Here is a 40,430-nt window from a genome sequence, read left to right as displayed (position 1 = left end):
CGGCGCGTTGAGCTGGGATTAATCCACGGCATAGATCTAAAAATGTGGGCGCGGGCTTGCTCGCGAATACAGTGTGTCAGTCGATGCATCCAGTGACTGACCCACCGGATTCGCGAGCAAGCCCGCTCCCACATTGGGTCCGTGGTGTTCTATAGACTTTGCACATTACTTTTTATGCCCAATCAAACCATCAAGACCCCCTGCGTCGGCCTGTGTTCCACCGTTTACGGTGATCTGGTCTGTCGGGGCTGCAAGCGTTATCACCATGAAGTCATTCAGTGGAATGGCTACAACGCCGACGAAAAACAGGCCGTGTGGTTGCGTCTGGAGCAGTTACTGGTGCAGGTGATGGCGAGCAAGCTGGAAGTGCTCGACCCGCAGCGCCTGCGCCAGCAGCTGGAAGACCGCAAGATTCGCTTTATGCCGCACCAGTCGCCGTATTGCTGGGCGTATCAGTTGATTGCGCGGGGCGCGCGGGTGATTTCCAGGCTGGATGCGTATGGCTTGGCGTTGCTGCCGGCGTTTCGTGAGCGCAACCTGACCGATTTGCGCGATGCGATTGATCGGGAGTTTTTTCTGCTTTCTGAGGCGCATTACGAGCGGTACATCGCACCTGGGTTTCTGAAAGAGGCATTTGGGCCAGCCCTGATCGCCACTTTCTAACAACCCCCCCAAAACACTGTGGGCGCTGGCTTGCCAGCGCCCACATCTGACTTGTGTTGTTCAGCACATCCAGGAACCCGCCCGCTCCGTCTGCAAGCCATAGCGCTCAATCGCCTGCTGACATACCTCCCGCGCCAAACGCCCCTGCTCCACCAACGCCGTGAGCGCCGCCAGCACGATGTGGTGCCGGCCCACCTCGAAGAAGTCACGCAATGCCGCCCGCGTGTCACTGCGGCCGAAACCGTCGGTGCCGAGCACGGTGTAGCTGGAATCCAGGTACGAGGCGATCATCTGCGGCACCGCCCGTACATAGTCGGATACGGCAATCACCGGTGCGCCTTTAGGCAGGCATTCATTCACATGGCTGCAACGCTTGTCGCCTTGCGGGTGCAGGCGATTCCATCGCTCCACTTCCCGCGCCTCCCGGGCCAGTTCGCTGAAACTGGTGACGCTGAACACCTCGCTCGCCACTTGCCAATCATCGGCCAGCAACTGCGCGGCCGCCTGGGCTTCGCGCACCAGCGTGCCTGAACCGAGCAAGCGCACCTGGGCGGCGGCGGCGCCTTGCAGGCGGTACATGCCCTTGATGATTGCCGCTTCCACGCCTTGGGGCAGGCTCGGCTGTGGGTAGTTTTCGTTCATCAGGGTCACGTAGTAAAACTCGTCCACATCGTGTTCGAGCATCTGGCGCATGCCGTGGTCGAGGATCACCGCAAACTCGCCAGCAAACGCCGGGTCGTAGGCGCGGCAATTGGGCACGGTGGCGGCGGTGAGGTGGCTGCTGCCGTCCTGATGTTGCAACCCTTCGCCGCCCAAGGTGGTGCGCCCGGCCGTGGCGCCAAGTAGGAAGCCGCGAGCACGCTGATCGGCGGCGGCCCAGATCAGGTCGCCGACGCGCTGGAAGCCGAACATCGAGTAGTAGATGTAAAACGGCAACATGCGCAGGCCATGCACCGAATAGCTGGTGGCCGCCGCCACCCATGAACTGATGGCGCTGGCTTCGCTGATGCCTTCTTCGAGGATCTGCCCGTCGGTGGCTTCGCGGTAGCTGAGGATCGAGCCGATGTCTTCCGGCTCGTAACGCTGGCCGACGCTGGAATAGATGCCGATCTGCTTGAACAGGTTGGCCATGCCGAAGGTGCGCGCCTCATCGGCGACGATCGGCACGATGCGCGGGCCTAGAGCCTTGTCCTTGAGCAGATGGGTGAGCATGCGCACGAAGGCCATGGTGGTGGACATTTCCTTGCCTTCGGCCGCCGTGGCGAAACCGGCGTAGCCCATCACCGGCGGGACGCTGACAGGCGCGGCGAGCGGGCTGCGGCTCGGCACATAACCGCCCAGCGCGTGACGGCGCTGATGCAGGTAGCGCAATTCCAGGCTGTCAGCGGCCGGTTTGAAGAAACTCAGCGACTCAGTCTGCGCGTCCGACAGCGGCAATTGGAAGCGATTGCGAAAGGTGATCAGCGCGTCGCGATCGAGCTTCTTCTGCTGGTGCGTGGTCATCTTGCCCTGCCCGGCTTCGCCCATGCCGAAGCCCTTTTTGGTCTGGGCCAGGATCACCGTCGGCTGGCCTTTGACCCGGCGCGCGGCGTGGTAGGCGGCGTGGATCTTGACCATGTCATGGCCGCCACGCTTGAGGCGGTCAATTTGCTCATCACTCATGCCCTCGACCAGCTTGGCCAGTGACTCGCTTTGGCCGAAGAAGTGCTCACGGTTGTAGGCGCCGTCCTTGGCGGCGAACGTCTGGAATTGCCCGTCGACGGTCTGCGACAGCGTGTTCACCAGCGAGCCGTCGCTGTCCTTGGCAAGCAAGGCGTCCCAATCCGAGCCCCAGACCAGCTTGATCACGTTCCAACCGGCACCGGCAAACAACGCCTCCAGTTCGTCGATGATCCGCCCATTGCCGCGCACCGGACCGTCGAGGCGTTGCAGGTTACAGTTGACCACCCAGGTCAGGTTGTCCAAGCCTTCGCGCGCGGCCAAGGTCAGCGCCGACATGCTTTCCGGCTCGTCCATTTCGCCGTCGCCGAATACGCCCCACACGTGGCGGTCGGTGGTGTCGAGCAAATCGCGATGCTGCAGGTAGCGCATGAAGCGCGCCTGGAAAATCGAGCTGATCGGGCCGATGCCCATAGAGCCGGTGGGGAACTGCCAGAAGTCCGGCATCAACCACGGATGCGGGTAGCTGGAGAGGCCGCGTGCGCCGTTTTTTGGCCCGCCGATCTCCTGGCGGTAATGCGCCAGGTCGTTTTCAGTCAGGCGGCCTTCCAGGTAGGCGCGCGCATAAATGCCCGGCGCGGAATGCGGCTGGTAGAACACCAGGTCGCCGCCAAAACCTTCGTTACGGGCGCGAAAGAAGTGATTGAAGCCCACTTCGAACAAATCCGCCGCGCTCGCATAGCTGGCGATATGGCCACCGAGTTCGCCGTACGCCTGATTGGCGCGCACCACCATGGCCAGGGCGTTCCAACGCACCAGCGACGCCAGGCGCTCTTCGGTGGCGAGGTCGCCGGGAAAGGCCGGCTGTTGCTCAACACCGATGCTGTTGATGTAGGGCGTGCCGTGGCGGGGTTTCCAGTCGATGTGCGGGGCGCTGCCTTCGCGGGCCAGCAGGTCGAGGATCTGCCGCGCCCGTTCGGGACCGGCGCTGGCCACCAGCGAGGCCAGCGCATCACGCCATTCGTCCTGCTCTACCTGATCCAACGCCGTGTGATTGACTGCACTCGCGAAACCGTTCATGGGCACCTCCGGGCTTTTTTTCCAGTTTATGTCGGTGCCTGAGGATTTTTTGCCTGTTATCAGGCGCAGGTTTGAGTTTTTTGAGCATGAATCACTGCCAATCCATTTTTTACCAGCACGTTGTGCTCAAGCCACACGAGACGTTGCAACTGTGTTTAAAATGCCGCCCGCTCAATGACCGACGCTAACCGATGACCCCAGACGCACTCGCCACCCTGCACGCCCACCTGCTCACCGCCCTGGCCAGCACGCCCGCTGAAACCCGGCGCCTGTTCCACGGCCGGGGCCGCTGCTGGCCGGGCCTGGAACAGCTGACAGTGGACTGGTTGCAAGGCGTGGTGCTGGTCGCGCTGTTCAAGGAGCCTGAGGCTACGCAGCTGGACGCGTTGAAACAGCTGCTGGTTGAGTTCGACTGGGCCCAACATGGCGCGCATACCGTCGCCCTGCAACATCGCTACCTGCCGCAAAGCACCACCGAGTGGCTGGTGGGCGAAGCGGTTGATGAGCTGACCATCACCGAGGGCGGCCTGCGTTACCTGATCGACCTGGGTAAAAAACAGAACAGCGGGCTGTTCCTCGATATGCGCTATGGGCGCAACTGGGTGCGCCAGCAGGCCAAGGGCCAACGCGTGCTGAACCTGTTTGCCTATACCTGCGGCTTCTCGGTCGCGGCCATCGAAGGCGGCGCCGACCATGTGGTGAACCTGGACATGGCCCGCGGCGCCCTCAGCCGTGGTCGCGATAACCATCGCTTGAATGGTCATGACCTGGGCAATGTCACCTTCCTGGGCCACGACCTTTTCAAATCCTGGGCCAAGGTGACCCACAGCGGCCCCTATGACTTGGTGATCATCGACCCGCCGTCCTTCCAGAAAGGCAGTTTCCTGCTGACCAAGGACTACCAGCGCGTGCTGCGCCGCTTGCCGGATTTGCTCACCCCACACGGCACCGTCCTGGCGTGCATGAACGACCCGGCGTTCGGCGAAGACTTCCTGATCGACGGCGTCACCCGCGAAGCACCGGGCCTGCGCTTTGTGGAACGGCTGCAAAATCCGCCTGAATTTCCGGATATCGACCCACAAAGTGGCTTGAAGGCGCTGGTGTTCCGTCAGGGTTGATGCTGAAACGTCCTACGCTTGCTACGCTAAGTGATACACCGGGTGGTGAACCTTATCCCCCCCTTCCCGGTCGATACCTGCATCCCCTGGCCAGACTCGACGGCGTTACGTTGTCGGCTGCCCTGTTTCACCTTTTGGAGAACCGCCCGTGATATCGACCCTGCATGTAGCCAGACTCAAAGCCTGGGGCGCCCACGGCTTTACCGCCACCGGCGTGGTGCTGGCCTTCCTGGCCACCTTGGCGCTGCTGGAAAACTCACCCAAGGCGTGCCTGCTCTGGCTGGGCCTGGCGTTGGTGGTTGATGGCGTTGACGGCTCCCTGGCGCGACGGGTGAATGTCAGCACGGTGTTGCCAAGCTTCGACGGCTCGGTGCTGGACCTGGTGATTGATTACCTGACGTATGTGTTTATTCCGGCGTTGTTTATCTACCGCTATATCGATTTGCCGGACTTTACCCACCTGTTCACGGTGTCGGTGATCCTGGTGTCTTCGTTGTTCTGCTTCTGCAATGTGAACATGAAGAGCAAGGACAACTACTTTGTCGGCTTTCCCGCGGCCTGGAACGTGGTCGCCTTGTGCGTGTATATCATCCAGCCGGAAGCCTGGGTTACGTTGCTGACCGTGATTGGCTTGGCGCTGCTGACTGTGACGCCGATGAAGTTTTTGCATCCGTTTCGGGTTAAGCGGTTTATGCCGCTGAATATCGCCGTTACCACCATTTGGTTGCTGTGCAGCTTTTTGATGGTGGTGGATTATCCGAATACGAATCCTTGGACGTTTGGGTTGTGGTCGGTGATGTCGGCTTATTTCCTGGGGATTTGTGTGTGGCGTACGGGGTTGGAGTGGTGGGATAGACGCCACGGTTGAGCTAGGTCGGTTGAGTACATATCCGTTGCTGCGGTAACGGCTGCTTAGGGTTCCGCTCTTACAGCGGGTCACTTTTGTAAAGACACAAAAGTAACCAAAAAGTCTTCGCCCCACCACTCGGCACCTCGCTTAGGCTCGGTGTGCCCTCACTCCGGCTTTGGAGCGGGGGCCGCCGCCATGGGCCATCCTTGGCCCATCGCGGCTAAACCGGCGTCCTGCCGGTTTACCCCCGCTCCAAAGCCTGCGTTCGGCCAGCGTGGTTAACGGGGCGCCTAAGATCAAGATCAAAAGCAAGAGCACGGCGGCCTAGTAGCCGACCTGAGTGGTTAAATCAAAAGCAAAACCGAGGCGGCCTGACAGCCGACCTGATCTTGGAAACTGAAACTCAATCAAATGTGGGAGCTGGCTTGCCTGCGATGGCATCAACTGGTTATGCCTGATACACCGAGGTGCCTGCATCGCAGGCAAGCCAGCTCCCACAGAAAAGCAGAGCACTGCGGTCTGGCAGTCGAACTCGCTCCCACATTGGGATCTCATTACATCAGCTAGATAGGGTGGTGCTCTGCTTCTGCCTTGCTTTTGCTTCTACCACTCAGGTCGGCTACTAGGCCGCCGTGCTCTTGCTTTTGATCTTGCTTTTGATCTTGATCTTAGGCGCCCCGTTAACCACGATGGCCGAACGCAGGCTTGAATCCGTGGGTAACCCGGCAGGACGCCGGGTTAGCCGCGATGGGCCAAGGATGGCCCATGGCGGCGGCCCACGGATTCAAGCCGGAGTGAGGGCATGCCGAGCCTAGGCGAGGCACCGAGTGGTGGGGCAAGAGCCCTTTTGGTTACTTTTGGGGCTCTTTTCCAAAAGTGACCCGCCGTAAGGGCGGAACCCTACGAAGCCGTTACCGCAGCAACGGATATGTACTCACATCTACCTAAAAAACCCGTCAAAAGCTTAGCGCAACACAAAAAGTTGCGTAGATACCTATGGCCATCGCGGGTAAGCCCGACTCCCACATTAATCATTCGACATTTTGAAGATTTAGACCCTGAACTGATCCATCAACCCCTGCTGCTGATTAGCCAGGCTGTTCAACGCCTGGCTCACCCGCGCCGATTCATTTGCCTGCTCTGACAGCGACTCGGTCACATCCCGGATCGTCGCCACGTTGCTGTTGATCTCTTCGGCCACCGCGCTTTGCTCTTCGGCGGCGCTGGCGATTTGCAAGTTCATGTCGCTGATCACCGTGACCGCCTCGCCAATCTGGCGCAGGGCGGTGACCGCTTGGCCGACTTGCTCGACACTGCCCTGGGCCTGGCGATAGCTGTTGCCCATGGAGCCGACCACTTCGGTGGTGCCGTTTTGCAGTTGCTCGATCACCACGCGGGTTTCCTCAACCGATTCCTGGGTGCGCCGCGCCAGGTTGCGCACTTCGTCGGCGACCACGGCAAACCCACGGCCGGCCTCACCGGCACGCGCGGCTTCGATGGCGGCGTTGAGTGCCAGCAGGTTGGTTTGCTCGGCAATGCCCCGAATCACTTCCAGTACCGAACCGATTTTCTCGCTATTGGCCGCCAAGCCTTCGACCTGAACCATGGCGGTGCTCATGTCCGCCGCCAGGTGCCCGATGTTGGTGGTGGTGCGGTCGATCACGGTCAAGCCTTCGCGGGTGGCCTGGTCGGCATCGCGCGCAGCGTGTGCCGCTTGGGCGGCGCTGCGGGCCACGTCCTGTGCGGTGGCGCTCATTTCGTGGGAGGCGGTGGCCACTTGGTCAACTTGGCGGTATTGCTGCTCCATGCCGGCGCTGGTTTGTGTGGCAATCGCGGCGGACTGGTCGGCGGTGCCACGGGCGTCCTGAACCGAGCGTTTGACCTCGGCAATAATCGGTTGCAGCTTGTCGAGGAAGCGGTTGAACCAACCGGCCAGTTGCCCCAGCTCATCGTGTTTGTCGTAGGCCAGGCGGCGGGTCAGGTCGCCTTCGCCACTGGCAATGTCTTCCAGCATGCGCGCCACGCCGAGGATCGGCCGGGTCACGCTGCGCGCCATCAGCCACACCAGGACCAAGCCGACCACCGCCGCCAACAAGCCCAGGCTCAGTTCCAGCAAGGTGCCGCGGGTGTTATCGGCATCCAGTTGCGCCTTCAGTACTTCGGCGGGGCCGACCAGGACTGTTTCCGGCACATCCAGCAACACGCCCCACGGCTTGCCGCCGGGAATGGGTGCGAAGGGCGCCAATACCTTGAGTTGATGGTCGGTGCGCAAGCTATGGATCTGCGTGCTGGTCGCCAGTGCGCTGATCAATTGCGCGCCGCTGGCCGTGTCGACTTTATCCAGGCGCTGGCTGAGTTTGCTGGCGTCCGGGCTGTAGCCGGCGAGCAAACCGCTGGGGCTGAGGATGCTGACTTGGGTCTGGCCGTCATACAGCTTCTGGCTCGCCTGTTGGCTCACGGCCTGCAGGCTGTTGAGGTTGATGTCCACCGACAGCGAGGCGATGACTTTGCCGTTGACCATCAACGGGAACACGATGCTGGTCATCAGCACGTTTTGCCCGTCGATTACATAAAAGTACGGTTCGATCACGCAGGGTTTCAGGGAGGTGCGCGGGCACGTGAACCAGGCGTTGGCTTTTTCTCCGCTCGGCCCGACGCTGGTGTCGGCCATGTCACTTTCCGGCAGCGACATGGAAGTCAGCTTGCCCGGCGTCGGCTGCGACCAGTACAGGGCAAAGCGGCCTTTGTCATTGCTGCCCAGCTCCGCCTGGTTGGCGAACAACTCATCTTTGCCATCCAGCGCGTTGGCTTCGAACACGAGCGACAAACCGAGCAGGTCTGGGTTGGCCTGTAGCGCGGCCTTGACCTGGCGGGTCAGGTCTTCGCGGGTGTCGAAGGCGTCGAGGAAGCGCTTTTCGGCCTGTTCGCGCAAAAACAGCACTTGGCGGGAAAAACCATGACCGTACTGGTAGGCGTCCATGAATTGCTGGCGAATCCCCAACGCCTGCACTTCACCTTGGGCCTCGATGCGCGCCTGGGCAGACTCGTCGAGCATTTGCATACTCGAGGCTTTAACCTGCTGCGAGCTGTGCTCCATGCGATACAGCGACAGACCCACCAGCAGGGTCACGATCCCCAGCAGGCACAGGCCGGCGAGCAGGGTGATTTTCCATTGAATGGAGAGCTGTCTGAGGGGCATCGAGGAGCATCCTTAACCTGAAAACGCAGAGAGCCTCTGTATCGGCCGTTATTGTTGCTTCTTTATTATTTAAACGTTCAATTTAATGCTGAAAGCGACGCCGCTTTTTGACATGCGCGCCCGCCTGCTGCAAAGTGCGCGCCCTCTAATAAGACCTCCTAAAGCCTGCACGCCGGCAGCCAACCCCATGGCCGCTCGGACGCGGGCATGCCTGTTTTTATGTTTCTGTCTTGAGGTAACCATGATTAACGCAGTCATCGCCGCGGTCGGCACCATGCTGGTGCTCAGTTTGTCCCGCGTGCATGTGGTCATCGCCATCATTGTTGGCGCCCTGGTGGGTGGCTTGACCGGTGGCCTGGGCATTGAGGCCACGCTCAAGGCCTTCAACGGCGGTTTGGGTGGCGGCGCGACCGTGGCGTTGTCCTACGCCTTGCTCGGCGCTTTCGCGGTGGCGATTGCCAAGTCCGGCCTGGCCCATGCCCTGGCGGACAAGGCGTTGACGCTGGTGGACCGCCAGGAAGCCACCGGCGGCAGCCACGTCAAATGGCTGCTGATCGGCCTGTTGTGGGTGGTGGCGATTGCCTCGCAGAACATCCTGCCGATCCACATCGCATTTATCCCGCTGCTGGTGCCGCCGCTGTTATACGTGCTGACCAAGCTGCAACTGGACCGCCGGCTGATCGCCTGTGTAATGACCTTCGGCCTGATCACCCCGTATATGTTCCTGCCGGTGGGCTTCGGCAACATCTTTCTCAACCAGATCCTGCTGGCCAACGTGGCCAAGAGCGGCGTGGACATCAGCCAGGTCAACGTCACCCACGCCATGGGCCTACCGGCGCTGGGCATGGTGGTTGGCTTGCTGGTGGCGGTGTTTGTCAGTTACCGCAAAAAACGCGTGTACGACCTGGAGAAAATCGAGCGGGTCGAGCAGGTGGCAGTGCAGTACAACCCGCTGACCCTGCTGGTGGCCGGGCTGGCGATTGCTTCGGCGTTCATCATTCAGCTGTGGCTGGACTCGATGATCATCGGCGCCCTGGCTGGGTTCCTGATCTTTTCGGTGTCGGGCATTGTGCGCTGGCGCGAAACCGACGATTTGTTCACCGAAGGCATGAAGATGATGGCGATGATCGGCTTCATCATGATCGCCTCCTCGGGCTTTGCCGAAGTGCTCAAGGCCACCGGTGACGTGCGCTCGCTGGTGGAAGCCTCGGCGGCGTTTATCGGCCACAGCCGTGGCGTGGGCGCGTTGCTGATGTTGCTGGTGGGGCTGCTGGTGACGATGGGCATTGGTTCGTCGTTTTCCACGGTGCCGATTCTTGCGGCGATTTTTGTGCCGTTGTGTGTGCAGTTGGGGTTCAGCCCGCTGGCCATTGTGTGCATCGTCGGCACCGCAGGTGCGCTTGGCGATGCTGGCTCGCCTGCGTCGGATTCCACCCTCGGGCCGACCTCTGGGCTCAATATTGATGGTCAGCACCATCACATCTGGGACACGGTGGTGCCGACCTTCTTGCACTACAACATTCCGTTGTTGGCGTTTGGGTGGCTGGCAGCGATGACCCTTTAGTGCTTGCAGGCGTGTAGCGACACCCTCGGTGATTGAGGCTAAACAGAGAATTTGCCTGAAGGTGCTCTTTTTTATGTAAGACCTTTCTCTATTCGGCACTCAGGCAGCATCTGTGCGGTATTTGGGTGGCAAGGGTCTTTACATTCTTGAGCATCTTATTCGCCGCTCAGGTACACCGATGAAAACGCTGATCCTTTTCCTAGCCATCCTGACCATGGCAGGCTGCACCACGGGCCCGAAAAACCTCATCGCAAAAAACGGTTACGCCATAGACACCACACATGAGTCCCAAAGCCAGAACGAACGGGTCCGCCATTTAGTCCTGCATTACACAGTCCTTGACGACCACCACTCCCTTCAAGCGCTGACCAGCGGCACCGCCAGCGCTCATTACCTGGCTTTTACTACGCCGCCCACGCACCACGAACTACCCGTAGCTCTGCAGTTGGTGCCGGAGGGGAGGCGCGCCTGGCACGCCGGGGTCAGCCAATGGGCAAGCCGCAATAACCTTAATGACACGTCTATCGGTATCGAAATCGTCAATGCTGGCTTTATCGAGGGACCCACCGGGCGGCTATGGTTCCCGTACACCGAAGCACAGCTGACGTTGGTCAAGCGCCTCTCAGCAGACTTGATCAAGCGTTATGGCATCGAGCCGCAAAATGTGGTCGCTCACAGTGACATTGCCCCTTTGCGTAAATCAGACCCCGGCCCGTTATTTCCCTGGCAGGCATTTTCCGAACACGGCATAGGCGCTTGGCCCGACGCGGTCACCGTACAAAAGCACCTTGCCCAGCGCCCCGAGTTCCAACGGGTTGAAGCCGGTACGTTGCAAAAAGCCCTTGCTGCTTATGGCTACAAAATTGCGCAAACCGGAGTGCTGGACGAAGAAACCCGCCAAGTGTTTCGCGCGTTCCAAATGCATTTTCGTCCGGCTGGTATCTCGGGCATCCCCGACGCCCAGACCGAGGCTATTGCATTGGCCCTGGTGGAAAAATACAGACCCTGAGCGCCAAGGAGTACCGACCTGAAGGGTGAGCTCGGCGACACGTCGTTTGAGTCCTTTAGAATCCAGGCAGTTGGCCGTTAACCTCTCAAGTCGCCCCTAATAAGAGAGAAATGCCATGCGTCTGAGCTTGAAGGCCAAAGTCCTGTCCCTCGCCGTCGTGCCGGTGTTGTTGTTTGCTGTGGTCATCAGCCTGACCACCGTGTGGATCCTCCAGGGCCAGGCGCGCAACGAGGTGGATGAAACCCGCCAGCGCCTGCTCAACAACGCCAAGGCCACCCTGCAAAGCTATGTAGAAGTGGCCATGACCACCGTCAAACCGCTCTACGACGCTGCCGCCCCTGGTGATACCGCCGCGCGGGCTGAGGTGGTCAAGTTGCTCTCCAACACCACCTACGGCAAGGACGGTTACTTTTTCGGCTACGACTCCGAGACCATTCGCCTGTTCAAGGGCAACAGCCCGGACGGCGTGGGCAAGAGCTTCAAGGACAACCGCGACCCTAACGGCGTCTACGTCAACCGCGACCTGGTCAAGGTCGGCAAGGATGGCACTCACTACCTGCAATACAGCTCGACCCAGCCCGGCCAGAGTGAACTGGTGCCCAAGCTCGGCTACACCGAATACCTGCCCAAGTGGGACATGGTGATTGGTACCTCGGTGAACCTCGATGGTATCGAAGCCCAGGTGGCGGTGGTCGAAGCCAAGGTTGAGAAACGCATGGAAGGCGTGCTGCTGAGCATTCTTGGTGTCGCTGTGGTGGTGTTGCTGGTGATTGCCGCCGTGGGCATGGTGACGGCCAATACCATCCTGCGTCCGTTGAGCTTGATGAAAGCCAACCTCGACGATATCGCGGCGGGCGAGGGTGACTTGACCCGCCGTCTGGCGATCACCAGCCAAGATGAACTGGGCGATCTGGCCGGTGCGTTCAACCGGTTTGTCGACAAGATCCACGGGCTGGTGCGCCAGATCACCGAGATGACCTCGCAGCTCACCGGGCTGGTCGGGCAGGTGTCTGAGCAAGCCCAACGCTCGGAAACCGCGATGGAGCGCCAGCGTCACGAAACGGACCAAGTGGCCACGGCCATTAACCAGATGTCCTCCGCGGCCCACGAAGTCGCCCGCAGTGCCCAGGGCGCCGCCGACGCTGCGCAACAGACCGACGCCGAGGGCCAGGCGGCCAAGCGCGTGGTAGACGGCAGCATCGCGCAGATCCATGCGCTGGTGAACGACATTCGCAGCAGCGGTGTGTCCCTCGACAGCCTGCAGCAGGATGTGTCGTCGATTGTCAGCGTGCTCGGGGTGATCCGCTCGATTGCTGAACAGACCAACCTGCTGGCGCTCAACGCCGCCATCGAAGCCGCGCGGGCCGGTGAGGCCGGGCGCGGTTTTGCCGTGGTCGCCGACGAAGTGCGCGCCCTGGCCAGCCGTACCCAGACCAGCACCCAGGAAATCCAGGGCATGATCGACCGCCTGCAAAAAGGCACCGAAGCCGCCGTGGACGCGATGCGCCGCTCCAGCGATGCCGGCGACGGCACCTCGGCCCAGGCCAACCAAGCCGGGGCGTCGCTGGACACCATGGCCCAACTGATCGGCACCATCAACTCAATGAACGCGCAAATCGCCAGCGCCGCCGAAGAGCAGACCGCCGTGGCCGAAGAGATCAACCGCAGCGTGCATCAGATAGCCGTGGCGGTGGACAGCGTGGCCGACGAAACCCAACTGGGCGCCCAGACCTCACGCAGCCTGGCGGATTTGGGCCAGCGCTTGGGGCAATTGGTGGGGCAGTTCAGGATCTGATCTTCAGTGCATGGCCGGCAGCAGGTCATCTGTATCAAGGTCTTGAGGATCGTGCTCTCCGTCGAGATGGTCTTCGCGTTCGCCTGATAGTTGCTCTGGGCCTTGATCAGTTCCACCCGTTCGTTGGTCATGTTGGCCATGTTGACCACCACACCGCCGGGGTTGGCAGCGGCACCGTTGGCTTTCCACACGCAGCCGGTGCCCGGTAGCCCGTTGGCAATGGCCAGGGCGGTGTTGGAGGCCGTGCTCGGCGGGGTGACGATGCCGCTGAGTGTGCGCAAGGCGCATGGACGTTCGTGGGAGCCTGTATAGAGAGCCGGTGGAGGCCGCGGATTATTTACGTGGCGCCGGGTTAGAGGTCGCGCATCAGCAGGCCGAAGCGCAGGTCCATCTCGGCCGGGAGCGGCACATACACGGTGTGCCCATCGCCCGGCGCCACCTCGATGGCTTCGCCCTTGGCGTTGTGCAGTGTGGCCAGGTCAAAGTGAAAGTTGCCGGCGGGGGTCATCAGTTCGAGGTGGTTGCCCACGGCGAAGCGATTCTTGACCTTGACCTCGGCCAGCTCGCCACGGCGTTCGCCGGTCAATTCCCCGACAAACTGCTGGCGCTCCGAGACTGAACTGCCGTTCTGGTAGTTCTGGTATTCGTCGTGCACGTGGCGGCGCAGGAAACCTTCGGTGTAGCCGCGCTGGGCCAGGGATTCCAGGTCGGTCATCAGGGTGCGGTCAAATGCGCGGCCGGCCACCGCGTCATCGATGGCCTGGCGATACACCTGGGTGGTGCGTGCGCAGTAGAAGTGCGATTTGGTGCGGCCTTCGATCTTCAGCGAATGCACGCCCATGTGCGTCAGGCGCTCCACGTGCTGCACGGCGCGCAGGTCCTTGGCGTTCATGATGTAGGTGCCGTGTTCATCCTCGAACGCGGGCATGTGCTCATCGGGGCGGTTGGCTTCCTGCAACAGGAACACTTGATCGGTCGGCGCGCCGATGCCCAAGGTCGGCTGGAATTGCTGGACGATCTCGCCCGTGGCGTTTTCCACGGCCGGCGTGGCCTGGTACTTCCAACGGCACGCGTTGGTGCAGGTGCCTTGGTTGGCATCGCGTTTGTTCATATAGCCGGATAACAAACAGCGCCCGGAATAGGCCATGCACAAGGCGCCGTGCACGAACACTTCCAGCTCCATGGTCGGCACCTGCTGGCGGATCTCGTCGATCTCTTCCAACGACAGCTCGCGTGACAGGATCACCCGGCAGATGCCTTGCTGCTGCCAGAACTCCACGCTGGCCCAATTCACGGTATTGGCCTGCACCGACAAGTGAATCGGCATCAGCGGGAAGTGGCGCCGCACCAGCATGATCAGACCTGGGTCGGACATGATCAGCGCATCCGGGCCCATGGCGATCACCGGCGCCAGGTCCTTGAGGAAGGTCTTGAGCTTGGCGTTGTGCGGCGCGATGTTCACCACCACGTAGAAGCGCTTGCCCAGCGCGTGGGCTTCCTGGATGCCGAGGGCCAGGTGGGCGTGGTCGAATTCGTTGTTGCGTACGCGCAGGCTGTAGCGCGGCTGGCCGGCGTAGACCGCGTCGGCGCCGTAGGCGAAGGCGTAGCGCATGTTTTTCAGGGTGCCGGCGGGGGCGAGCAGTTCGGGGGCGATCACAGGGGGCATGGGCTCACGTCGCAAAAGGTCGCGAGGGTAGTGGAGCTTGAGGTGGGATTTATTGATCCAGGTCGGCCTTTGCTGATTTTTTATCATGACTTGATTGATGCGCAGGGCGAGTGCGAAGACTCAGGCTTCAAGCCCTTGAATCAGGCCGTCTATGCTGGTTGGAGAATCAAGGGCACTCCCAGGATTGGCTGCGGACTAAGCAACAGGGCCTACACAGGGCCTTTGCTTTTCTGACATGGACCGGACATGAATCAAACCAACCTGCAATTCAAAACCCTGCTGTTGCTGCTGGCCCTGGTGACCATCGCCTTCATCTGGATATTGCTGCCGTTCTACGGCGCGGTGTTCTGGGCGGTGATCCTCGGCATTATCTTTGCCCCGATGCAGCGGCGCCTGCAACAGCGGTTCAGTTGGAACCGCAACCTGACGTCGCTGGCGACCCTGACGGTGTGCCTGATCATTGCGATTCTGCCGGTGATCATCACCAGCATATTGCTGGTGCAAGAGGGCGCGACCCTCTACAAAAACATCGAAAGCGGCAAATTGGATGTGGCCGGGTACATCGAGCAGTTCAAGAACGTGCTGCCGCCGTACTTTCAGCACCTGCTGGACCGTTTCGGCATGGGCAACCTGGAAGGCCTGCGGGAGAAAATCGTCAAGAGCGCGATGCAAGGCAGCCAGTTCTTTGCGACCCAGGCATTCAGCTTCGGCCAGGGCACGTTTGATTTCCTGGTGAGCTTTTTCATCATGCTGTATCTGTTGTTTTTCCTGCTGCGTGATGGCCCCGAGCTGGTACGCAAGGTGCGCACGGCGGTGCCGCTGGCCGAGCCGCAAAAGCGTCGCTTGCAGCTCAAGTTCAACCGGGTGGTGCGGGCCACAGTCAAAGGCAACGTATTGGTGGCCGTGACCCAAGGCGCGCTGGGCGGTTTGATCTTCTGGTTTCTGGACATTCCCAGTGCCTTGCTCTGGGCGGTGTTGATGGCGTTTCTGTCACTGCTGCCGGCGGTGGGCGCGGGGATTGTGTGGGGGCCGGTGGCCGCCTACTTCCTGTTGAGCGGTTCGATCTGGCAGGGCGTGGTGCTGGCGTTGTTCGGCGTATTTGTGATCGGGTTGGTGGACAACGTGCTGCGTCCGATCCTGGTGGGCAAGGACACTAAAATGCCCGACTATTTGATCCTGATCTCGACCCTGGGCGGCCTGTCGGTGTTTGGCCTGAACGGGTTTGTGATCGGGCCGCTGGTGGCGGCGTTGTTCATGTCCAGTTGGGCGCTGTTTGTGGAGAGCAAGCCGCGGGTCAAGCTGCCGCTGCCTTGAGCATCACGCGTGCAGCCTGAACGTGGACGCTTGTTGCAGCTGTTTTTGTGCGGCGGATAACGAGGTGAGCGGGCCGCTGATGGGCTCGCCATCGCGTACCAGGTACCAGCAGGCCAGTAATCCATGCTCGCGAAGAGAGGCGGGGACGGCGCTGCCGATGACGGACATGATCTGGACAGTGGGCATGATAGATACCTCCGATTGCTATGGAGGCCACCTTAAGCGGTGAATGCACGCAGGAAAAATCACCTGGCTCGATAGTCGACATCAACGCTAAGCGTCAATCCACGACCTGATCCAGCATGTTCACCACTTCCTGCTCACTGAGCAGGCCCTTGCGCACCAGGTTTTCTGCCAGCAAAGCCAGGAACTTCGCGCTGCGGTGGCCTTCCAGGTGCTTGAGTTCGGTGAGTGCGCTGTAGACCTTACTGGAGGTACACAGGCCGGCGGTGCGGTGTGGGTTCTGCGTGGGCATGGTCAGTCGTCCTTGTTGTTATTGGGTGGACAGGGTCAATTGTGAGACTGTTTCGTGACGTAAACATGACAGCGCGAGTATCGGTCCGGCAAGTAGACATTGGCCTTAATGATGTGCGATTACGGCCATGCCATTGTCCTCATAGCGACCTTGGCACTCTAAATCCGGACTTTGCGGGCAAAAAAAAAGGCCCCGCGTGTAGGCGAGGCCTGTGCCTGTCATGTCAGTTAAGTGTTACCAGCCGCGACGGTAATAGCCGTGGGGAGGGCCGTAGTAGCCACGCGGTGGGCCGTAATAGACCGGCGCCGGGCGGTAATAAACCTGCTGTTGCACATACACCGGCGGTGGCGGTGCGTAGTAGACCGGCGGCGGAGCGGCATACACCGGCTGCGGCTGGACGTACACCGGCTGCTGCACGTAAACCTCACGCGGTTGGCTGGCAACCACGGAGCCCACGACAGCTGCGCCCACTAACGCACCCAAGACGGCCGGGCCACCCCATCCACCACCGTGGGCGGAGGCTTGGCCTGCCATAGCGAGTGCACCGATAAGCAAGGCGATCTTGGGGATTTTACGAATCATGGTCATTCCTCGGTTAGCCCCTGCGCTTGTGGTCTGCAATCAATAGACTCAAGGATTGTCGCGGGGATACTTTTAAGACAGCGTGTTTCTGAAAAACAGCACAGCCGATAGGTAAAGGTTGTGTAAGGTCTGTACCCAATTGCTTACTCAAAGGAGTTACCCATGCAGATGCACCCCAACAAGGACACCCAACTGTGCATGTCATTGTCGGCGCGCCCTGGAAATTTTGGCTTGCGTTTCCATAACCATCTGTATGAACAGCTGGGTCTGAACTTCTACTATAAGGCCTTCAGCAGCCAGGATTTACCCGGCGCGATCGGCGGTATACGTGCGTTGGGCGTGCGCGGCTGCGGTGTTTCCATGCCGTTCAAGGAGGCCAGCATTGCCCTGGTCGATGAGCTGGACGACTCGGTCAAGGCCATCACGTCCCTCAATACCATCGTCAACACCAATGGCCACCTCAAGGCCTACAACACGGACTACATCGCTGTCGAACAACTGCTGAAAAAGCACGCGGTACCGAAGGATTCGACCTTTGCCCTGCGTGGCAGCGGCGGCATGGGCAAGGCCGTGGCCAGCGCTTTGCGCGACGGCGGTTACGCCAACGGCGTGATTGTGGCGCGTAACGAGGTAGCGGGCCGGGCGTTGGCCCAGAACTTGGGGTATGAATGGCTGCCGGAATTGGGTGACCTGCGCCCGCAGATGTTGGTCAACGTGACGCCGATCGGCATGAGCGGTGGGGCGCAGGCGAATCAATTGGCGTTTGACGCTGAGGCTGTGGATGCGGCCGATACGCTATTTGATGTGGTGGCGATCCCCGCCGAAACGCCGCTGATCGTGCGCGGGCGTGCCAAAGGCAAACGCGTGATTACCGGGCTGGAAGTGATCGCGATCCAGGCGTTGGAGCAGTTTGTGCTGTACACCGGCGTGCGGCCGACTGATGAGCAGTTTAAGGCGGCAGTGGCCTTCGCCCGAGGCTAAGCCTTGTACATAGTCAATGTGGGAGCGGGCTTGCTCGCGAAGGCGGTGTGTCAGTCAATAGATGAACCGACTGATTAGCCGCTTTCGCGAGCAAGACCGCTCCCACATGTTTGACCGAGTTAAGCCTGTTCCAGCTGGGCCAGGCGCTCTTCCAACGCAGCAATCCTGGCTTCAAGCTCTTCGATACGATCCAGAGAGACTGCACCAGCCGACCGCTCCACCGGACTCCCGCGCGCCGCCAGAATCACCTCGATATCCGCCGGATCCCCCAGCGCGTGGGTATACCGGTCTTCCCGCTGCCCCGCCTGTTTCGGCACCAGCACCGCCAGCCCGCGCGCAATCAGGCGCTCCAGCTGGTGCACGACCTGCTCGGCATCTTCAAAGTCATGCATGCGCCCGCTGCGGGTCAGCAGCTCATTGACGGTTTGCGGCCCGCGCAGGAACAGCAGCCCGATCAGGATCACCTGTGCCGGTACCAGCTCCAGCGCCTTGTCCACGCGATGCTCCCAACGGTCGGCGCGGCTGCCCATCACCAGGCGGGTAAAGCCCTGGCCTTCCAGCGCGCGCAGGCTTTGGCCGACCTGGCCTTGGCTGAGGTTGGTCACCGGCTCGCGGCTAGTCTTCTGGTTACAGGCCAGCACCAGGGCGTTGAGGGTCAGGGGGTAGGTTTCCGGGTTGGTCGCCTGTTTTTCGATCAGGCAGCCCAGGATGCGGATTTCCGTGCTGTTCAGGCGCGGCTCAGGGGTCTCGGTGTCGTGCTCGGCGGTCATCGCGCTTTCCCTATGCAGTGAATGCACTAGCCTAAGCTGGAAAAAATAAAAGACAAGCAGCTGGCATGTCTATAATCGCCGCTGGTTCCAAACCCTGCCATAACCGCGAGACTGTCATGACTATTTCCCTGTACGCCGCCTCCATCCCGGTCTTCAAGCAAATGCTCAACGCCCTGAGCGATGTGCTGAACAAAGCCGAAGCCCACGCCACCGCCAAGAACATCGAGCCGAACGCACTGCTGCAAGCGCGCCTGTTCCCGGACATGTTCCAACTGGTACGCCAGGTGCAGATCGCCGTCGACTTCGCCAAGGGTGTTTCCGCACGCCTGGCCGAGATCGAAGTGCCGAAGTACGAAGACAGCGAAGTGACCTTTGCCGACCTGCAGGCACTGATCGCCAAGGTGCTGGCATTTGTCGACACCATCAAGCCTGAGCAAGTCGACGGCAAGGAAGGCATCGAGATCATCACCCGCCCAGGCACGCCGAAAGAGAAGCGCTTCAGCGGCCAGTCCTACCTGCTGACCTACGGCCTGCCGCAGTTCTTCTTCCACGTCACCACCGCTTACGCCTTGTTGCGTCACAACGGTGTGGAAGTGGGCAAGCGCGATTACATGGGCTCTTTCTAAATAGCCGCTTTCTAAATAGCCGCTTTCCAAGCCAAAAAAAGCCCGGGGTGGTTCTTCAATGAACCTCCCCGGGCTTTTTTGTGCCTGAGCGTTAAGCCGGTTGCTCTTCCTTGCCCAGGCACGCCGCCGCAGTAAACAGCACATCGGTGGACGAGTTGAGTGCGGTTTCCGCCGAATCCTGCAGCACGCCGATAATAAAACCGACGGCCACCACCTGCATGGCGATCTCGCTGGGAATACCGAACAGGCTGCACGCCAAGGGAATCAGCAGCAGCGAACCGCCGGCCACACCCGATGCACCACAGGCACACACCGCCGCAACCACGCTGAGCAGCACGGCGGTCGGCAGATCGACGGCAATCCCGAGGGTGTGCACGGCCGCCAGGGTCAACACGGTGATGGTCGTCGCGGCACCGGCCATGTTGATGGTGGCCCCCAGCGGGATCGACACCGAGTAGGTGTCTTCATGCAGGCCCAGGCGTTTGCTCAACGCCAGGTTCACCGGGATATTCGCCGCCGAGCTGCGAGTAAAGAACGCGGTGATGCCGCTTTCGCGCAGGCACAACAGCACCAGCGGGTACGGGTTACGGCGCAGTTTCCAGAACACGATGGCGGGGTTGACCACCAACGCCACGAACAGCATGCAGCCGATCAGCACCGCCAGCAGGTGCGCGTAGCCGAGCAGGGCGCCGAAACCGGAAGTGGCCAGGGTCGAGGCCACCAGGCCGAAGATGCCCAACGGTGCGAAGCGAATCACCACGCGCACAATCAGCGTTACCCCGTTGGACAGGTCATCCAGCACCGTGCGGGTCGTCTCGCCGGCATGGCGAATCGCTATGCCCATACCGATGGCCCAGGCCAGGATGCCGATGAAATTGGCATTCATCAGCGCACTGACCGGGTTATCCACCACGCTGAGCAGCAAGCTTTGCAGGACCTCGCCGATACCGCCGGGGGCGCTGATGGTGAGGTCATGGGAGGCCAGTACCAGCGTCGAGGGGAACAGCGTGCTGCCCACCACCGCGACGACGGCAGCCGCAAAGGTGCCCAGCAAGTACAGGAACAGGATCGGCTTGATATGGGTTTCCTGGCCATGTTTATGGCCGGCAATCGAAGCCATCACCAGCACAAACACCAGGATCGGCGCCACGGCCTTGAGCGCGGCGACAAACACCTTGCCGATAAAACCGCTGGCCTTGGCTGCCTCGGGCAACAGCAGGGCCAACAGTATGCCGGCGACCAGGCCGATGAGGATTTGCGTGACCAGGCTGACGCGGGTCAGGCGCTGGAAGAGGGAAGGGGCGGCAGTCATAAACAGTTGTCTCTAGTTCTTTTAATGGGAAGCAGCATTGCAGGCAGGAAGCGCAGATGAAAGCAGGCGCAAAGTCTAACATGCTGTAGGAAGCGTCCCGTTCAGTGCGACATTCCGTCACCGCGGCCGTAGGCTTTGGCCATATCCCGACATACTCTGTTAACATTCTCGTCTCTCACCTTTCCTATCCGTCAGCGAGCCCTTCGGGCTGTCGTTGATGTCGTCGTTTCTGGAGTTTTCATGCTGTTTCCCATCCTGCTGCTGTCGGCTGCCGGCTTTACTGTGCTGACCACAGAATTCATCATCGTCGGCCTGTTGCCGGCCATTGCCCGGGACTTGCATGTCAGCGTGTCCCAGGCCGGGCTGCTGGTGACCCTGTTCGCCTTTACCGTGGCGGCGTTCGGCCCGTTTCTCACGGCGTACTTCGCACGCTTCCCACGCAAACGGCTGTTTATCAGCATCCTGATCATGTTCGGGGTGGCCAATACCGTGGCGGCATTGGCGCCGAATATTTGGGTGATGGCCTTTGCACGGTTGATTCCGGCGCTAGGGTTGCCGGTGTTCTGGGCCTTGGCCAGTGAAACCGCGGTGGACATCGTCGGCCCGGAATACGCCGGGCGCGCCATCGAAAAGATTGGTTTCGGCATCGTCTGCGCCACGGTGTTCGGCATCCCCGTGGGCACCTTGATTTCCGACATGTTCGGCTGGCGCACCGCGTTTGCCATCCTCGCCGTCGTGGCGTTGGCCAAAGCGTTGCTGCTGTTCATCTACCTGCCGGTGACAAAACCGAAGAACGATCAGGTGACGCTGCGCTCGCAGTTCAAGATCCTGCGTAACCCGGTGATGCAGGGCCATATTTTGCTGTCGATCCTGGTGTTCAGCGGCATGTTCACCGCCTACACCTACCTGGCGGATATCCTCGAGCGCCTGGCCGGCTTTGACGGCACACTGGTGGGCTGGTGCTTGATGGGCTTTGGCGCAGTGGGCTTGATCGGCAACTCCCTGGGTGGGCGCGCAGTGGATCGCCACCCGTTGATCGCGTCCATGGTGTTCTGCGGCTTCATGATCGCGGGCATGGTGGCCTTGGTCCCGGCGATTCACTCACCGGTCGGCCTGGCGGCGGCCATGGCGGTGTGGGGCGTGACCCAGGCGGCGATGTTCCTGGTCAGCCACGTGCGCTTGATGAAGGCCGCACCCCATGCGCCGGCGTTTGCCGCCTCGTTGAACATTGCCGGGGCCAACCTGGGGATTGGCCTGGGGGCGATGGTCGGCGGGCATGTGATCGACACCCTCGGCCTTGGCAGCCTGGGCTTTGCCGCCTCCGGGTTTATCCTGGTGTCGATCCTGCTGGCGCTGTGGCTGATGATTGCCAAACCGACCGCCGCCCGCGCCTGATCATCAGGGCAGGGCGGTAAACAGCTCGCGTCGCGCCCCTTCGGTAATCGCCATGATGCCGGGGTGCTTGACCTTGCGCTCCACCGAGATCGCGTAGAACGACTCGGTGACCGCATCGGTCTGGCCGATCAGCGCCACGCCGTACTGGCGCACCACCTCATCGGCAATCACGCTGGGCGCGATAAAGATCCCGCTGCCGGATTGGCCAAATGCCTGCATCAAGGCACTGTCGTCGAACTCGCCGATGATCTTCGGTTGAATCTGCTGCTCGGCAAACCAGCGCTGCAAGCGGCTGCGCACCACCGTTTCTGCACCCGGAATCAACAAGGGTGCGCCCTGCAGGCACTGTGGGAAATCGCCGCCGTATTGGTCAGCCAATGCCTGGGTGGCGAAAAAACTGATGCCGCATTCGCCCAGTTTCTGGCTGTAGCCCTTGATGTCCAGGTGCGTGGGCATGGGGCTGTCGGAAATTACCAGGTCCAGGCGCTGGATCGCCAAGTCGGCCAATAAACGTTCGAGTTTGTCCTCGCGGCAGGTGATGCGGATCGGCTCGCTCAGTTCCATGGTCGGTGCAATCAGCCGGTACACGATGGACTTGGGCACCACATCCGCGACCCCGACCCGGAACAGGATCTGCTGTTCATTGGGCTCTGCGCGCAACAACGCCTCCAACTCATTGCCGGTCTGGAACATCTGCTCGGCGTAGGGCAGGACGCGGCGCCCGGCTTCGGTGAGTTCCAACTGGCGCCCGACGCGCTGAAACAAAACGATGCCAAAGGTTTGCTCCAGCAGGCTGATCTGCCCGCTGATGGTCTGGGGCGTGAGGTTAAGTTGCTCACAGGCGCGTACGATGCTGCCGGTCTTGGCCACAACCCAGAAGTAATGCAGCTGTCGGTAATTGAGCATGGCGGGCTACACTTCGTAAAAAACGAAGTATACGTGAAAAAAATACGAATTTTCCTGAAGTGTTCGCGTGCATAGAATGCCTCGCTATCGAGGGGCCACTATTTGGACCCAATGGTTCTAACGAGGAATACATCATGAAACTCAATTCTCTGGGCGCCGCGTCGTTGCTTGCGCTTTCATTGGTAATGGTCAGCGGCTGTGATCAGGTGGAAAAGAGCGCCCAGCAAGTGCTGGGCAAGGCCACCGAATCCGCCAAGCAGGCTATCGATGAAACCCATAAAGCTGCCGAACAGGCATTGAGTGAAGCGACACAGGGCCTGATCAGCCCGGAAAAAAACGATGATCAGAAACAAAAAGAATCTGAATCAAGCAGCAAAGAAGCTTAACTCCCCAGCACAACGTCAGGACTGACCTATGGATTACCTTTTACAACTGGCTGCCAGCCCCACCGCCTGGGTCGCACTGGCCACCTTGATCGTCATGGAAATCGTGCTGGGCATCGATAACCTGATCTTTATCTCGATCCTCACCAACAAATTGCCCGAGAAGCACCGAGCCAAGGCGCGGCGCATCGGCATCAGCATGGCGCTGGTGTTACGCCTGGGCCTGTTGAGCACCATTGCGTTTATCGTGCAGTTGACGGCGCCAGTGTTCGAAATCTTCGGCCAGGCATTTTCGTGGAAGGACATGATCCTGATCGCCGGTGGCCTGTTCCTGGTGTGGAAGGCGACCACCGAGATCCACCACAGCATGGAGCCGGAGCCGGAGCAGAAGGAGTCCGTCAGTAACGTCGTGACCATTGGCTTTGCTGCGGCCATCGGCCAGATCCTGTTGCTCGACCTGGTGTTCTCCATCGACAGCATCATCACCGCCGTGGGCATGACCGAGCACTTGCCGATCATGATCATTGCTGTGGTGGTCTCGGTGATCGTGATGCTGGTGGCGGCTGAACCGCTGGCCAAGTTCATCAACGACAACCCGACCGTGGTGATGCTGGCCCTGGGCTTCCTGATCATGATCGGCATGACGTTGATCGCCGAAGGCTTCGGCGCCCATGTGCCAAAAGGCTACGTGTATGCGGCCATGGCGTTCTCGGCAGCGATTGAGTGCTTGAACATCGCAAGACGCAATCGCCATCAGCGTTTGCTCGCCGCCAGGCAGTAACGCCAGAAACGCAAAAAGCCGGCTGAGCTAACAAGCGCCCAGCCGGCTTTTTGCTGTCTGATAGAATCTGCGCACTTGTTACCTTGAGGTCCACCATGAACGAGCCGATTCGCCTCACCCAGTACAGCCACGGCGCGGGTTGCGGCTGCAAGATTTCACCCCAGGTGCTGGAAGTGATCCTCGCCGGCAGCGGCGCACAGAACCTGGACCCCAACCTGTGGGTAGGCAACGCCTCACGCGACGACGCGGCGGTGTACGCCATCGACGACGAGCGTGGCGTGGTCTCCACCACCGACTTTTTCATGCCGATTGTCGATGACCCCTTCGACTTCGGCCGCATCGCCGCCACCAACGCGATCAGCGATATCTACGCCATGGGCGGCGATCCGTTGATGGCCATCGCCATTCTGGGCTGGCCGGTGAATGTGCTGGCGCCGGAAATCGCCCGCGAAGTGATCCGTGGCGGCCGTTCGGTGTGCGACGCCGCCGGCATTCCGTTGGCCGGTGGGCACTCCATCGACGCGCCGGAGCCGATCTTCGGCCTGGCCGTCACCGGCATCGTGCAAAAGCGCCATATGAAGCGTAACGACACCGCCACCGCCGGGTGCAAGCTGTACCTGACCAAACCGCTGGGCATCGGCATCCTCACCACCGCCGAGAAGAAGGGCAAGTTGCGCGAGGCGGACATCGGCCTGGCCCGCGACTGGATGTGCACCCTCAACAAGCCTGGCAGCCGTTTCGGCAAGTTGGCGGGCGTTACTGCCATGACCGATGTCACCGGTTTCGGCCTGCTGGGCCATCTCGTGGAGATGGCTGACGGCAGCGGCCTGACAGCGCGCATCGAGTATGAAAAAGTCCCACGCCTGCCGGGGGTTGAAGACTACCTGGATCAGGGTTGCATGCCCGGTGGCACGTTGCGCAACTTCGACAGCTATTCGAGCAAGCTCGGGCGCCTGCAAGAACTGCACAAGCGCGTGCTGTGCGACCCACAAACCAGCGGCGGCTTGCTGATTGCCGTGACCCCGGAGGGCGACGCCGAATTCCACACGGTGGCCGCCGAGCTGGGCCTGAGCCTTGAGCCAATCGGCGAACTGGTTGAGCGACAGACCCACGCGGTAGAGGTGTTTTGATGGCAACTGACATCACCGACTACCGCGACATCTTCCTCAACGACCGGCCGATGATGGATACCCGCGCGCCAATCGAGTTCACCAAGGGCGCATTTCCCGGGGTGATCAACCTGCCGCTGATGACCGACGACGAGCGCCAGCGGGTCGGCACTTGCTACAAGCAGCAGGGCCAGCAGGCGGCAATCGTTTTGGGGCATGAACTGGTGTCCGGGGCGACCAAGGCCGAGCGCATCGAGCAGTGGGCGCAGTTTGCCAAGGCCAACCCTGAGGGTTATTTGTATTGTTTTCGCGGCGGTCTGCGTTCGCAGATCGTGCAGCAATGGCTGAAGACCGAAGCCGGTATCGAGTACCCGCGGGTGGGCGGTGGCTACAAGGCCATGCGTACCTTTCTGCTGGAGACGCTGGAGCACGCCACGGCAGAGTGTGATTTCGTGTTGTTGGGCGGCATGACCGGCACCGGCAAGACCGAAGTGCTCGGCCAACTGCGCAACGCCCTGGACTTGGAAGGCCACGCCAACCATCGTGGCTCCAGCTTCGGCAAACGCGCGACATCACAACCCTCAAACATCGACTTCGAAAACCGCTTGGCCGTGGACCTGCTCAAAAGACGCGCGGCCGGCGTCGAGCAGTTTGTCGTCGAGGACGAAAGTCGCACGATCGGCAGTTGCGCGCTGCCCTTGCCGTTGCACAAGGGCATGCAGACATTTCCAATGGTGTGGTTGGAAGACAGTATTGAAGGCCGCGTCGAAAGAATCCTGCGCGATTACGTGGTCGACCTCTGCGCCGAGTTCATCCAGGTATTTGGCGACAATGGCCAGGCGCTGTTTGCCGAACGCCTGACCCAGAGCCTGGCCAATATCCACAAACGCCTGGGCGGCGAGCGCTTCCAGCGGTTGCAGGCAATCCTGCAGGACGCTTTGGCCGAGCAGGCCCGCAGCGGTGCGGTGGAACTGCATCGGGTGTGGATCGAGGGCTTGTTGCGCGAGTACTACGACCCGATGTACGCCTTCCAGCGTGAAAGCAAAGGCGCGCGGATCGAGTTTGCGGGCGAGCAGAGCGCGGTGGTGGAGTACCTGCGCGAGCGCATTGCCAGGTCAGCATAATGGAGTGGGTTTAAGGGCCTTTTCGCGAGCAAGCCTGCTCTCACATTTTTGACCGCGTTCATTCTGTAGAAACGCGGTCAAAAAGTGGGCGCTGGCTTGCCTGCGATAAGGCCCTCAGCCTCACCTGAAAACTAAAGAATCACCGCCCCAATCAACCCACACACCACACCCACCAGCATGGTCAGCCCGGCCACCGTCACCAGCACCCGCGCGTCGAAATCCTTGCGCAGCATCAACAGTGACGGCAGGCTCACGCTGGGCAGGGTCATCAGCAAGGCCACGGCCGGGCCGGTGCCCATGCCCAGAGTCATCATGGTTTGTACGATAGGGATCTCAGCTGCTGTAGGAATCACGAACAGTGTGCCGACGATGGCCAGCGGTACCAACCACATCAGGCTGTTGGCCATGGCCCCGTCGACATGGGGGAACAGCCAGACCCGCGCGGCACCCAACACCAGCACGGCGAGGATATAGACCGGGATCGTGCTCCAGAACAACTGCCACAGGGTACGCAACCAACGGCTCAGGAACGGTTGCGATTCGTTCAGGCTAGCGTCGGCTACCGCGTCTAAAGCGGCTTCGGGCACCTGATCGGGTCGGGCAATCCGCTGTGCCACCAGGGACACGCCGACCACCAGTACAATCCCCGCAACCAACCGCAACGCGGTAAAGCCCCAGCCCAACACAAAGCCCATGAACACCAGCGTCGCCGGGTTCAAGACCGGGTTGGCGATCCAGAACGCCAGTGCGGCGCCTACCGATACGTGCTGACGGCGCATGCCCGCCGCCACCGGTGCTGCGCAGCAACTGCACATCATGCCCGGCAAGGCGAACAGCCCGCCGCGCAGGGTCGAACCCAGGCCGGCGCGGCCAAACAGGCGCAGCAGCCAGTCGCGGGGGATCAACACTTGCAGCAGCGAACCCAGAATCACCGCCAGCACGGCGGCCTTCCAGATGGCTAGGAAATACACTTGGGCATAGGCCAGCGCGGCCGTCAGGGGGGCGGTTTGCTGATCATTGAGAATCGAGGCGCCGATGCTGTGGTTATCCGCTGCCACGAACGCCTTGAGGTAATAGGGCGACCACTTCACGTAGTAGAGGCCGATGCAGGCCACCAGCAGGAACAGCGCTGGTTTCCACCAGAACGACCAGCCCCGGTTGGGCTGGGTAGAGATGAGGTTGGGCATGGTGCAGGTCCGCAGAGGGTTCAATAGCGGGGCATCATACGCCTGTGTCAGATATCCGCAGCGGTCTGCGTTGCATCCGGGCACGTCTGCTGGCCGTTATCCAGGCCTTGCTTGTAGTTGCGGCTGAGCAGCGAGGCCTTGCCGTTATGCCAGGTCAAGGTCAGTACATACAAGGTGTCGAAGTCACTGCCTGACCAATCGTCGGTGATGGTGTGTTTTTCACCCGAGGCTTCACTGGCCACCTTGTTGATCAGCTCCGGCAGGTAGCCGTGAGACCAGGCGGTGTAGATGATCGAGTTGTGGTACTTGTCTTCCACCAGCTCGTCAGCGAGGTCGCTGGTGTCGTTGGCCGAGAATTTGATGTTAACCGGCAGGCCGAGCTTGATGGCGCTAGGGCTGATGGTCATCAACGGGCGAATGTAGCTGTACGAATTGTCCTTTTCGCCTTCTTCGACATTGCGCGTCGGGTTGGGGGCAAACACATAGTTGGCATTACCGAATTTTTGCGGCAGCACGGTGGCCAGGTTCATGGCGCGGTTCAGGCCTTGGCAGTTCAACTGGCCGAGGCCGCCGGCGGGTTTTTCGCCGTGGCGCAGGAATACCAGGGTTTGTACGCCGTCTACCGGCCCGGCGCTGCTGATTCGTGATTCTAGGGTCAGACCGATCGCGCCGCCGACCACGAGCAGCGGCAACATGATGTATGAGTAACGTTTAAGGCGACGAGCAAGGCACAAAGGCTTGATTCTCATTGTAGGTTCGAGTCTTCAGTGCATCGGGTTAAGGCGGACAAGCCCGGCCCCAGCGACGCATGCGGCGCCCTGCGGTTTTTCCATGTCGTTGTAACAGGGTGTCTCCTTTCACCGTGATGGCGCAGTTAAGAGTGCATATAGCCACTTTGGTTCGCCTGCGCGCCAGATTAGCGTGGCAATGTTGCGCAATGATGACCCATGCACGACGCTGGGTAGGTGGTTATTATGTGAGCTTTGCGCCTGGGGATTTTCTGATGAACGCACTCGCCGCTTTCCCGATTAATAGCAAATGGCCTGCCCAGCATCCGGAACGTTTGCAGTTGTATTCGTTGGCTACGCCCAACGGCGTCAAAGTATCCATCATGCTTGAAGAACTGGGCTTGCCTTATGAAGCGCACAAGGTCAGTTTCGAGACTCAGGACCAGTTTTCGCCTGAGTTCTTGTCGCTGAATCCCAACAACAAAATCCCCGCGATTATCGACCCCAATGGTCCGAGCGGTCAGCCATTGGCGCTGTTCGAGTCAGGCGCGATCCTGATCTACCTGGCGGAGAAAACCAGCCAATTGCTCTCCGAAGACCCGGCCACCCGTTACGAAACCCTCCAATGGCTGATGTTCCAGATGGCCGGTATCGGGCCGATGTTCGGCCAAGTGGGGTTCTTCAACAAATTTGCCGGCAAGGCCTACGAAGATAAACGCCCTCGTGATCGCTACGTGGCCGAGTCCCGGCGCTTGCTGGATGTGTTGGAAAAACGCCTGCTGGGCCGCACCTGGATCATGGGCGACGAGTACAGCATCGCCGACATCGCTACCTTTCCATGGATTCGCAACCTGATCGGCTTCTACGAATCCGGCGACCTGGTAGGCATTGCCGATTTCCCGAACGTACTGCGCGCGTTGGACGGCTTTGTCGCACGTCCAGCGGTGATCCGTGGCCTGAACATACCTGCCTGACCCCAAGAGCGTTGAAATATGCCGACTTTCGATTTTAAGCAACTGGATGTATTCAGCAGCGTTTCGCTCAAGGGCAACCCACTGGCGGTGGTGTTGGGGGCTGACAGCCTCACCGACCAGCAAATGGCCGATTTCGCCAACTGGACCAACCTCAGCGAAACCACGTTTTTGCTGACACCGCGCGACCCACGAGCTGACTACCGGGTGAGAATTTTCACCACGCTCAAAGAGCTGCCATTCGCCGGCCACCCGACGCTGGGCAGTTGCCATGCCTGGCTGCAAGCGGGGGGCGTTCCCAAAGGTGAGGAGATTATCCAAGAGTGCGAAATCGGCCTGGTGCGTATCCGTCGCGAAGGCGATGAGCTGGCCTTTATAGCTCCGCCGTTGTTGCGTAGCGGTGCCGTTGAAGCGCCCTTGCTGGAACGCGTGCGCTTGGGGCTCGGCCTGGCACCCGACGCCATTGTGCGTAGCCAATGGGTCGACAATGGCGCGGACTGGCTGGCAGTAATGCTCGCCGATCGCGAACAAGTACTGGCGCTGCAGCCGGATTACTCGCAACTGCATGGGTTGGCCATTGGCGTCATCGCGCCCTGTGACCCGGCGCGGGACGCTGTGGGCACGCACTTCGAAGTCCGCGCATTTATCGCGGGCGACAGCGCCCAGGAAGACCCGGCCACCGGCAGCCTGAATGCGGGCATTGCCCAATGGTTACTGGGTGAAGGCCTTGCGCCGAGCCGCTACGTAGTCAGCCAAGGTACGGCCATTGGGCGCGCCGGGCGTATTCGCGTCGATCGCCACGGTGATGAAATCTGGATCGGCGGCGCCGTTTCGGTGTGCATCGAAGGGCGCGTACAGCTCTAGATCAATGAATTGTTACGGGCTGCGCAATACACTATTGGCCCCTCGGCGTTTGTGCTGCCGGGGCCAAGGGGCCTAAGCTTTCGCCCCAACTATTTCTGCCGCAACCTAGGACAGCCATGACCAGCCAGTTCCCCCAAGCCCGTCCACGCCGCCTGCGCCGCTCCCCGGAGTTGCGTGGTCTGTTCCAGGAAACCGAATTCACCCTCAACGACCTGGTGCTGCCGATCTTCGTCGAAGAAGAAATCGACGACTTCGTCCCCATCACCAGCATGCCGGGTGTGCAGCGTATTCCTGAAAAGAAACTGGCCGGTGAGATCGAGCGTTATGCCCGCGCCGGGATCAAGTCAGTCATGACCTTCGGCGTGTCCCACCACCTGGACGCCAACGGCAGCGACACCTGGAAAGAACGCGGCCTGGTCTCGCGCATGTCCTCAATCATCAAGGACGCCGTGCCGGAAATGATCGTGATGTCTGACACCTGCTTCTGCGAATACACCGACCACGGCCACTGCGGCGTGATGCACGGCGCCCATGTCGACAATGACGCGACCCTGGTCAACCTCGGCAAACAAGCCGTGGCCGCCGCCCGCGCCGGTGCTGACGTCATCGCGCCTTCCGCCGCCATGGACGGCCAAGTCCAAGCGATCCGCCGCGCCCTGGACGATGCCGGCTTCACGCATATTCCGATCATGGCCTACTCCACCAAATTCGCCTCAGCCCTCTACGGCCCGTTCCGCGAAGCCGGCGGCAGCGCGCTCAAAGGCGACCGTAAAAGCTACCAGATGAACCCCATGAACCGCCGCGAAGCCGTGCGCGAATCGCTGCTCGATGAGCAGGAAGGCGCGGATGCGCTGATGGTCAAACCAGCCGGTGCCTACCTCGACATCATCCGCGACATCCGCGAAGCCTCGCGCTTGCCGGTGGCGGCGTATCAGGTCAGTGGTGAATACGCGATGATCAAATTCGGTGCCCAGGCGGGCGCGATTGATGAGGCGCGCGTGGTGCGGGAGACGTTGGGGTCGATCAAACGCGCGGGGGCGGATTTGATTTTCACGTACTTTGCGATGGATTTGGCGTTGGCGGGGATTTGATATCGGGTTGTAGTCCTGTGGCGAGCGGAACTGCTCGTCTCGGGGCTACATCTACACCGATTCTGCCCAGCGCTGGCAGAAGTCGTGTTGCTCCTGTATGTCGTTGGTGAGATTACTTTCTTCATAAGAGAAAATATGCACAAGTTCACCGTCCGGAACTCCCATAGTCAGCTCGTAGGCGACTAGGCCATTAGACATTTGCGAAGACATTCCTGATGTGTGGACGTTGATTTTTGATCCTTTGCATAGAAATTTTATATCTTTCAAGTCTGCCCTCATTAAGCCGAAGCAGCCGTACAGGTCCAAGGCGGTGTAGGATTTTTGGGGCTCATTACCTAGAAGTAGATAAAGGGTAGGTTTGCCTTCTTCGTATTCGAGGATTGCGCTTTCACGTATGCCGTTTTTGATGATAGTGACTTTGCGGGGTTTCATCGGTGATCCATAATTGAAAAGTGCGTTATTAAATATTTTTGGGTTTTTTAATAAATAGTGAGTTGGGTTTTATTCTTTTGCTTGTTGTATTTTTTTAGTCGGCTTAGAAGGGTTTGCATAAAGCTTTGTTGGTGCGTTATGGGGGAGCTAAAATAGGTTGCCATCGCTTTGAAGATGGCGTCGAAGTTATCATTCTTTGATAGGTAGTGCTTGATAGAGGAGATAAACCATTTTTGTTCAAGGGCTGTATAAGCTAGAAATTCTGGTTTTGTCAGTGCGTCAAATATCTCTATAAGCTCTTTTTCGTTATTTGGGTCTTTTGACGAGATAAGTTTTTCTCTTTCTAAGTTATCTGTGTTTTCAATGTCGTAAGTGAACAGTAATCCACGGATTATTTCCATGCTCGGCTGTCTTTTCATATTTATGATTTGGTATGAGTGGTTCTGGGTTTGTTGTTTGATTTTTTTGTTTGTATCTTGTTTTTTGGCTGTATTTTGCTCGTCTCGCGAGTGTCCGCCTCTACGGATGCATCGAAACTTAAAATTAAAATTTCATTGTGTTCAGGTATTTGTCGAACTTTTTCATTATATGGCTGAGCCACAACAGTCCTGATGGCCATTGATGAGGGTAATAGTAATAGCAATACTGTTCGTAGAGGAGGTTTTCTTGGAGGTCTGACTCATTTGTGTAGGAGTTTATCAGCTCAAGGATTTCTTTTTTTACGGAAATTATTACGTCTTTAGACGAGTCTTGTAAAAAGGAATCAATGACCTCATCGGCTGATGAGTATTCCTCAGTCCAGTCCTGATTGAAATAGGCGCCAAAAAACTGCTGGAGTTCTGTCAGTGGTTTGTTCATTTTTCTAATGGGTATCCTGTCAGTAATAGGTAGCCTTTCGGCATGTTATGCTTTCGCTTTAAAACTAGCAAAAATTTATAAGCGGGAACTGATTTGTCAGTTCCTCTAATGACGCTAACTCCTACCGCCTGACTTGAGTTTTCTCTAATAATAAGTTTATCTTTTTTTCCTTTTAGGAATTCCAATATGTCTTGGTTGTGTGTCGCTAAGCTTTTGGATACGAGTGCTTCTGCCTCCTCTAAAGTTCTGAATGTAGATGCCGCTGGAATATTTGGCTCTGACTCAAGCCTTGCGGTTAGCTGAGCGTCCGTTTGATCTATGTGCTTCCTAATTAGGTGCCCCCCTGACTTTTCATGCGAGTCTAGTACAGGGGCCTTGCTTGATTGAAGGGGGTCGACGTTTGAGCCAGGGCACCCTCCAACCTTGCAACTTAATCCCAGCGGATCCACCCATCCCGTAGGATTGGGCGCGTACTGGTACGCGTTGATCCCACCCGCCAGCTTCACCGGGTCGGGCGTGAGGTAGCGACCAATGTCTGGATTGTAGTAGCGATGGCGGTTGTAGTGCAGCCCGCTTTCAGGGTCGAAGTATTGGCCTTGGAAGCGTAGCGGGTTGTCGATTTTATTGACATCTAGGCGAGCAATTTCACCGTAGGCGCGGTAATGCGCGGACCAGACGATTTCGCCGTCGGGGGCCGTGAGTTCCTGTGGCGTGCCGAGGTGGTCGAGTTGGTAGTGGAAGGGCTGGGTGTCTTTCGGGCCGAAGCCTTCCAGCAGTGCAAGCGGACGGAAACTGTCCGGTTCGTAGATGTAACTGCGATGGCGATCTGCGTGATGTTCCGCAATCAGCTTGTCGCCTTGCCAGAAAAACTCTGTGGTTATTCCATCGACGGTTTTGCTGATCCGTCGGCCAAACGGGTCATAACGATAGCTGGCCGTCTGCCCATTGGGTTTTGTGATCGATATCAGCCGGTGTTGGCAGTCGTAGCGGTACTCGGTAACGAGTTGATGGCCCTTGCCGCGCCTTTGGCGGATGAGGTTGCCGAAGGCGTCATAGTCGTAATGATGATCGCCCTGAATCATCAACCGATTCCCCGCCACGATGTCCGGGCCGGGTCGGTCTTGCATCAGCAGGTTGCCCGCCGGGTCATGGCCGAAGCGTTCCTGCACGTCTTGCGAGTGGTCGGCCCTAGTCAGGCGGGCGAGGGGGTCGTAGTGGTAGTGGTGTTCACCTTTGCGAGTGTCTAGCAGGCGGGTCAGGTTGCCGGTTTTGTCGTAGTCGTAGTGGCGACGGTAGAGGTCATGGTTTTCTTGAGTCACCGCGTGGGCGTGCAGGCGGTTTTGCTCGTCGTAGTGGTAGTGGCTGAGGAGCTGGCCTTGTTGGCGTTGATGCTCGCGGCCGGTTTTGAACAGGTGTGAGGTGAGGGTTTTGCCATTCAGCTCGACGGTGGCGAGGTGGCCGCCTTTGTCGTGGTTGAAGGTGAGGCGGTTGTTGTCCGGTAGGCGCAGGTTTTTCAGCTGGCTGCAGGCGTCGTAGCCGTAGCGCAAGGTGCCCCAGCCTTGGTGTTCGGCGGTGAGGCGGTTTTGCGGGTCGTATTCGTAGGCTAACGCCCAATGGCCGTCGTCGACGCTGAGGAGGTTGCCTTGGCGGTCGTAGGCGTAATCAACAACTCCACCGTCGGGCAGGGTTTTTCGTACGAGGCGGCCGGCAGGGTCTCGCTCGTAACGGGTGACTAGCTGACTGCCATCGTCGCCGTGTTCGGTCTTTTCCAGCAGGTTGCCGTTGAGGTCGTAGACGTAGGCCGTGCGGTGACCGTCAAAGCCAATTTCCTGCTGGATCAGCCCGTTGGGGTGGTAATCAAGTTGGTAGGTTTCGCCGACTTCGTTTTCGATCTCGGTCAGCAGTAACCGGGCGTTGTCGTAGCGGTATTTGACTTGGGTGCCGTCAGAATTAATGCGCCGGCTGATCAGGTGCAGGCCGTCGGCATATTCGTAGCGGGTGACGTGGCCCAGTTCATCGCGTTCGGTGGTGATTTTTCCGTAGGGGTTGTAGCTGTATTCCCGCGTTGCACCATCGGGCTGGGTCAGTTTCTGCAAGCGCGCGGCGGCATCCCATTGATACTGGGTCAGCGCGCCATGCTCATCCTCGCGCGCAACCTGTCGTCCAACATCGTCATAGCGATAACGCTTAACCCCACCATTCGGTAGTTGCTCTTCGATGAGCTGGCCACGCTCATTCCAGACCAGCCGGTGACACCCGTTATCTGGGTACCAAACCCCAATCAGTTGCCCATGTTTGTTGTAGGTGTAGTCCGTAACGTGGCCATCAGGATCCGTCTTACGCGTGACGTCGCCCTGGTCATTACGCTCATATTTCCAAACCGCTTCACCACGCCGTACGACCCGTACGAACCCGTTGTCATGCTCGTAGGAAGTCGGCTCATCCTCCCCAGGAAACAGCGCCACCAAACGCCCGGCTTCGTCGTACTGATACGCCGTCACCGCCCCCAGCGGGTCTTGCTCAACCGTCAGCCGGCCCTTGGCGTCATAGGATTTGAAATGCTCAGCGCCGTCCGGATCAATGCGCTGCACCAGCCGCGCCCGCTGGTCATGGACATAAACTTTCTGGCTACCATCGGCGTTGTGAACCGTAACCCTGCCGCCGTTTTCCCACAGATACCGCGTGTCCATCTGCGAAAAACTGGCCCAATGCCGAACACAGCGCGCCGCCTTACCAGTCCGTTCCCACTCCCAAAAGAAACTCGCCCCACCGGCCAACTGCCGCTCAAGAATGACGTGCTGATCGTCGTACCGATAAACCTCGCTTTCACCTACGGCATTGGTCGCTGAAACCAGTCGTCCAGCCTCGTCATAACCGTAGGAAACGACGTTCTGCTCGGTCACCCAAACATACGGCTCACGCCCTTTGGCACGATGAACCTGATAGTCAACGGCAACAATGCGACCGAGTTCGTAGCGTAGAAATAGCGACCGACCCGCACCGTTATCCAGCCGCTCAACCCGCCCCAAGCGATCACGAGAAATCCGCAGCCGGTTGTCATACGCATCGCTGATCGCGGTCAGCACACCGTCGCGAAAGTGATAAAACCGTGACGCCTGAGCCAGCACCAATTCATCAGGCAGCGACCCCAAGTAAATCGCCGCTTCCGCCAAGCTGTTGGTAATCGCGGGCCTAGCCACAGTAGGCAACGGAAACTCAGTACTGCGGTTCTCATGATCCGTCCAAACCACCGAATCCCCCGCAACCACCAACCGCTGCGCCAGCGAGTGACTCCAACCAAACCCCAACCCACAATCCACTTCCACCGCACTGGTGCGGTACAACCGGGTCCACTCAAATGGCAAAATCCCATCCAACGCGCCATCGGTAAGGGTCAGCAACTCCTCCCCAGTCACCATCGACACCGGGCAACCATGGGTGGCCGTTTTATCCGCAGGCGCCGCCGCATCTCCCTGCGGATTCTTCGCAGCGACAGGCACATCATCGACATGTTCCTGGCGCACCAACGCCGTCTTCTGCGTCTTGCTGCGAACCGCTGGCACCGCGTTCGTAACCAGGTTCTCCCCAGCCTTCAACGGCGCACCCGCCACCGTGTTGATCGACGTCGCCGGCCCTGCGAGCAATATCGGCTTAGCCGCCTCAACATGGGCATCCAGGCGAGATTTGCTGAACTGGCTGGCCATGTGTTCCAGCCACTCGCGCGCTCGGCGAGACTTGATGCCGCCCAGCACCTTGGTGCTCAGGCGTATCACAATACCCATGCCGGCAGTCGCAAGGCCCAGCAGCACGTTGATCAGTACTTCGACGCTGATCGACCCCAGCAACTCATTCATGTACGGCGGCGGCATCATCCGCATCCAACTGACCATGGCCGCCAAGTAGATGAACAGCAGCGGCTCATCGCTCAGCACCAGCAGGCCTTTGGCGAGGGTTTCGGCGCTGACCTTCAGCAGTTTTTCGAGCTCGGCCTGGGACAGGTAGTGCAGCAGCTTTTCGGCGTTCGCCAGTGGGTGAGCCAGCCACTCAACCAGCTGTTTGAGCGTGTCCCAAAGCGAGTACAGTGCATCGCCAAAGCCTTTGGCATACGCCTGGTGCAGCGAGAGATAGCGTTTGAGGAAATTTGCCTCGGCGTAGTTCTTCCACAGCGGCGCAAAGGTGCCGTTCCACTCACTGCGCAGCCAATCTTCCAGCGGTGCAATGACCGACTGATAGGAGGCATGCAGCGCCTTGAAGTGTTCTTTGGAAACGTTGGGGTAAAAACTGACTCGGTACTTCTGGTTACGATCACACTCGGTGATTTCCAGAATGCCGCTGGGCCCGATGGTTTTATGGATGGGTTCGCCCAGCGGGCCACCGTTGGGGTCGACACGTTGTAACACCACGGGCGTGTTGCCAATGGGCACGAATCGAGCACTCTGGAACATATGCACCAAGGTCAAGGTGCCGTCTTGCTTGCACGCTGCAACGGTGGTGCTGGGCAGGATAGAGCGATCGATCGGCGCGACGAGCGCCACCTCATTCCCGACTTTGAATACCTGCTCGACATCCAATGCCGAAAAGCTGAAAAAGCTCTCCGCCCAGGCGTCGTAGGTATTGAGGCAGCGTCTGAAATCGCTGAGAACGGATTCGACGTCGCGCGTCTTTGAATCCATGGCGGCCAGCACCAGAAGGCCAATAGCTTGGCTGGTGGCGGCGATCAAAAGACAGCCCCAAAAACTAGGGCTTTAACGGAAAAAACCATCTGCAATCCCTCGCACTGTGTGATCAGGCGAAGGACTTTGCAGAGGTTTTCAGGCGGTATCTGTAGAGCTTATCCGGTAGTTATGTGGGATGTTTCAGTAGTCCTTGTCAGCGCTGCGCAAACGCCAAATTCAACCCCAGTCCTGCAAAGGCTGCCGCAAAACTGCGGCGCAGCCAGTTCTGCACTCGAGGCGATTCGATCACGGCACGGCGGAAGCCATTGGCCAGCAGGCCATAGATCACGAAAACCGCAAACGTCATCGCCATGAATACGCCGCTCAGTACCAGCATTTGCACGGCGGGCGCGGTGCTGCCGGGGGTGACGAATTGGGGCAGAAAGGCCAGGAAGAAAATCGTCAGTTTGGGGTTGAGGATGTTCAGCAGCAAACCCCGGAGCATCAGGCTGCGCGCTGTGGCTACCGTCGGTGCGTCATTCATGGCGAAGGCCGAGCGATCACGCCAGGTGGCGTAGGCCAGGTAGAGCAGGTAGGCGACGCCCGCATATTTGAGTACTTCAAACGCCAGCGCGCTGGTGTGCAGCAGCGCGGAAAGGCCGAGCACGGACGCCAGCAAGTGGGGGAGGATGCCCGCGGTACAGCCCAACGCTGCGAACACGCTGGCGCGCTTGCCGGCGGTGAGGCCGGTGGACACGGTAAAGATCACACCGGTGCCGGGGATCAGCACGACGATCAGGCAGGTAACGAAGAAGTTCACACTGAGCATGGCATTCAAACTCCTGTAGGAATGGTCGATGACAGATCCTGTCACGTTAGTTTGCGGCTGGCGAGTGCAGCATGTCGGCGAACCCCGGTTAGACTTACCTGTCGATATGCGCAATGCCGGCCCGTCGTTAGCCAAGGAAACCCCATGTATTCAAGCCGCCTGATCCTGTGCCTCACCACGTTGCTGGTGCTGGCCGGTTGCTCCACTTCACGCAGCCCGCAACAGCCGGAACGCAGCGAGGCCGAGGTGACCGCGCAGATTGTGCGGCTGCTGCCGGCATCGGTACCGGACCGTAAAGGCTGGGCCCAGGATATCTACACCGCCTTTGACACCCAGAAGATCTACCCCAGCACCGAAAATATCTGCGCCGTGCTGGCGGTGACCGAGCAAGAGTCCACGTACCAAGTTGACCCTGCGGTGCCAAACATGGGCAAGATCGCCCAGGATGAAATCTTGCGGCGCGCCGGCAAGGTCCATGTGCCGGCCTTTGTGGTACGTAGCGCGCTGCAATTGCGCTCGCCCACGGGCAAGTCCTACGCCGATCGCTTGAGTGCTGCGCGCACGGAGAAGGACCTGAGTGGGATCTTTGACGATTTCATCAGCGTGGTGCCCTTGGGCAATACCTTGTTCGGCGGTTTCAACCCGGTGCATACCGCAGGCCCCATGCAAGTCAGCATCGACTTTGCACAGAAACAGGCGCGGGGTTATCCCTACACGGTGGATGGCACGATTCGCCGGGAAGTCTTCACGCGTCGCGGCGGCATGTATTTCGGTATCGCCCACTTGCTGGGCTACCCGGTCAATTATGACCAGCCGTTGTACCGCTTTGCTGACTTCAACGCCGGTTGGTACGCCAGCCGTAATGCCGCGTTCCAGGCAGCGCTCAGCCGTGTCACCGGTACCGAGCTGGCGCTAGATGGGGACTTGATTCGTTACGGTTCATTATTGCCGGGCACCACCGAGCTGGCGGTGCGCTCCCTGGGCGCCAAGTTGGACATGCGCAACCCCAGTATCCGCAGCCAGTTGGAGAAGGGTGAGCAATTGGACTTTGAGGAAACCACCCTCTACAAACGCGTGTATGCACTGGCTGATAAAGCTGCGGGCAAGCCAATGCCAAGGGCGATCTTGCCGGGCATCGTGCTCAAGAGCCCGAAGATCACTCGCAACCTGACGACAGCCTGGTTTGCCAAGCGAGTGGATGAGCGGTATCAGCGCTGCATGAAGCGCTGATCATCGTGACGATTCGACAAGCCCGCTCGCCACAGGAAGCTCGTTTGCAGCAGTACGCCTGCCCACCACAACAAAGCGGCGCCACAGCCACACCCACAGCCACACCACCGGGAACGCCAGGATCACGAACGGCAGCACATAACTGGCGCGCTCCAAGGCGTCTGCTGTGCCGCCCACTAGGTTGTCGCCCAGGTTGCTGAACATCCGGCTGAAGCGTGACGGCTGGTTCGCGCCATCGGATGAGCGGAAATTCAGGGTCACGCGGTTGGTATCAAGGCGGCGTTGCTGGCCGGCGGCGACCTGGGCGAGTTCCTGCAGTTCGTTTTCGATGCCGGCCTGTTCCTTGCTCAAGGCGATCAGGTCGCTGACGGTGATGTCCTTGCGTTTGGTCAGTTCGTCGAGGCGTTGCTGCTGGGCTTGCAGGCGGTCCTGGCGACGGCGCACATCGGCGACTGCGTCGGCCAGGTCTTCGGCGGTGGTGATGCGCTGGCCGAGTTTTCCACCTTCGGCGGCCAGTGCGACCATCGGCTCCACGCCGGTGGGCGCAATGCGCAAGATGATCTCGCCGCCGTTGCCATCCTCGGTGATGCCCAGGATATTGCAGACGCCAAAACGTGCCGACTCACAGGCCTCGCGAGTTGCCTGCATGCGCGGTGCGAGCAGGGCGCCGGGCAGGGCCAGGGTCAACTCGTGCTCATACGCCAATTGCGCGCCGGCTCGGCCCTGTTCGCCGTTGATCACGGTGGCGCGAGGGTGATCCTTGGGCGAACAACCGGCCAGGGCCAAGCCGGCCAGCAAGATCAAAAGCAGCGGTTTTGTTGTGCCGTCCAGGTGGCGCATTGCAGTTCCTTGGAGTGTGCGGGGGAAATTGACCGCGATTAAAGCGGGTCTGGCGGATTTACGCAAAGCATCGCGCAGGATTTGCGTGGCTGATGATGATGGCTGCCTTAGGGGGCAGGGCGTACACCTCAAGCCTTACTCCAAGGATGAATTCGCCATGATCGCCTACGCCGTGCCCGAAGGGTTTGTTTCGCTGCCGCGCAGTAGCCCGCTGCTCGACGTGTTAGGCCCGGCGTATTGCCGGGGCGAAGGCCTGCAACTGGAAATCGGCCTGCGCGCCGACAACCGTCACGCGAATGGGCGCGGCACGGTGCATGGCGGGGTGTTGGCGACCCTGGCGGATGTCGGCATGGGTTATGCGATGGCGTTTTCCAGTGAGCCGCC

36 protein-coding genes and 2 pseudogenes (1 of these 38 running past the window's edge) are annotated in these 40,430 nt (G+C 59.7%); 20 read left to right on the top strand and 18 right to left on the bottom strand.

From position 1 onward, the window contains the following. Positions 1–174: 174 nt before the first annotated feature. Positions 175–663: a DUF1289 domain-containing protein gene (locus ACI77I_RS08075; protein ID WP_094953836.1), complete on the top strand. Its 489-nt coding sequence runs from the start codon at positions 175–177 to the stop codon at positions 661–663. 60 nt (positions 664–723) lie between these two features. Here ACI77I_RS08075 and mdeB read toward each other — a convergent pair whose 3' ends face one another. After that, on the bottom strand, positions 724–3,402 hold the full coding sequence (mdeB, locus tag ACI77I_RS08070; protein WP_406997284.1) for an alpha-ketoglutarate dehydrogenase: 2,679 nt from the start codon (positions 3,400–3,402) through the stop codon (positions 724–726). 191 nt (positions 3,403–3,593) lie between these two features. On the opposite strand from mdeB, the gene ACI77I_RS08065 reads away from it, so the two are divergent. Together ACI77I_RS08065 and pcsA are read left to right on the top strand one after the other, a co-directional pair. After that, positions 3,594–4,520 (top strand): class I SAM-dependent methyltransferase, encoded by a 927-nt coding sequence (locus ACI77I_RS08065; protein WP_406997283.1) that lies wholly within the window; start codon positions 3,594–3,596, stop codon positions 4,518–4,520. 148 nt (positions 4,521–4,668) lie between these two features. Further along, on the top strand, positions 4,669–5,388 hold the full coding sequence (gene pcsA / locus ACI77I_RS08060; protein ID WP_094953839.1) for a phosphatidylcholine synthase: 720 nt from the start codon (positions 4,669–4,671) through the stop codon (positions 5,386–5,388). Positions 5,389–6,421: 1,033 nt separating this feature from the next. Here the strand turns inward: pcsA and ACI77I_RS08055 are convergent. Beyond that, positions 6,422–8,569: a methyl-accepting chemotaxis protein gene (locus ACI77I_RS08055; protein WP_094952541.1), complete on the bottom strand. Its 2,148-nt coding sequence runs from the start codon at positions 8,567–8,569 to the stop codon at positions 6,422–6,424. Between the two features lie 244 nt (positions 8,570–8,813). Between ACI77I_RS08055 and ACI77I_RS08050 the strand changes: the two genes are divergently transcribed. From ACI77I_RS08050 to ACI77I_RS08035, 4 genes and pseudogenes are all read left to right on the top strand, one after another. Then, positions 8,814–10,133: a Na+/H+ antiporter family protein gene (locus ACI77I_RS08050; RefSeq protein ID WP_176462983.1), complete on the top strand. Its 1,320-nt coding sequence runs from the start codon at positions 8,814–8,816 to the stop codon at positions 10,131–10,133. A gap of 178 nt (positions 10,134–10,311) precedes the next feature. Beyond that, entirely contained in the window at positions 10,312–11,142 is an 831-nt protein-coding gene (locus ACI77I_RS08045; RefSeq protein WP_406997291.1) for an N-acetylmuramoyl-L-alanine amidase, read from the top strand. 115 nt (positions 11,143–11,257) lie between these two features. Beyond that, positions 11,258–12,079, top strand: a pseudogene (locus ACI77I_RS08040) (cache domain-containing protein); the annotation flags it as partial. 36 nt (positions 12,080–12,115) lie between these two features. Beyond that, the gene (locus tag ACI77I_RS08035) at positions 12,116–12,937 is read left to right on the top strand and encodes a methyl-accepting chemotaxis protein (RefSeq protein ID WP_406997290.1); all 822 of its coding nucleotides are present in this window, start codon (positions 12,116–12,118) and stop codon (positions 12,935–12,937) included. 23 nt (positions 12,938–12,960) lie between these two features. On the opposite strand, the pseudogene ACI77I_RS08030 reads toward ACI77I_RS08035, so the two are convergent. Together ACI77I_RS08030 and yegQ are read right to left on the bottom strand one after the other, a co-directional pair. Continuing rightward, positions 12,961–13,071 (bottom strand): annotated as a pseudogene (locus ACI77I_RS08030) (flagellar basal body rod C-terminal domain-containing protein); the annotation flags it as partial. A 218-nt stretch (positions 13,072–13,289) separates the two neighbouring features. Next, positions 13,290–14,603 carry a tRNA 5-hydroxyuridine modification protein YegQ gene (yegQ, locus tag ACI77I_RS08025; RefSeq protein WP_242155432.1) on the bottom strand — a complete coding sequence of 438 codons (1,314 nt, stop codon included), beginning with the start codon at positions 14,601–14,603 and terminating at the stop codon, positions 13,290–13,292. A gap of 246 nt (positions 14,604–14,849) precedes the next feature. Between yegQ and ACI77I_RS08020 the strand changes: the two genes are divergently transcribed. Further along, entirely contained in the window at positions 14,850–15,917 is a 1,068-nt protein-coding gene (locus ACI77I_RS08020) for an AI-2E family transporter (RefSeq protein ID WP_094952546.1), read from the top strand. 3 nt (positions 15,918–15,920) lie between these two features. On the opposite strand, the gene ACI77I_RS08015 is transcribed toward ACI77I_RS08020, so the two are convergent. The 3 genes from ACI77I_RS08015 to ACI77I_RS08005 all read right to left on the bottom strand — a co-directional run bounded on the left by ACI77I_RS08015 (position 15,921) and on the right by ACI77I_RS08005 (position 16,980). Continuing rightward, the gene (locus ACI77I_RS08015) at positions 15,921–16,103 is read right to left on the bottom strand and encodes a hypothetical protein (protein ID WP_083359190.1); all 183 of its coding nucleotides are present in this window, start codon (positions 16,101–16,103) and stop codon (positions 15,921–15,923) included. A 94-nt stretch (positions 16,104–16,197) separates the two neighbouring features. Further along, a complete protein-coding gene (locus tag ACI77I_RS08010) occupies positions 16,198–16,392 on the bottom strand; it encodes a hypothetical protein (RefSeq protein ID WP_010211349.1) in 195 nt (64 codons plus the stop codon). Between the two features lie 234 nt (positions 16,393–16,626). After that, positions 16,627–16,980, bottom strand: coding sequence for a hypothetical protein (locus ACI77I_RS08005; RefSeq protein WP_083359188.1), 354 nt, complete (start codon positions 16,978–16,980; stop codon positions 16,627–16,629). 156 nt (positions 16,981–17,136) lie between these two features. Here ACI77I_RS08005 and ACI77I_RS08000 point away from each other — a divergent pair, with 156 nt between their 5' ends. Continuing rightward, positions 17,137–17,955 (top strand): shikimate 5-dehydrogenase, encoded by an 819-nt coding sequence (locus ACI77I_RS08000; RefSeq protein ID WP_406997282.1) that lies wholly within the window; start codon positions 17,137–17,139, stop codon positions 17,953–17,955. A 119-nt stretch (positions 17,956–18,074) separates the two neighbouring features. Here the strand turns inward: ACI77I_RS08000 and ACI77I_RS07995 are convergent, their stop codons facing one another. After that, the gene (locus tag ACI77I_RS07995) at positions 18,075–18,725 is read right to left on the bottom strand and encodes a YceH family protein (RefSeq protein WP_094952548.1); all 651 of its coding nucleotides are present in this window, start codon (positions 18,723–18,725) and stop codon (positions 18,075–18,077) included. 116 nt (positions 18,726–18,841) lie between these two features. Between ACI77I_RS07995 and ACI77I_RS07990 the strand changes: the two genes are divergently transcribed. After that, positions 18,842–19,351, top strand: coding sequence for a DUF1993 family protein (locus ACI77I_RS07990; RefSeq protein ID WP_094952549.1), 510 nt, complete (start codon positions 18,842–18,844; stop codon positions 19,349–19,351). Between the two features lie 91 nt (positions 19,352–19,442). Here the strand turns inward: ACI77I_RS07990 and sstT are convergent, their stop codons facing one another. Beyond that, positions 19,443–20,663: a serine/threonine transporter SstT gene (gene sstT, locus ACI77I_RS07985; RefSeq protein ID WP_406997281.1), complete on the bottom strand. Its 1,221-nt coding sequence runs from the start codon at positions 20,661–20,663 to the stop codon at positions 19,443–19,445. 240 nt (positions 20,664–20,903) lie between these two features. On the opposite strand from sstT, the gene ACI77I_RS07980 reads away from it, so the two are divergent. Beyond that, positions 20,904–22,058, top strand: coding sequence for an MFS transporter (locus tag ACI77I_RS07980; protein ID WP_242155435.1), 1,155 nt, complete (start codon positions 20,904–20,906; stop codon positions 22,056–22,058). 3 nt (positions 22,059–22,061) lie between these two features. Here ACI77I_RS07980 and nhaR read toward each other — a convergent pair whose 3' ends face one another. Further along, on the bottom strand, positions 22,062–22,964 hold the full coding sequence (nhaR, locus tag ACI77I_RS07975; RefSeq protein ID WP_406997280.1) for a transcriptional activator NhaR: 903 nt from the start codon (positions 22,962–22,964) through the stop codon (positions 22,062–22,064). 134 nt (positions 22,965–23,098) lie between these two features. On the opposite strand from nhaR, the gene ACI77I_RS07970 reads away from it, so the two are divergent. The 4 genes from ACI77I_RS07970 to mnmH all read left to right on the top strand — a co-directional run bounded on the left by ACI77I_RS07970 (position 23,099) and on the right by mnmH (position 26,361). Beyond that, complete coding sequence (locus tag ACI77I_RS07970) at positions 23,099–23,350, top strand: hypothetical protein (RefSeq protein ID WP_094952553.1); 252 nt, start codon at positions 23,099–23,101, stop codon at positions 23,348–23,350. 28 nt (positions 23,351–23,378) lie between these two features. After that, positions 23,379–24,128 (top strand): TerC family protein, encoded by a 750-nt coding sequence (locus ACI77I_RS07965; protein ID WP_406997279.1) that lies wholly within the window; start codon positions 23,379–23,381, stop codon positions 24,126–24,128. Positions 24,129–24,223: 95 nt separating this feature from the next. Further along, complete coding sequence (selD, locus tag ACI77I_RS07960) at positions 24,224–25,258, top strand: selenide, water dikinase SelD (RefSeq protein WP_094952555.1); 1,035 nt, start codon at positions 24,224–24,226, stop codon at positions 25,256–25,258. Then, the gene (gene mnmH / locus ACI77I_RS07955) at positions 25,258–26,361 is read left to right on the top strand and encodes a tRNA 2-selenouridine(34) synthase MnmH (RefSeq protein WP_094952556.1); all 1,104 of its coding nucleotides are present in this window, start codon (positions 25,258–25,260) and stop codon (positions 26,359–26,361) included. The genes selD and mnmH overlap by 1 nt, the downstream gene beginning before the upstream one ends. Positions 26,362–26,492: 131 nt before the next feature. On the opposite strand, the gene ACI77I_RS07950 is transcribed toward mnmH, so the two are convergent. Together ACI77I_RS07950 and ACI77I_RS07945 are read right to left on the bottom strand one after the other, a co-directional pair. Further along, complete coding sequence (locus ACI77I_RS07950; protein WP_406997278.1) at positions 26,493–27,548, bottom strand: permease; 1,056 nt, start codon at positions 27,546–27,548, stop codon at positions 26,493–26,495. A 47-nt stretch (positions 27,549–27,595) separates the two neighbouring features. Continuing rightward, positions 27,596–28,297: a histidine phosphatase family protein gene (locus ACI77I_RS07945; RefSeq protein WP_094952558.1), complete on the bottom strand. Its 702-nt coding sequence runs from the start codon at positions 28,295–28,297 to the stop codon at positions 27,596–27,598. Between the two features lie 254 nt (positions 28,298–28,551). Between ACI77I_RS07945 and ACI77I_RS07940 the strand changes: the two genes are divergently transcribed. From ACI77I_RS07940 to hemB, 3 genes are all read left to right on the top strand, one after another. Further along, positions 28,552–29,250 carry a glutathione S-transferase N-terminal domain-containing protein gene (locus ACI77I_RS07940; RefSeq protein ID WP_094952559.1) on the top strand — a complete coding sequence of 233 codons (699 nt, stop codon included), beginning with the start codon at positions 28,552–28,554 and terminating at the stop codon, positions 29,248–29,250. An 18-nt stretch (positions 29,251–29,268) separates the two neighbouring features. Next, positions 29,269–30,111 (top strand): PhzF family phenazine biosynthesis protein, encoded by an 843-nt coding sequence (locus ACI77I_RS07935; RefSeq protein ID WP_242155439.1) that lies wholly within the window; start codon positions 29,269–29,271, stop codon positions 30,109–30,111. Positions 30,112–30,227: 116 nt separating this feature from the next. Next, the gene (gene hemB / locus ACI77I_RS07930) at positions 30,228–31,202 is read left to right on the top strand and encodes a porphobilinogen synthase (protein WP_094952561.1); all 975 of its coding nucleotides are present in this window, start codon (positions 30,228–30,230) and stop codon (positions 31,200–31,202) included. A gap of 51 nt (positions 31,203–31,253) precedes the next feature. Here hemB and ACI77I_RS07925 read toward each other — a convergent pair whose 3' ends face one another. From ACI77I_RS07925 to ACI77I_RS07905, 5 genes are all read right to left on the bottom strand, one after another. Beyond that, positions 31,254–31,634, bottom strand: coding sequence for a hypothetical protein (locus tag ACI77I_RS07925; RefSeq protein ID WP_094952562.1), 381 nt, complete (start codon positions 31,632–31,634; stop codon positions 31,254–31,256). Between the two features lie 47 nt (positions 31,635–31,681). After that, on the bottom strand, positions 31,682–32,035 hold the full coding sequence (locus ACI77I_RS07920; protein WP_406997277.1) for a hypothetical protein: 354 nt from the start codon (positions 32,033–32,035) through the stop codon (positions 31,682–31,684). Between the two features lie 142 nt (positions 32,036–32,177). Further along, positions 32,178–32,492 carry a contact-dependent growth inhibition system immunity protein gene (locus ACI77I_RS07915; RefSeq protein ID WP_406997276.1) on the bottom strand — a complete coding sequence of 105 codons (315 nt, stop codon included), beginning with the start codon at positions 32,490–32,492 and terminating at the stop codon, positions 32,178–32,180. Further along, entirely contained in the window at positions 32,489–37,165 is a 4,677-nt protein-coding gene (locus ACI77I_RS07910; RefSeq protein ID WP_406997289.1) for an RNase A-like domain-containing protein, read from the bottom strand. The genes ACI77I_RS07915 and ACI77I_RS07910 overlap by 4 nt, the downstream gene beginning before the upstream one ends. A gap of 196 nt (positions 37,166–37,361) precedes the next feature. After that, positions 37,362–37,976, bottom strand: a complete 615-nt coding sequence (locus ACI77I_RS07905) for a LysE family translocator (protein ID WP_406997275.1) — start codon at positions 37,974–37,976, stop codon at positions 37,362–37,364. Positions 37,977–38,120: 144 nt separating this feature from the next. Between ACI77I_RS07905 and ACI77I_RS07900 the strand changes: the two genes are divergently transcribed. After that, complete coding sequence (locus ACI77I_RS07900; RefSeq protein WP_263274854.1) at positions 38,121–39,206, top strand: DUF1615 domain-containing protein; 1,086 nt, start codon at positions 38,121–38,123, stop codon at positions 39,204–39,206. Here the strand turns inward: ACI77I_RS07900 and ACI77I_RS07895 are convergent, their stop codons facing one another. Beyond that, positions 39,207–40,046, bottom strand: coding sequence for a DUF4349 domain-containing protein (locus ACI77I_RS07895; RefSeq protein ID WP_406997274.1), 840 nt, complete (start codon positions 40,044–40,046; stop codon positions 39,207–39,209). A 157-nt stretch (positions 40,047–40,203) separates the two neighbouring features. Between ACI77I_RS07895 and ACI77I_RS07890 the strand changes: the two genes are divergently transcribed. Further along, a protein-coding gene (locus ACI77I_RS07890) for a PaaI family thioesterase (protein WP_406997288.1) crosses the window boundary here: on the top strand, positions 40,204–40,430 show its 5' portion. It continues 190 nt past the right edge of the window; 227 of the gene's 417 nt are visible here — the first part of the coding sequence; it begins with the start codon at positions 40,204–40,206; its stop codon lies beyond the right edge, outside the window.

The organism is Pseudomonas sp. D47 (assembly GCF_045447305.1).
GTDB lineage: Bacteria > Pseudomonadota > Gammaproteobacteria > Pseudomonadales > Pseudomonadaceae > Aquipseudomonas.
The sequence above is the reverse complement of the archived record's forward strand: the minus strand, read 5'-3'. Positions and strand labels throughout refer to the sequence as shown.

What these genes read in the sequence shown, in the direction of transcription:
- ACI77I_RS08075 (WP_094953836.1), top strand. Translation starts at nt 175, where the DNA reads ATGCCCAATCAAACCATCAAGACCCCCTGCGTCGGCCTGTGTTCCACC.
- mdeB (WP_406997284.1), bottom strand. Translation starts at nt 3,402, where the DNA reads ATGAACGGTTTCGCGAGTGCAGTCAATCACACGGCGTTGGATCAGGTA.
- ACI77I_RS08065 (WP_406997283.1), top strand. Translation starts at nt 3,594, where the DNA reads ATGACCCCAGACGCACTCGCCACCCTGCACGCCCACCTGCTCACCGCC.
- ACI77I_RS08055 (WP_094952541.1), bottom strand. Translation starts at nt 8,569, where the DNA reads ATGCCCCTCAGACAGCTCTCCATTCAATGGAAAATCACCCTGCTCGCC.
- ACI77I_RS08045 (WP_406997291.1), top strand. Translation starts at nt 10,312, where the DNA reads ATGAAAACGCTGATCCTTTTCCTAGCCATCCTGACCATGGCAGGCTGC.
- ACI77I_RS08035 (WP_406997290.1), top strand. Translation starts at nt 12,116, where the DNA reads ATGACCTCGCAGCTCACCGGGCTGGTCGGGCAGGTGTCTGAGCAAGCC.
- yegQ (WP_242155432.1), bottom strand. Translation starts at nt 14,603, where the DNA reads ATGCCCCCTGTGATCGCCCCCGAACTGCTCGCCCCCGCCGGCACCCTG.
- ACI77I_RS08020 (WP_094952546.1), top strand. Translation starts at nt 14,850, where the DNA reads ATGAATCAAACCAACCTGCAATTCAAAACCCTGCTGTTGCTGCTGGCC.
- ACI77I_RS08015 (WP_083359190.1), bottom strand. Translation starts at nt 16,103, where the DNA reads ATGCCCACTGTCCAGATCATGTCCGTCATCGGCAGCGCCGTCCCCGCC.
- ACI77I_RS08010 (WP_010211349.1), bottom strand. Translation starts at nt 16,392, where the DNA reads ATGCCCACGCAGAACCCACACCGCACCGCCGGCCTGTGTACCTCCAGT.
- ACI77I_RS08005 (WP_083359188.1), bottom strand. Translation starts at nt 16,980, where the DNA reads ATGACCATGATTCGTAAAATCCCCAAGATCGCCTTGCTTATCGGTGCA.
- ACI77I_RS08000 (WP_406997282.1), top strand. Translation starts at nt 17,137, where the DNA reads ATGCAGATGCACCCCAACAAGGACACCCAACTGTGCATGTCATTGTCG.
- ACI77I_RS07995 (WP_094952548.1), bottom strand. Translation starts at nt 18,725, where the DNA reads ATGACCGCCGAGCACGACACCGAGACCCCTGAGCCGCGCCTGAACAGC.
- ACI77I_RS07990 (WP_094952549.1), top strand. Translation starts at nt 18,842, where the DNA reads ATGACTATTTCCCTGTACGCCGCCTCCATCCCGGTCTTCAAGCAAATG.
- sstT (WP_406997281.1), bottom strand. Translation starts at nt 20,663, where the DNA reads ATGACTGCCGCCCCTTCCCTCTTCCAGCGCCTGACCCGCGTCAGCCTG.
- ACI77I_RS07980 (WP_242155435.1), top strand. Translation starts at nt 20,904, where the DNA reads ATGCTGTTTCCCATCCTGCTGCTGTCGGCTGCCGGCTTTACTGTGCTG.
- nhaR (WP_406997280.1), bottom strand. Translation starts at nt 22,964, where the DNA reads ATGCTCAATTACCGACAGCTGCATTACTTCTGGGTTGTGGCCAAGACC.
- ACI77I_RS07970 (WP_094952553.1), top strand. Translation starts at nt 23,099, where the DNA reads ATGAAACTCAATTCTCTGGGCGCCGCGTCGTTGCTTGCGCTTTCATTG.
- ACI77I_RS07965 (WP_406997279.1), top strand. Translation starts at nt 23,379, where the DNA reads ATGGATTACCTTTTACAACTGGCTGCCAGCCCCACCGCCTGGGTCGCA.
- selD (WP_094952555.1), top strand. Translation starts at nt 24,224, where the DNA reads ATGAACGAGCCGATTCGCCTCACCCAGTACAGCCACGGCGCGGGTTGC.
- mnmH (WP_094952556.1), top strand. Translation starts at nt 25,258, where the DNA reads ATGGCAACTGACATCACCGACTACCGCGACATCTTCCTCAACGACCGG.
- ACI77I_RS07950 (WP_406997278.1), bottom strand. Translation starts at nt 27,548, where the DNA reads ATGCCCAACCTCATCTCTACCCAGCCCAACCGGGGCTGGTCGTTCTGG.
- ACI77I_RS07945 (WP_094952558.1), bottom strand. Translation starts at nt 28,297, where the DNA reads ATGAGAATCAAGCCTTTGTGCCTTGCTCGTCGCCTTAAACGTTACTCA.
- ACI77I_RS07940 (WP_094952559.1), top strand. Translation starts at nt 28,552, where the DNA reads ATGAACGCACTCGCCGCTTTCCCGATTAATAGCAAATGGCCTGCCCAG.
- ACI77I_RS07935 (WP_242155439.1), top strand. Translation starts at nt 29,269, where the DNA reads ATGCCGACTTTCGATTTTAAGCAACTGGATGTATTCAGCAGCGTTTCG.
- hemB (WP_094952561.1), top strand. Translation starts at nt 30,228, where the DNA reads ATGACCAGCCAGTTCCCCCAAGCCCGTCCACGCCGCCTGCGCCGCTCC.
- ACI77I_RS07925 (WP_094952562.1), bottom strand. Translation starts at nt 31,634, where the DNA reads ATGAAACCCCGCAAAGTCACTATCATCAAAAACGGCATACGTGAAAGC.
- ACI77I_RS07920 (WP_406997277.1), bottom strand. Translation starts at nt 32,035, where the DNA reads ATGGAAATAATCCGTGGATTACTGTTCACTTACGACATTGAAAACACA.
- ACI77I_RS07915 (WP_406997276.1), bottom strand. Translation starts at nt 32,492, where the DNA reads ATGAACAAACCACTGACAGAACTCCAGCAGTTTTTTGGCGCCTATTTC.
- ACI77I_RS07910 (WP_406997289.1), bottom strand. Translation starts at nt 37,165, where the DNA reads ATGGATTCAAAGACGCGCGACGTCGAATCCGTTCTCAGCGATTTCAGA.
- ACI77I_RS07905 (WP_406997275.1), bottom strand. Translation starts at nt 37,976, where the DNA reads ATGCTCAGTGTGAACTTCTTCGTTACCTGCCTGATCGTCGTGCTGATC.
- ACI77I_RS07900 (WP_263274854.1), top strand. Translation starts at nt 38,121, where the DNA reads ATGTATTCAAGCCGCCTGATCCTGTGCCTCACCACGTTGCTGGTGCTG.
- ACI77I_RS07895 (WP_406997274.1), bottom strand. Translation starts at nt 40,046, where the DNA reads ATGCGCCACCTGGACGGCACAACAAAACCGCTGCTTTTGATCTTGCTG.